At 73.3% G+C, this 50148-nt stretch carries 38 protein-coding genes and 2 tRNA genes; 14 read left to right on the top strand and 26 right to left on the bottom strand.

Going from position 1 to position 50148, the window contains the following annotated elements; all coding sequences use genetic code 11:
• Positions 1 to 179: 179 nt before the first annotated feature.
• Entirely contained in the window at positions 180 to 1421 is a 1242-nt protein-coding gene (locus PIJ49_RS13000) for a mannosyltransferase family protein (RefSeq protein ID WP_066655735.1), read from the top strand.
• On the opposite strand, the gene PIJ49_RS12995 is transcribed toward PIJ49_RS13000, so the two are convergent.
• On the bottom strand, positions 1329 to 2087 hold the full coding sequence (locus PIJ49_RS12995) for a nucleotidyltransferase family protein (RefSeq protein ID WP_271826779.1): 759 nt from the start codon (positions 2085 to 2087) through the stop codon (positions 1329 to 1331). The two genes, PIJ49_RS13000 and PIJ49_RS12995, sit on opposite strands and share 93 nt — an antisense overlap.
• 14 nt (positions 2088 to 2101) lie before the next feature.
• A complete protein-coding gene (gene pucL, locus PIJ49_RS12990; protein WP_066655738.1) occupies positions 2102 to 3043 on the bottom strand; it encodes a factor-independent urate hydroxylase in 942 nt (313 codons plus the stop codon).
• A gap of 283 nt (positions 3044 to 3326) precedes the next feature.
• Here pucL and PIJ49_RS12985 point away from each other — a divergent pair, with 283 nt between their 5' ends.
• The 4 genes from PIJ49_RS12985 (at position 3327) to PIJ49_RS12970 (ending at position 9708) form a co-directional block, all read left to right on the top strand.
• On the top strand, positions 3327 to 4160 hold the full coding sequence (locus PIJ49_RS12985) for an FAD binding domain-containing protein (RefSeq protein ID WP_066655746.1): 834 nt from the start codon (positions 3327 to 3329) through the stop codon (positions 4158 to 4160).
• Entirely contained in the window at positions 4157 to 6952 is a 2796-nt protein-coding gene (locus PIJ49_RS12980) for a molybdopterin-dependent oxidoreductase (RefSeq protein ID WP_271826778.1), read from the top strand. The genes PIJ49_RS12985 and PIJ49_RS12980 overlap by 4 nt, the downstream gene beginning before the upstream one ends.
• The gene (locus PIJ49_RS12975) at positions 6949 to 7935 is read left to right on the top strand and encodes an XdhC family protein (RefSeq protein WP_271826777.1); all 987 of its coding nucleotides are present in this window, start codon (positions 6949 to 6951) and stop codon (positions 7933 to 7935) included. Before PIJ49_RS12980 ends, PIJ49_RS12975 begins: the two co-directional genes overlap by 4 nt.
• Positions 7936 to 8310: 375 nt before the next feature.
• Positions 8311 to 9708: an amidohydrolase family protein gene (locus PIJ49_RS12970; protein WP_066655760.1), complete on the top strand. Its 1398-nt coding sequence runs from the start codon at positions 8311 to 8313 to the stop codon at positions 9706 to 9708.
• Between the two features lie 31 nt (positions 9709 to 9739).
• Here the strand turns inward: PIJ49_RS12970 and PIJ49_RS12965 are convergent, their stop codons facing one another.
• The 10 genes from PIJ49_RS12965 to PIJ49_RS12920 form a co-directional block, all read right to left on the bottom strand.
• Positions 9740 to 10120, bottom strand: a complete 381-nt coding sequence (locus tag PIJ49_RS12965) for a hypothetical protein (protein ID WP_066655762.1) — start codon at positions 10118 to 10120, stop codon at positions 9740 to 9742.
• 101 nt (positions 10121 to 10221) lie between these two features.
• Complete coding sequence (locus PIJ49_RS12960; protein ID WP_271826776.1) at positions 10222 to 11748, bottom strand: PucR family transcriptional regulator; 1527 nt, start codon at positions 11746 to 11748, stop codon at positions 10222 to 10224.
• Positions 11745 to 12827 carry a DUF917 domain-containing protein gene (locus tag PIJ49_RS12955; protein WP_271826775.1) on the bottom strand — a complete coding sequence of 361 codons (1083 nt, stop codon included), beginning with the start codon at positions 12825 to 12827 and terminating at the stop codon, positions 11745 to 11747. Before PIJ49_RS12955 ends, PIJ49_RS12960 begins: the two co-directional genes overlap by 4 nt.
• 28 nt (positions 12828 to 12855) lie before the next feature.
• On the bottom strand, positions 12856 to 13971 hold the full coding sequence (locus tag PIJ49_RS12950) for an S-methyl thiohydantoin desulfurase family protein (protein WP_251160301.1): 1116 nt from the start codon (positions 13969 to 13971) through the stop codon (positions 12856 to 12858).
• A complete protein-coding gene (locus PIJ49_RS12945; RefSeq protein WP_442874638.1) occupies positions 13968 to 15122 on the bottom strand; it encodes an S-methyl thiohydantoin desulfurase family protein in 1155 nt (384 codons plus the stop codon). The genes PIJ49_RS12950 and PIJ49_RS12945 overlap by 4 nt, the downstream gene beginning before the upstream one ends.
• Positions 15119 to 16675: a hydantoinase/oxoprolinase N-terminal domain-containing protein gene (locus tag PIJ49_RS12940; RefSeq protein WP_271826773.1), complete on the bottom strand. Its 1557-nt coding sequence runs from the start codon at positions 16673 to 16675 to the stop codon at positions 15119 to 15121. Before PIJ49_RS12940 ends, PIJ49_RS12945 begins: the two co-directional genes overlap by 4 nt.
• Before the next feature lie 178 nt (positions 16676 to 16853).
• The gene (locus PIJ49_RS12935) at positions 16854 to 18245 is read right to left on the bottom strand and encodes a purine-cytosine permease family protein (protein WP_209685636.1); all 1392 of its coding nucleotides are present in this window, start codon (positions 18243 to 18245) and stop codon (positions 16854 to 16856) included.
• Between the two features lie 270 nt (positions 18246 to 18515).
• Positions 18516 to 18588: transfer RNA gene (locus PIJ49_RS12930), tRNA-Arg, on the bottom strand.
• Between the two features lie 112 nt (positions 18589 to 18700).
• Positions 18701 to 19486 carry a dienelactone hydrolase family protein gene (locus PIJ49_RS12925; protein WP_271826772.1) on the bottom strand — a complete coding sequence of 262 codons (786 nt, stop codon included), beginning with the start codon at positions 19484 to 19486 and terminating at the stop codon, positions 18701 to 18703.
• A 102-nt stretch (positions 19487 to 19588) separates the two neighbouring features.
• Positions 19589 to 21013: a glucose-6-phosphate dehydrogenase gene (locus PIJ49_RS12920; protein ID WP_271826771.1), complete on the bottom strand. Its 1425-nt coding sequence runs from the start codon at positions 21011 to 21013 to the stop codon at positions 19589 to 19591.
• A gap of 81 nt (positions 21014 to 21094) precedes the next feature.
• On the opposite strand from PIJ49_RS12920, the gene PIJ49_RS12915 reads away from it, so the two are divergent.
• The 3 genes from PIJ49_RS12915 (at position 21095) to PIJ49_RS12905 (ending at position 26602) form a co-directional block, all read left to right on the top strand.
• Positions 21095 to 22264, top strand: a complete 1170-nt coding sequence (locus tag PIJ49_RS12915; protein ID WP_066655782.1) for a Gfo/Idh/MocA family protein — start codon at positions 21095 to 21097, stop codon at positions 22262 to 22264.
• Between the two features lie 52 nt (positions 22265 to 22316).
• Positions 22317 to 24131, top strand: coding sequence for a thiamine pyrophosphate-requiring protein (locus PIJ49_RS12910; protein ID WP_271826770.1), 1815 nt, complete (start codon positions 22317 to 22319; stop codon positions 24129 to 24131).
• A 122-nt stretch (positions 24132 to 24253) separates the two neighbouring features.
• The gene (locus PIJ49_RS12905; protein WP_271826768.1) at positions 24254 to 26602 is read left to right on the top strand and encodes a bifunctional metallophosphatase/5'-nucleotidase; all 2349 of its coding nucleotides are present in this window, start codon (positions 24254 to 24256) and stop codon (positions 26600 to 26602) included.
• Between the two features lie 253 nt (positions 26603 to 26855).
• Here PIJ49_RS12905 and PIJ49_RS12900 read toward each other — a convergent pair whose 3' ends face one another.
• The 3 genes from PIJ49_RS12900 to efeU are packed head-to-tail and all read right to left on the bottom strand — an operon-like array spanning position 26856 to position 30962.
• Complete coding sequence (locus PIJ49_RS12900; protein ID WP_209685628.1) at positions 26856 to 28139, bottom strand: Dyp-type peroxidase; 1284 nt, start codon at positions 28137 to 28139, stop codon at positions 26856 to 26858.
• Positions 28136 to 29386 (bottom strand): iron uptake system protein EfeO, encoded by a 1251-nt coding sequence (gene efeO, locus PIJ49_RS12895; RefSeq protein WP_209685626.1) that lies wholly within the window; start codon positions 29384 to 29386, stop codon positions 28136 to 28138. Before efeO ends, PIJ49_RS12900 begins: the two co-directional genes overlap by 4 nt.
• Positions 29373 to 30962: an iron uptake transporter permease EfeU gene (gene efeU, locus PIJ49_RS12890; RefSeq protein WP_209685624.1), complete on the bottom strand. Its 1590-nt coding sequence runs from the start codon at positions 30960 to 30962 to the stop codon at positions 29373 to 29375. The genes efeO and efeU overlap by 14 nt, the downstream gene beginning before the upstream one ends.
• A gap of 69 nt (positions 30963 to 31031) precedes the next feature.
• Between efeU and PIJ49_RS12885 the strand changes: the two genes are divergently transcribed.
• The gene (locus PIJ49_RS12885; RefSeq protein ID WP_066655795.1) at positions 31032 to 31805 is read left to right on the top strand and encodes a trimeric intracellular cation channel family protein; all 774 of its coding nucleotides are present in this window, start codon (positions 31032 to 31034) and stop codon (positions 31803 to 31805) included.
• Positions 31806 to 32220: 415 nt separating this feature from the next.
• Positions 32221 to 32829 carry a TetR/AcrR family transcriptional regulator gene (locus PIJ49_RS12880; protein WP_209685623.1) on the top strand — a complete coding sequence of 203 codons (609 nt, stop codon included), beginning with the start codon at positions 32221 to 32223 and terminating at the stop codon, positions 32827 to 32829.
• Positions 32830 to 33032: 203 nt separating this feature from the next.
• On the opposite strand, the gene PIJ49_RS12875 is transcribed toward PIJ49_RS12880, so the two are convergent.
• The 7 genes from PIJ49_RS12875 to PIJ49_RS12845 form a co-directional block, all read right to left on the bottom strand.
• A complete protein-coding gene (locus PIJ49_RS12875) occupies positions 33033 to 35390 on the bottom strand; it encodes a transglutaminase TgpA family protein (protein ID WP_271826766.1) in 2358 nt (785 codons plus the stop codon).
• Positions 35387 to 36718, bottom strand: a complete 1332-nt coding sequence (locus PIJ49_RS12870; protein WP_271826765.1) for a DUF58 domain-containing protein — start codon at positions 36716 to 36718, stop codon at positions 35387 to 35389. Before PIJ49_RS12870 ends, PIJ49_RS12875 begins: the two co-directional genes overlap by 4 nt.
• The gene (locus PIJ49_RS12865) at positions 36718 to 37710 is read right to left on the bottom strand and encodes an AAA family ATPase (RefSeq protein WP_271826764.1); all 993 of its coding nucleotides are present in this window, start codon (positions 37708 to 37710) and stop codon (positions 36718 to 36720) included. Before PIJ49_RS12865 ends, PIJ49_RS12870 begins: the two co-directional genes overlap by 1 nt.
• A 188-nt stretch (positions 37711 to 37898) precedes the next feature.
• A complete protein-coding gene (locus PIJ49_RS12860) occupies positions 37899 to 38897 on the bottom strand; it encodes a glycosyl hydrolase family 18 protein (protein ID WP_271826763.1) in 999 nt (332 codons plus the stop codon).
• A gap of 146 nt (positions 38898 to 39043) precedes the next feature.
• A tRNA-Ser gene (locus PIJ49_RS12855) sits at positions 39044 to 39133 on the bottom strand.
• Between the two features lie 343 nt (positions 39134 to 39476).
• Positions 39477 to 40151 carry a GntR family transcriptional regulator gene (locus tag PIJ49_RS12850; RefSeq protein ID WP_209685615.1) on the bottom strand — a complete coding sequence of 225 codons (675 nt, stop codon included), beginning with the start codon at positions 40149 to 40151 and terminating at the stop codon, positions 39477 to 39479.
• A gap of 149 nt (positions 40152 to 40300) precedes the next feature.
• Positions 40301 to 41701, bottom strand: coding sequence for an MFS transporter (locus PIJ49_RS12845; RefSeq protein WP_066658565.1), 1401 nt, complete (start codon positions 41699 to 41701; stop codon positions 40301 to 40303).
• Positions 41702 to 41950: 249 nt separating this feature from the next.
• On the opposite strand from PIJ49_RS12845, the gene PIJ49_RS12840 reads away from it, so the two are divergent.
• The 3 genes from PIJ49_RS12840 to PIJ49_RS12830 all read left to right on the top strand — a co-directional run bounded on the left by PIJ49_RS12840 (position 41951) and on the right by PIJ49_RS12830 (position 46691).
• Positions 41951 to 43150 carry a cobalamin-independent methionine synthase II family protein gene (locus PIJ49_RS12840; protein WP_271826762.1) on the top strand — a complete coding sequence of 400 codons (1200 nt, stop codon included), beginning with the start codon at positions 41951 to 41953 and terminating at the stop codon, positions 43148 to 43150.
• A 114-nt stretch (positions 43151 to 43264) separates the two neighbouring features.
• Positions 43265 to 44680 carry a MoxR family ATPase gene (locus PIJ49_RS12835; RefSeq protein WP_144411357.1) on the top strand — a complete coding sequence of 472 codons (1416 nt, stop codon included), beginning with the start codon at positions 43265 to 43267 and terminating at the stop codon, positions 44678 to 44680.
• Entirely contained in the window at positions 44673 to 46691 is a 2019-nt protein-coding gene (locus PIJ49_RS12830) for a vWA domain-containing protein (protein ID WP_209685612.1), read from the top strand. Before PIJ49_RS12835 ends, PIJ49_RS12830 begins: the two co-directional genes overlap by 8 nt.
• A 119-nt stretch (positions 46692 to 46810) precedes the next feature.
• Here the strand turns inward: PIJ49_RS12830 and PIJ49_RS12825 are convergent, their stop codons facing one another.
• The 3 genes from PIJ49_RS12825 to PIJ49_RS12815 are packed head-to-tail and all read right to left on the bottom strand — an operon-like array spanning position 46811 to position 48891.
• A complete protein-coding gene (locus tag PIJ49_RS12825) occupies positions 46811 to 47587 on the bottom strand; it encodes an Rv2133c family protein (RefSeq protein WP_271826761.1) in 777 nt (258 codons plus the stop codon).
• Positions 47584 to 48111, bottom strand: a complete 528-nt coding sequence (locus tag PIJ49_RS12820) for an Rv2134c family protein (RefSeq protein ID WP_066655829.1) — start codon at positions 48109 to 48111, stop codon at positions 47584 to 47586. The genes PIJ49_RS12825 and PIJ49_RS12820 overlap by 4 nt, the downstream gene beginning before the upstream one ends.
• 33 nt (positions 48112 to 48144) lie before the next feature.
• On the bottom strand, positions 48145 to 48891 hold the full coding sequence (locus PIJ49_RS12815) for an Rv2135c family putative phosphatase (protein WP_271826760.1): 747 nt from the start codon (positions 48889 to 48891) through the stop codon (positions 48145 to 48147).
• Between the two features lie 61 nt (positions 48892 to 48952).
• Here PIJ49_RS12815 and PIJ49_RS12810 point away from each other — a divergent pair, with 61 nt between their 5' ends.
• Complete coding sequence (locus tag PIJ49_RS12810) at positions 48953 to 49411, top strand: BLUF domain-containing protein (RefSeq protein WP_271826759.1); 459 nt, start codon at positions 48953 to 48955, stop codon at positions 49409 to 49411.
• Between the two features lie 32 nt (positions 49412 to 49443).
• Here the strand turns inward: PIJ49_RS12810 and PIJ49_RS12805 are convergent, their stop codons facing one another.
• Positions 49444 to 50055: a ScbR family autoregulator-binding transcription factor gene (locus tag PIJ49_RS12805; protein ID WP_271826758.1), complete on the bottom strand. Its 612-nt coding sequence runs from the start codon at positions 50053 to 50055 to the stop codon at positions 49444 to 49446.
• Positions 50056 to 50148: the final 93 nt, after the last annotated feature.

Here is a 50148-nt window from a genome sequence, read left to right as displayed (position 1 = left end):
CGGTATTGTGTCGGGGGGGCGTTGTGGGGGGGCCTTGCCCCCCCCGCGCAAAGGGCCGGCGGGGGGGGGGGGGGGGGCGGGGGGCGGGCGGCCCCCCCGCCTCCCGTCCGTCCGTCCGTCCGTCATCCGTGTCGCACCGGTGCCGGGTCGGAGGCTCCCGGCCCACCTAGGATCTTCCGGTGAGCACCGCGACCGCGCCGCCGACGCCCCTCGACCGCCCCGACCACCTCGTCGGCGAGTCGACGCACGACCCCTCCGGAGCGCTGCACGACCGCGGTCGACGGGCGCTTCGCGGGACGCTCGCGGCGCTGGCGATCTGGGCGGCGGCCCGGGTGCTGCTCGAGGGAGCCGCCCTCGTCGCCTGGCTCGTCGAGCGACCGGGACAGCTCGGCCTGCGGACGCTGCCGACCGTCCTGAACCACTGGGACGCGGAGAACTACCTGCACGTCGCCCTGGCCGGCTACCCGACCTTCGGCGTCGTGCCGTTCGACGAGGCGTTCCTGCCCGGGTACCCCTTCCTCTCCCGCTTCGTCGCCGAGGGTGTGTTCTTCACCGTCACCCCGAACCCGACCCAGGTCGCCGCGGCCATGTGGCTCGTGACCGGCCTCTCCGCCGCCGTCGCCGCGGTGCTGCTGTGGAAGGTCGTCCGCGACCGCTTCGACGCGCGCGTCGCGGCCGGCGCCGTCGCGCTCCTGGTCGCGGGGCCCTACGCCCACTTCATGGTCGCGCCGTACGCCGGGTCGCCCTACCTGGCCTTCGCGATCGCCGCCTGGCTGCTCGTCCAGCGCGGCCGCTGGCTCACCGGGGCGCTGCTCTGCATCCCGGCGGGACTGATCCGTGTGGAGACGGTCTACCTCGTGGCGGCCCTGGTCGTCGCGCAGCTGCTCGGCCCGCGGATCCGGCCGTTCTGGTCGCGCCTGTGGCGAGCCGCCGCCTTCGGTGCGGTGGGGTCGCTCGGCCTGGGCTACTACCTCGCCTGGCTCTGGCACCAGACGGGCAACCCCACGCACTGGTTCCTCGTGCAGAAGCTCGGGTGGCACCGCGAGACACAGTGGCCGTGGGAGACGTTCCGCACGACGCTCCGGATCGCGACCGGGACGACCGGGTCGGGGCAGTTCCAGGAGTGGTCGGACATCGTCATGGTCGCGGTCTACCTGGTCGCGGTCGGCTTCCTCATCGCGAAGCGGTGGTGGCCCGAGCTGGTGTACACGGGCCTCATGGTGGTGTCCATGGGGACGAGCTACGCGTGGACCTCGATGGCCCGCGAGAGCTCGGTGCAGTTCCCGCTCATGGTGCTCGTGGCCTCCACGCTGGCCGGCCGTCGTCGCTCACGGTGGGTCTTCTGGGTGGTGCTCGGCATCGGGATCGTGGACGCGACCTACCAGTCGTACCGGTTCGCACTCGGCGACTGGGGCGACTGAGCCGTCAGCGGCCTGGTCGACGGGCGGTCCGGGCGTCGGGCGGTCCTGGTCCTCGCCGTCCCACAGGTCCGCGCAGTCGACCGCGGAGACCCCCGCCCGCCGGAGCCAGGCACCGGCGACCCGGTCCCCCGGGTCGGCCGTGACCGCCGCGACGAGCGCCCCGCGGTGCGCCGGACCGACCAGCACCGGGTGACCCGGTCGGCCGTCGAACGCGGCACGCCGCAGGACGTCCGCACCCGCAGACGCCCCGATGACGCGGCGCACGACCGTCGGTGGCATCGTCGGCAGGTCGACGAGCGCGACGCACGCGACGACCCCGTCGTCGAGCACCTGCAGCCCCGCCGCGAGCGACGCACCGGGTCCCTCGGCCCAGTGCTCGGCGACCACCGTGCGGACGGACGGCAGGTCCGGCACGAGCACTCGGGCGTCCCCGGCCGCGGCGCCGAGGACCACGACCACCGAGGCGCAGCCGCCGTCGAGCAGTGCCCGGCTCACGGACCCGAGCCACGGCGTCCCGTCCGTCGTCCGCACCAGCGCCTTCGGCATGCCCATGCGCGTCCCGGCACCGGCGGCGAGCAGGACCCCGGTCACCGGCAGCGGGCCGTGCGGGTCGACCGGCAGCGGGACGTGCGGGGCGACCGGCAGCGGGTCGTCCGGTCGCGGCACGCGCGGGCCGCCGCTCAGACGAACGCCGGGACGGACGTCCAGGCTGCCGGGGCGTCCTCGACCCCGTCACGCACGACCGTGCCCGAGATGAGTCCGTAGGGACGGTCGGCGGCGAAGAACACCTCGCCCGGGTTCTCGAGCCCGAACGGGGACAGGTCGACCAGGAAGTGGTGCTTGTTCGGCATCGAGAAGCGCACTTCGGCGATCTCGGGGAACGACTCGATCGCCGCGCGCCCCATCGCGAACAGGGTCTGCTGCAGGGCGAGCGAGTGCAGGTCCGCGAAGGTCGCGAGCATCCGGTCGAGCACGCCGGTCCACACCCCGTCGTAGTCGATGCCGTCGGCGACCGCCTCGGGTGTGTAGCGCCACCGCGCGGTGACCGACGTCGCGAGGATCCGGTCGTCGGTCTCGGCGAGCGTCGTGTACGCGTCACGCGGGAAGCCGTGGAACTCGCTGCCCGTCGACTTCAGGACCGTCAGGTCGGTCACGCCGGCGAGCACGTGGACGTCGTCGCCGTCGACCTGCACCACGGCGGTGCGGGTGCCGCGGCCGGACCGGACGAACGCGTGGTCGTGCGCCCGACCGTCGACCGCGATCCGCTCCCAGGCGTGCTGCTCGGCGGACAGCGTCGACCCGTCGTACCAGTCGAACGCCGTCGCGAAGTGCCGGCCGAGGCGGAGGAGGAACTCCTCCGGGGCGCCCACACCGTGCTCCTTCGCGAACGCGTAGACGGTGTTCTTCTGCGTGTCCGTCGCGACGACCTTCGCGTTGTCGCCCTCGGTGTAGGACTCGGCGAGCGCCGCACCGCGCAGCTGGGTCGTGACCGTCAGGTCCTCGATCTCGTGGCGGTCGGTGTCGCGGGTGACCCGGACGAGGCGGACCTCGGCCTTGCCGTACTGGTTCGCACCGAGGCGGACGGACGTGCTGACGGGGGCTGCGGTGGCGGTGGTGTCCATGCGGCGACGATGACAGCCGCGTGTTTCGGTGGTGCGTCGATCAGGTCACGAGCTCCGTCCGCCGAGCCGGCCCGGTCGTGACGCGGCCGTCGTTCCCCCGTAACGGTGCCGAAACACCCGTTCCCTAGCGTTGCCGCCACGAACCGATCCGACCGAGGAGGCACCGTGGCGCGCAGCACCGCACCCCGAGCGTCCTCGGCGTGGAACCGCGGGATGATCGCGCACGGCCGACGACCGGGCGACACCGTCGTCACCCGTCCCGCCACCCCGATCGGACCCCTGCATGGACCTCGTCACCGTCCGCACCCTGCGGACACCGTCGCACCGCGACGACCTCGCGCTCGCACCCGGTGAGCAGCCGCTCGCCGGCGGCACCTGGCTGTACTCCGAGGAGCAACCGGGAACCACCGGCCTCGTCGACCTGACCGGCCTGGGCTGGCCGGACGCCGAGCACACGCCGGAGGGTCTGCGGCTCGGTGCGACGTGCACCATCGCGACGCTGCTGCGGCTCGACCCCGAGCCGGGGTGGCGTGCGTGGCCCCTCGTCGAGCGGTGCGCGAACGCCCTGCTCGCGTCGTTCAAGGTGTGGAACGCGGCGACGGTCGGCGGGAACGTGGCGACCGCGCTGCCCGCGGGAGCGATCACGGCGTTGCTGGTGACCCTGGACGCGACGGCGGTCGTCTGGACGCCGGACGGCGGGGACCGCCGCCTGCCCGTCGCCGACCTCGTCACCGGGGTCCGCGCCACGGCACTGGCGTCCGGCGAGGTGGTCCGCGCGTTCGACGTGCCGGAGTCGGCGCTCAGGAGCACCACCGGGTACCGCCGTGTGTCGCTCAGCCCCCACGGTCGGACCGGCGCGCTCGTGACCGCGCGCTGGGACGCCGACGGCTTCGTCCTCGTCGTCACCGGCGGGACCCGGCGACCGGTCGTGCTGCGGTGGGACGCGGTGCCCACGGCGGCCGAGGTCGACACGGTGCTCGCCGCCCACGACGACTGGTACGACGACCCGCACGGCTCCCCCGACTGGCGTCGGGCGGTGTCCCGCCGCTTCGCCGCCGAACTCGTCGCCGAGGCCGGCGGCTCGGGTCTCGCTGCTGCGGAGGGGGACGCCCGATGAGGTTCGAGGTCGACGGGACGACCCTGGACGCCGCCCCGCAGCCGGGCCAGGTCCTCCGCACCCTGCTCCGCGAGCACGGGGTCACCAGCGTCAAGAAGGGCTGTGACGCCGGCGACTGCGGTGCCTGCTCGGTCCTGCTCGACGGGGTGCCCGTGCACTCCTGCATCACACCGGCGCACCGGCTCGAGGGTCGCGTGGTGACGACGGCCGCGGGCCTCGGCACGCCGGAACAGCCCCACACCGTGCAGCGGGCGTTCGCCGAGGCCCCCGGGTTCCAGTGCGGGTTCTGCACCGCCGGGTACGTCGTCACCGCGTCCGCCCTCGACGACGACCAGCTCGCCGACCGACACCGGGCGCTCAAGGGCAACCTCTGCCGGTGCACGGGGTACCGCGCGATCGAGGACGCCCTCGACGGCGTGCGCAACACGGCGTGCCCGGGTGCCGGGGCCGCCGTCGGCACGTCCGTCGCGGCCCCGGCGGCGATGCGGATCGTGACCGGGGGCGAGGAGTACACGCTCGACGTCCGCCCGACCGAGGCGCTCCTGCACGTGGCGGTCCTCGGCAGCCCCCACCCGCACGCCCGCGTCGTGTCGATCGACGCGAGCGCGGCCGAGGCCCTGCCCGGTGTGCACCTCGTGCTCACCCACCACGACGACCCCGGCGTGCTCTTCTCGACCGGGCGGCACGACTCGCGGCTCGACGACCCCGACGACACCCGCGTGTTCGACCGGGTGCTGCGGTTCCGTGGGCAGCGCGTGGCGGCCGTCGTCGCCGACAGCGTCCGGATCGCGGAGCAGGCGTGCGCCGTGCTTCGGGTCGAGTACGAGCTGCTGCCGAGCGTGCACGACGTCGACGCCGCGCGCGGCCCGGGCGCTCCCCTGCTGCACGGCGACAAGACGACCGCCGAGCACCGCATCGCCGACCCCGGCCGCAACGTGGTCGCGGCCCTGCACGGCGAGACCGGCGACGTCGAGGCCGCGCTGGCGTCCGCCGTCGCGTCGGTCGACGGCACCTGGAGCACCGGTCGTGTCTCCCACGCGGCACTCGAGACGCACGCGACCCGCGGTTCGCTGGACCGGGACGGGAGGCTCGTGCTGCGGACCGCCACGCAGGTCCCGTTCCTGGTCCGCGACGAGATCGCGCACGTCTTCGGCCTCGACCCGTCGCGTGTGCGGGTGGTCGCCAAGCGCGTCGGCGGTGGGTTCGGCGGGAAGCAGGAGATGCTCACCGAGGACCTCGTCACCCTCGCCGTGCTGCGCACGGGTCGGAGCGTGCAGTACGAGTTCAGCCGCCGGGACGAGTTCACGATCGCGCCCACGCGGCACCCGATGCGGGTGCGTGTCCGGCTCGGTGCGGACGCGTCCGGCCGCCTGACCGCGATGCACGTCGACCAGGTGATGGACACGGGCGCCTACGGGAACCACGGCGTCGGCGTCATGTTCCACTCGGTCAGCGAGTCGGTCGCCGTCTACCGCTGCCCGGCGAAGCGGGTCGACGCCGAGTCCGTCTACACGAACAACCTGCCATCGGGGGCGTTCCGCGGGTACGGCCTGGGCCAGGTGGTGTTCGCGATCGAGTCGGCGATGGACGAGCTCGCGCGTCGGCTCGACCTCGACCCGTTCGAGCTCCGGCGGCGCAACGTCGTCGTTCCGGGCGACCCCCTCGTCGTGACCGACCCCGACGAGGAGGACGACCTGCGCTGGGAGGGCAGCTACGGCCTCGACCAGTGCCTCGACCTGGTGGAGGACGCGCTGCGCGCGCCGCTGCCCGAGGTCCCGGCGATGGACGGTCCACCGCTCGACCCGCCCACGGCGGACGGTTCCGGGGACTGGGCGTACGGCACCGGCATCGCGCTGGCGGCCATCGCGACGATGCCGCCCCGTGGGCACCACGCGCACGCGACCGTCGAGGCCACCACGGACGGCCGCTACCGGATCGGGGTCGGCACGGCGGAGTTCGGCAACGGCACGACGACCGTGCACACCCAGCTCGTCGCGACCGCCCTCGGCACCACGCCGGACCGGGTCGACGTGCACCAGTCCGACACCGACGCCGCGCAGTACGACACCGGTGCGTTCGGCTCCGCCGGGGTGGTCGTGGCGGGCAAGGCGCTGTTCGCGGCGGCCGAGGACCTCCGCGAGCAGCTGACCGCCCGGGCGCTCCGGATCGTCGCCGCGCGCACACCCCGTGCCGCCTCCGGGCCGCTCGGCCCCGCCGTCGAGGTCCTGCCCGGCGGCGTCCGCGTCGGTGACGAGGTCGTCGGACACGCCGAGCTCCTCGCCGAGGGACCACTGGTCGCACACGGCAGCCACGACGGCACCCCGCGGTCGCTCGCGTTCACGGTGCACGGTGCCCGTGTCGCGGTGCACCGACCGACCGGCGAGGTCCGGGTGCTCCACAGCGTGCAGGCCGTCGATGCCGGGACCGTCCTGAACCCCGAGCAGCTGCGCGGACAGGTCGAGGGCGGCGCAGCACAGGCGATGGGATCGACCCTGTACGAGGAGGTCGTGCTCGACGACACCGGTCGCGTGACCACCGACGCCTTCCGGTCGTACCGGGTGCCGAAGATCTCCGACGTGCCCCGCACCGAGGTCCGCTTCGCCGACACGCACGACCCGCTCGGACCGCTCGGGGCGAAGTCGATGAGCGAGGCCCCGTACAACCCCGTCGCCCCGGCTTTGGCGAACGCCGTCCGCGACGCGATCGGCGTGCGTCCGTACCGCCTCCCGATGACGCGCGACCGTGTCTGGGCACTGCTGCAGGGCGACGCGACCGACGCCGGAGGTGCGTGATTTTCGAACTGGCACCGCGCCTCCTGGCCGTCCTCGACACGGGTGCACCGGTCGTCGTCGCGACGGCGGTCTCGATGACCGGCAGCGCGCCGAGCGGCGTCGGGACCTCGATGGCGGTGCTGCCGGGCGGACAGGTCGTCGGCGCCATCTCCGGAGGCTGCGTCGAGGGCTCGCTGTTCCTCACCGCCGAGCAGGTGCTCGAGACCGGCGAGGCGGTGTTCGAGCGGTTCGGCTTCGACGACGACCCCGACGCCGTGTGGGCCCCCGCGCTCCGGTGCGGTGGTCGCGTGGAGGTGCTCGTCCACCGGGTCACGTCCGACGACGCCCTGCTCGTGAGCGCGCTCCGTGACGCCGCGGCCGGTCTGCCGACCTCGCTCGCCGTCTCGCTGGAGCCGGGGACGCTCGGGGTGGTCGTCACCGCTCCGGACGGGTGCCGCGACCGGGTCTTCGTCGAGCGCAGTGACCACCGCCCCCGCTGCGTCGTCGTCGGCGCCGTCGAGACCGCCGTCGCCGTGACGAACGCCGCCGCGGTGCTCGGCTACGCCGTGACCGTGGTCGACCCGCGGCCGGTGTTCCTGACGGACGAGCGCTTCCCGGCCGCGGACGAGCGGATCGTGGGCTGGCCGACGCGCGTGCTCGAGGGGTTGCCCGTGGACCGGACGACCGCCGTCGTGGTGCTCTCGCACGACGACCGGTTCGACGCCGAGGTGATCGACCAGGCGCTCCGCCGCGGAGCCGGGTACGTCGGCGCGATGGGCTCCCGATCGACCCACGAGCGGCGGCTCGCGGAACTGCACGCGCTCGGCACGCCGGACCTCGATCGGCTCCGCTCCCCGATCGGTCTCGACATCGGCGCGCGGACCCCGGCCGAGACGGCCGTCGCGATCATGGCCGAGGTCGTCGCCGTGCGGACGGGCTCCTCGGGAGGGGCGCTGACCGGCGGGTCCGGCCCGATCCACCGCGTCCCCGCGCGGGTCCCCTGACGCGCGCGCGTCGTGCCCGTCGAACGACGCTCCCGGGACGGCACCAGGGGCGGCGCCTGGTTCGACCTCGCATCCGTGGTTCGACGTCGCATCCGTGGTTCGACGTCGCATCCGTGGTTCGACACGGCCGTCCCGCTCGGCGCCGCGAGCGTCCGGGCGAGAGGAGCCCGAAGGGCACGGGCTCCCACGCGCCTTGAACGGTATGACGATTCGAGCGCACACAGAGCGGTCCAGTGCACGAGGACCGACCGGCACCGACCGCTCGTCACCGCCGCGACCGGGCGACGACGACTCCGGGTTCCGACTGCGCCTCCGGGCGCCGAGGGGAAACTCCGCGGTGACACCGGCGAAACACGGGCACCCTAGGTTCGCCCCATGACGCAGACCCTGATCCGCGCCGGCTGGGTGCTCACCGCCGCACCGGACGGCTCCTCCACACCCGCAGCGATCCGCGACGGCGCCGTCCTGCTCGACGGGGACCGCATCGCCGCCGTCGGCACCTTCGCCGAGCTGTCCGCTGCGCATCCCGACGCACCCGTCCGCGGCGGCGCGTACGACATCGTGACCCCGGGCTTCGTGAACACACACGGCCACTTCAGCGAGGGGCTCATCACGGGCATCGGCTCGCAGTACACGCTGTGGGAGTGGCTCACCGCACTGATCGGCCGCGTCAATCGGGTGATGACCCGCGAGAAGGCGTACGCCGGCACGGTGCTCCAGGGCATCCAGCTCCTCCGGAGCGGTGTGACGACCGCGAACGACATGTTCTGCGCCGACCCGGTGCCCGACGAGCCGGCGACCCCGGGTGTCGTGCAGGCACTCGAGGACCTCGGGCTCCGCGGTGTCGTGTCGTTCGGCTCCGGCGACGTCGACCGCGACTTCGGCGCGACCCCGATCCTCGACGAGTTCGAGGCCCTGCGCGAGGCCGCCGACGCCAGCCGCTACAGCACCTTCCGCGTGGGCGTCTCGTCGATCGGCCGGTACACCGACGACACCTGGCAGGAGCACGTCGACTACGCGGTCGCGGGCGGCCACGGGGTGCACGTGCACTTCCACGAGGTGCGCGAGGAGGTCACCGCCGCCCGGCAGCGCACCGGTCGGACGGCGATCGGCCACGCCGAGGCGACGGGCATGTTCCAGGTCCCGGTGATCGCCGCGCACAGCGTCTGGGTCGACCGCGAGGACCGCGAGCGCTACGCCACGCACGGCGTCGGGGTCGCGCACAACCCCGTCGCGAACGGCATCCTGGCGAGCGGCATCGCGCCGGTCGCCGAACTGCGAGCGCTCGGCGTCCCTGTCGGGATCGGGGTCGACGGTCCGGCGTCGAACGACTCGCAGGACTTCCTGCAGGCGATGAAGACCGCGGCCCTGCTCGCCCGCGTCCGCGACCTGCAGGCAACCGCGATGAGTGCACGCGAAGCCCTCGAGATGGGCACGATCGGCGGCGCCCGGGCCCTGCGGATGGAGCAGGAGATCGGGTCGCTCGAGCCCGGCAAGCGCGCTGACCTGGTGGTGTTCGACGGCGACTCCCCCACGCTGGCGAACGTGCACGACCCCTACCAGGCGGTCGTCTTCGTCGCGGGCAGCCGTGAGGTCCGCGACGTCTGGGTCGACGGCGAGCTGAGCCTCGCCAACGGCGACGTCACGAAGGTCGACGTGCGCGAGGCGGTGGACCGCGCCCGCCCCCTCGCCCGCCAGCTCGTCGCCGAGGCAGGGCTGGAGCGCCTGTCGGCGCTCACCGGTGGCGCGCTCGACGACACCGAGCGTCCGTAGCGGCGCACGTGCGACCGATCGGCCGTGGGGCTCAGCCGAGCGTGATCTCCCGGATCGTCGCCGACACCGTCGACGGATCGTCGGCCGTGGTCTGCGCGGAGCACGACCACTCGACCGGTTCCGTCGCCGTCCCGTGCTCCTCGCGCCGCACGGACGACTCCCCGGTGACGGCTGCCACCGTCACCCCGCTCGGACCGGACGATCGCTGCTCGACGCCCGTCGACCGGGTGTCGACGACCTTCCACGGGGTCGTCCCGTACTGGTCACGCCACCAGGCGACGATCGCCGGCCCGACCCTCGTCTCGCACGCCGCGCGCGCGACCCCGTCGAAGGAGGTCTGCTGCTTCGTGCACCCGGTGAGCGCGACGAGGACGACCACGACGGCCGTGGCCGCGACGGTGCGGGTCCTCATGCACCCATCGTGCCGAACGCCGTGCGGCGCGTACAGCCCGGGGACGCCGGAACGCGCGACGCGGCGACCGATCCGCTGCGCGGTGCACCGCCGCCCCCGCGCTACGCCCCGCCGAGCGCCCGCGTCGCCAGGTGCAGCGCGAGCCGGGTCTCCGGGTCGCCGAGGTCCACGCCGAGCAGCCGCTGCACCCGGTCGATGCGATCGGCAACGGTGTTGCGGTGCACCCCGAGCACCGCGGCCGTCTCCGCCACCGAGGACTCCGCGTCGAGGTACGCCGCCAGGGTCGAGCGGAGCGCCCCGCCTCCGCGCTCCAGGGGCGCGAGGAGCTGCTCCGCCGCCGGCAGGAACGTGTCGGTCTGCGTCCACGCGAGCAGCAGCTGCGCGAGGCCGAGCCGGTCGACGTGCACGAAGAAGCCCGACTCCGGTCGCGCGGCGGCCAGGCGGACGGCGTCGCCCGCTTCGCCGAGCGTCCGCACGAGCCCCGCCGGACCGGCGTGCACGCTGCCCACGCCGGCGTTCGTGTCGACCGCGGTGCGCAGGGCGTTCTGGGCGGCACGCACCGAGGCGGCGATCGCGGCGACCGTGGCACGGTCGGGTTCGTCGGACGACGAGCACCAGAGCGCCCACCCGTCGGTCTGCTCGACCACCACCACGTCGAGCCCGTGCGCGTCGAACGCCGTCTCGACCTCGCGTCGCAGGGCCACCGCGTCGACCGGCGCCCGCGCGACGAGCCGGACACCGACGTGCCAGGCGTCGAGCTCCCAACCGGCGGCGATCGTCCGCTGCACCAGGGGCGGCGCCGGTGCCCCGTCGGCGGTCCGGAGGTCGTCGAGCATCGCCATCCGGTACCGGGCGTCGCGCTCGTCGTCGAGCCGGGTGAGCACGAGCCGGTGTCCGGCCGCGACCGCCGCGACCCGCAGTGCGGTCGCGAGCACGACCCGCTCGGCACGCACGGGCGTGGTGGTGCCGACCGCGAGCCAGGCCCGCGGTCCGATGCCGGTCGGGACGGGCACGGCCACGACCGTCTCCCGGTCGTCGGTCGCCCAGACCGGCTCGCTCGTCCCGACCGTACGCGCGAGCAGTGCCGCGGTCGCCGGCGCGACCCCCGCACCACGCAGGGGACGTCCCGACGCGTCGAGGAACCGGATCGCGTGTCCGAGCTCGTGCTCGAGCCGGGTGAACAGCTCGTCCAGGGCGGGTCCGGCGTCGAGTCCGACGCGCGCCGCGACGACGGCGGCACGGGCAGCGGGAGCGTCCCCGGACCCGATGAGCTCGTGCACCCGGACGGAGGCGGCCCACGGGTCCGGGGTCACGACCACCGCGACGCCGAGTCGATCGGCGAGCGCGGCGGTCCCGGCGCCGGGCAGCGGTGCCCCGTCGGCGAGCCCGACGACGAGCACCGCGACGCCGGCGGTCGCCGCCCGGCGGAGCAGCACGTCGAACCGGGCGTCGAAGCGCTCGACCGGGGTGAGCAGGACGACCGCGGAGTCGTCCGTCCCGAGCTGCCGACCGACGTGCTCGGGCGGGCCGACGAGTCCGCGCACGGTGGTGACCGTGCCCGTCGCCGGTCCGACGAGCAACGTCGTGCCCTCGGGCAGCAGGGGCAGGAAGTCCGAGACGGGGATCACGCTGCGGCCTCCGGCACGGCGTCGGCGTCGATCCCGAACGCGCGGGGCGCCACGCGTGCCGTGCGCTCCGGCGACGCCCACCACCACGGCGCACCGGGCAGCACGAGCACCGCGAGCTCGTCCCCGACCCGGGCTCGCTCGGTGCTGACGGGCCGCAGGGACCTGGCGTCGACGACGACGATGCAGCTCGGCGTGCTCGCGACCGGTTCACCGTCCACCAGGCAGTGCACCCACTCGCTGCCCGCCTCGACCCGGACGACGGCGCCGGTGGCCGCGTCGCGGATCGCCATCGACCCGTGCACGAACGCGACCGCGTCCCCGCCGCGCTGCACGTCGAGCACGCGGCCGCGGGCGACGGCACGAGCGCCGTCGAGCCCGACCATGAGGTCCTCGACGCCGGCCGCGGCTGCAGCGACGCGTCCGGTGCGCAGGGCCCGGTCGACACTGCCCGTGATGCAGCGTGCGGCGAGCACCTCGGCGTCGACGGGGCCGACCGCGAACGCCGCCCACCCGCCGCTGTGCGAGACCGCCTCGCGCCAGACCGTCTCGAGGTCCCGTGGGTCCGGCGCGTCCACCACGATCCGCAGGCCGCTGGACGTCACCGCAGCGGCGGTGACCGAGGGCGACGACCCGACGAACAGGGAGAGCTGGTCGATGCGCGGCGTCGCCCGACCGACCAGGTCGGCGTCGACGAGCGGCAGGCCGACCGCGTGCGCCGTGAGCGCCGCGGCCGGTCCGGTGACGCCGCCGATCTGCGCTGCGACGACGGCGTCCGCCCGACGGCCGGTCCAGCGTTCCACCGCGGCGAGCGCGTCGGGCAGCTCTCGCCCGCTCGGCGTCTTCTCCTCGAGCACGGTGGTCGACCCGACGAGCCCCACCGCCATCACCGCGCGGACACCGCCGCCGACCGGCACGACCGGCACCCGGGCGTCGCCGAGCGCCCGCCGCAGGGCGTGGGCCATGTGGTCCACCTGGCCGCCACCGCCGCACCCGAGGAGCGCGGTGCCGCGTGCGAAGTCGTCGACGTCGTCGGCCCGGAGGCCGGTCACGACCCCGTCACGCTGCTCGCCCTGGTGCACACCTGCGATCCTCGCGCATCGGCGCCGCTCAGCGCGCCCCCACCGGCGCGCGATCGTGCAGCTGCTCGACCGGGACGAAGTCGTCGTCCAGGCCGAAGCACGACGGCCCGAACACCGCGAGGGCCTCCGGTGTGCGCATGAGGTCGGGCGTCGACACCCCGATCACCCGGACGCGCTGGCCGTAGCGCAGGCGCTCCGTGGTGATCGGTTCCGCCGTCTCGGCGTCGAGCACACAGATCAGGTCCGGCACCACCGCGACGAGGCGACCGTCCCGTCGGGCGACGAGGTTCTCGTTCTGGAAGGCGATCTCGAGCTCCGACCCGTCGGCGCCCTGGACGACGGCCCGGCCCTTCGCGAACCCGTCGACCGTCCGGCGCTCGACGTCGACGACCTTGCCGTCGAACAGCTCGCGCAGGTGCGTGTAGATCGTCTGCCCGAACGCCTCGGCGAGCCCCTCGACGGGGTCGCGGTGCTCCTCGCGTGCCCGTCGGATCGCCCGACCGACCGCCAGCGCGAGCGAGAGCGTCCGCGGGACGGCGGTCTCCCGGACCTGGCGGCCGCTCATCGCGTACTCGGCGATGTACGCCACCCCGCCGAGGCGGATCGTGACGCCGCGGGCGAGCCACTCCATCTGCCGGTTGTCGTGCCCGGTGTCGATGACGACGCCGTGGCCGTTCTCGTCGCTGATCGCCAGCGGGGACCCGGGCACCCCGTACACCGAGAAGGTCTCCATCTGCAGCTCCGGGAACGCGCGCCCCATGCCGTCCGCGTCGACGACGGGCAGGCCGCCGGTCGCGCCGACGAGCAGCGGGATCATCGAGTTGATGCCGCCGCACTCGATCGGCATCGTGGCGGTGGCGGTCCGGCCGAGGTGCGCCTCGAGTCGGCGGAGGGCACCGAGCGGCTCCGGGCCGGCGGGCAGCCGCTCGAGCACCACGGTCGGGGCGCCCATCTGCGCGGTGGGGATGACGAGGGCGTCGTCCGGCACCTCGGACGGGTCGAGGACCGTCACCGGTCCGTGCTCCTCGATCGCCGCCTTGACGAGCAGCATGCCGATGAGCGGGTCGCCCCCGCCCCCGGTGCCGAGCAGTGCGGCGCCGCGCGCGAGGTCGGGCAGGTCGTCGACGTCGATGGTCCAGCTCATGCGTGTTCTCCCTCGCTGACGGTGCCGTCGTGGCGGACCGCCGGGGTGTCGTAGCCGAAGTACCGGGGTCCGGCGAGCGCGAGGCCCGCCGGGGTGTGCCAGCGCGGGTCGGCCGGTGCGGTGACGATCCGGACGCGTGCGCCGAAGCGCAGCCCCTCGGTGGTGATCGGTTCACCGGTCTCGGCGTCCAGGGTGACGATCAGGTCGGGGGTGGTGGTGCGGACCGACCCGGCCACCTCGACCAGCAGGTGCTCGTTCTGGAACCGGAGCACGGCCTCCAGGCCGGTGTCGCTGCCGGATCCGGCGATGCGGGCGGTCCCGCGGGCGAAGCCGGTGACGGTCTTCCGCTCCACGTCGGCGACCTTGCCCTCGAACACGACGGTCCCACCGAGCACCGCGGTGACCGCGGCCACGGGGTCCTCGTTCGCGGTGCGGGCGGCGACGAGTGCCTCGCCGATCGCGACGCTGAGCGAGAGGCTGCCGCGGACGTACGACTGCTTGAGCTCGGCGCCGGACATCGCGTACTGCGCGGTGATCGCGGAGCACCCCATCTCGACCGTCGCGGTGCGGGCGAGCCGTTCCGCCCAGCGGTTGTCGACGGTGTCGAAGACGGCGGTGTTGCCCTTCTCGTCGGCGAGTGCCATCGGCGTGGCGCTGATCCCCGACAGGGTCGGCAGGACCATCTGCACCTCGGGGAAGGCGCGGCCCATGCCGTCGCCGTCGACGAGCGGCAGGCCGAGTTCGGCCGCGGCGACGATCGGGCTGGTCGAGTTGACGCCGCCGACCTCGATGCACGCGACGTGCGTCGGGGTGACGCCGAGGTGGGTGGCCAGGCTGCGGATCGCCTCGGCGAACTGCGCGCCGGACGGCAGCTTCTCGACCATGACGGTCGGTGCGCCGATCATCGCGACGTTGAGCACGACGGCGTCGTCGGGCAGGTCCTCGACCTGCACGACCGGCACGGGGCCGTGCTCGCGGACCGCGGCCTCGGCCAGCAGTCGGCCGATGTAGGGGTCGCCACCACCGCCGGTACCGAGGACGGCGGCGCCGCGGGCGAGCGCGGAGCAGTCCTCGCCGATCTCGGTGAGGGGACGGACGGTGGTCGCCGACGGACGCGTGTCCACGCCGGGTGCCGTCGCCGTCGTCGTCATCGGACCAGCGCCCCGAGTGCGAGGTCGCCGACCGCCTTGGCGCGGATGCGCGTGGCGTTGCCGGGCAGGTACGGGATCGGGACCTCGTCGAAGTCGACGATCGCGACACTGGACGGATCGGCTCCGGCGGCGACGGCTCGGTCGACGGCCTCCTGGCGGGCCTCGTCGACCACGGCGGAACGCCTGCCGTCGCTGATCGCGTAGACCTTGTCGACCTCGCCGGACACCTGCGCGATGGCGGCGCCGATCGCGTTGGCGACCGAGTGGTGCTCCGGCCGGTGCACCGTGCCGAGCCCGGGCAGGGTGTCGGGCAGCAGGACGGACCCGCCACCGACGGCGACCACGGGCAGCGGGTCCGACGAGGTGCGCATGCGCTCCACGACGTCGGCGACGCGCTCGGCGATCACCGCGAGGGCCCGTTCGGCGACCTCGGCCGGCACACCGGCGACACGGGAGACGTCCCCGATGGCGCCACGGCCACCGCGGACGGCCACGTCGGTCGCGGTGAGGGTGTCGCCGCCGAAGACCAGGCCCTCCTGGGTGAGTCGGTAGCCGACCGAGTCCGGGCCGACCAGGGCGCCGTCCTCGCGGATGCGGGAGCCGCCCCCGATGCCGATCGACAGCACGTCGGGCATCCGGAAGTTCGTGCGGATGCCCGCGACCGCGACCTCACCGGTGGCCTCGCGCGGGAAGCCACCGGTCAGCACGCCGACGTCGCTCGTGGTGCCGCCGACGTCGACGACCGCGCAGGTGTCGAAGCCGGAGAGCACCGCGGCGCCGCGCATCGAGTTCGTCGGGCCCGAGGCGAACGTCGCGACCGGGTAGCGCCGGGCGTACTCGACGTCCATGAGCGTGCCGTCGTTCTGGCTGAGGAACAGGGGCGCGTCGATCCCGCTGCCGGCGACGGAGCCGGACAGGCCGTCGACGATGCGGTCGGCGAGCTCGCGGAGCGCCGCGTTGATGATGGTGGCGTTCTCGCGCTCGAGCAGCCCGATGCGTCCGATCTCGCTCGACAGCGAGAACGTGACGTCCGGTCCGAGCTCGGCGGCCATGATCGCCTGCGCCCGCTGCTCGAACTCGTCGTTGATCGGGGAGAACACCGACGAGATCGCGATCGAGCGGATCCCGGCGGCACCGATGGCCTCGGCGTGCCGCTTCAGCTCGTCCGGGTCCAGCTCGGAGATGACCCGGCCGTCGAACTCGTGGCCGCCGTGCGCCAGGAACGCCCGTCCCTGCACGGCGCCCACCAGGTGCTCGGGCCAGTCGGTGAAGGGCGGCAGCGACGCGGTCGCGGGCAGGCCGAGACGGACGGCCGCGGTCGGGGCGAGTCCCCGGGCCTCGACGAGCGCGTTGATGAAGTGCGTCGTACCGATCATCACGCCGTCGATGTCCGCCGAGGTGAAGTCGCGCTGCTCGCGCAGGCCGGCCAGGGCGGCGACGATGCCGGACGTGACGTCCTGGGTCGTCGACCGCTTCACGGCCGCGGCGACCGTGCTGCCGTCCATCAGGACGGCGTCCGTGTTCGTGCCGCCGACGTCGATGCCGATGCGCATGGGGTTCCCTTCGGGGTGGTGCTGTCGTGGTGCCGGTGGTGGTGCTGTCGTGGTGCCGGTGGTGGTGCTGTGGTGGTGCTGACGGAGTGTCGGGCCGACCGTGCCGTGTCCGGGTCAGGGGGCCACGGCACGGCCGGCGACGAGGTGGCGGTCGGCAGGGGGGCGCCGACCGCCGGCTTCAGGGCGCCGGTGCCGGCGCGGGTGCCGCCGCCGGGGCGTCGCTCGTCGTGCCGTCGCCGACCGCTGCCGGGGCGTCCTCGGTGCGGCTCACGCCGACCCCGCGGACCCATCCGGCCTTGCCTGCGATCACGTAGAGCACGAAGGCGATGACGACGGAGTTGATCGACGGGATGCCGATCGCGACGAAGTAGCCGACCAGTGCCGCGACCGCCCAGATGACGAGTGTCGCGGGGACCCACGTCGGACTCGTGGCCGGCAGGCCCTCGCTCTCGCTGAGTTCACGGCGCCAGCGCTGCACGACGAAGTACTCGGCGATCATGATCCCCGCGATCGGCGGGAACACGACACCGAGCACGATGAGGAAGGGGGTGAAGGCGTCGAGGAACCCGACGGCGGCCAGCACCGACCCGACGATGCCGAGCACGAGGGTGACGACACCACGGTTCACCTTCCTGCCGAACACCACGTCGATGAAGTTCGTGACGCCGAGGCTCGAGCTGTAGATGTTCCAGTCGTTGATCTTGAACGTGCCGAGCAGGATCACGAGGATGCCGACCCAGCCGACGCTCGACGTGATGACGCGGGTGATGTCGGACGACCCGACGGCGTGGGCGAGCAGGACGCCCGCGAGCCCGATGACGTACTCCCCCAGCGTGACGCCGAGCGCGGTCTGCTTGACGACGTCGCCGACCGAGCGGTTGAAGCGCGTCATGTCGGGCGTGATGACCGCGCCGACGATGAAGCCTCCGGCGACGAGGGTGGTGCCCGCGACGAAGCTCAGCTCCGGGCCGGCCGGGGCCTTCGCGGCGAGCTCGGCGATCGAGTGCTGGCTCAGCTCGACGACGACCGCCCAGCCCACCAGGACCAGGAACAGCGGCACCGTGATGTTGGCGAGCCACTGCATGGAGTGGAAGCCGCGGAGCACGATCGCGGTGACGAGCAGGCCGAACACGAGCGACCACGCCCACGCCGGCAGGACCGGCAGGATCGCGACGAGCCCGGCGGCGGAGACGCCGGACTGGATGCCGAACCACCCGATCAGGCTCAGGCCGATCGCCAGACCCACCAGTGCGGAGCCGGCCTTGCCGAACCCGGTCCACCGCGCGATCACGGAGGTGTTGAGGCCCTCGCGCATGCCGATGATGCCGACGAAGACCGACACGATCTCCAGGATCACGGCACCGAGGGTGATCGCCCAGAACGCCTCCCAGAAGCCCATGCCGAAGCCGAGCGTGGCGCCGAGCAGGAACTGGGACAGGGCGGAGATCTGCCCGAACCGCTGCACCGCGACCTGGAACCAGCCGTAGCGGGCGGAGGCGGGGACGCGGGACAGGGAGTGGTCGTCGACGACGACGGACGGGGCTGGTGGTGCTGACGCTGCACTGGCCATCGGGTGCTCCTGGGGGACGGGGAGCCGGTCGGGGCGACCGGGTTGCGGCAACCGTAGTGACGTGACGGGAGCGGGTACACGTGCACGATGTCGTTACCGGCAGGTGAACCGGTGCACTCTGCACAGCGTCGTCCCTGGGAGCGTCGGCTGGCGCTGACCGGCGTCGAACCCCGAACACGACGGAGGCCCGGGAACGACATGGGCCCGGGAACGACATGGGCCCGGGAACGACGAAGGCCCCGTCGCAGTGCGACGGGGCCTTCTCAGATGTGCGCTCGAAGGGACTCGAACCCCCAACCTTCTGATCCGTAGTCAGATGCTCTATCCATTGAGCTACGAGCGCATCCGGTCTTGCGACCGATGCTGGCCTTGCGGCCGTGGAAGACTCTACAACAGGTGCGGCGCGGAACGCCAATCGAGCCGCGCCGCACCGAGCCCTCGGCGTGTCGCGCCGTTCAGACCACGGTCGGCTCCTCGTCGAACACCTCGGCGAGGAACACCTGCAACGCCTGCCACGAGCGGCGGTCGGCGCGCTCCTGGTACTGCGCCCCGTGGTCCGGCGCATCGGTGCCCGGCACCGCGAACGCGTGCATCGCGCCGGCGTAGGTGGTGACCTGCCAGTCGACCGACGGCACCGCGCGCATCTCGTCCTGCCACTCGGCGACCGTCGTGTCCGGCACCATCGGGTCCGCTCCCCCGGTGAGCACGAGGAGCTTCGACCGGATCGCGGACGCGTCCGAGGGCTCGTGCACGATCAGGCCACCGTGGAAGGACACTGCGCCGGCGAGGTCCGCACCGGTGCGCGCGAGTTCGATCGCGCCGGAGCCGCCGAAGCAGTACCCCATCACGACGATGCGGGAGTGGTCGACGTCGGGGTCGTCGCGCAGCCGGTCGAGCCCCGCGGTCAGCCGGGCGCGGAACAGCGGCAGGTCCTGGTAGAACGAGCCCGCGACCTCGCCGGCGGTGTCGTCGCCGGGACGGACGCCCTCGCCGTAGACGTCCGCACCGAAGGCGACGTAGCCGAGACGGGCGAGCATCGTCACCCGGGCCTCGACGTGCTCGTTGACGCCGTGCCAGTCGTGGATCACGAGGACGGCGGGGCGGGGCCCCGACACGGCGTGGTCCTTCGCCAGCACACCGAGGAGCGCGGTGCCCTCGTGGTCGTAGCGGACGGGCTCGACGCGGACGTCGGAGCCGGCGGGGACGGGGACGGTGGACAGGACGTCGTCGGTGGTCTTCACGTCACCGGACGCTACGCCGCGCGACCGGCAGACGGACGGGAGGCGCGTGGCGGCCCCGCCACGCGCCTCCCGTCCGGCACCGCGCCTCCCGCCGACGCGACGTCAGCAGTCGATGTTGTCCCACCTGTCGGGACCGGCCGACCCGGCCGCGTACTCGTCGAGCGGCGCCTTCCCGTCGCGCCACGCACGCAGGAACGGCTCGACCACCTTCCACCCCTGCACCGCGCTGTCACCGCGCACCGACAGCGTCGCGTCGCCCTCGAGCACGCCGGCCAGGACCTCGCCGTAGGCGCTGAGCCGACCGGGGTTGAAGTTCACGGACAGCGCCGTGTGGTCGATCGTGTACGGGTCGCCGGGACCGTTGACGTTGAGCTCGAGCTGCATCTCGTCCGGGGCGATCCAGATCCGCAGCTTGTCCGGACGCTCGGCGCCGCTCAGCCCGTTCGGCACGTGCGGCGAGTCCTTGAAGGTGATGACGATCTCGCGACGCTGCTGCTCCAGCGCCTTGCCGGACCGCAGCGTGAAGGGCACGCCGGCCCAGCGCCAGTTCGCGACCTCGAGGGTGAGCTGCGCGAGGGTCTCGGTGCCGAGCGACGGGTCGACGCCGTCCTCGTCGACGTAGGACGGCAGCTCACGGTCCCCGATCGTGCCGGCGGTGTAGCGCGCACGCTTGCCCGCGGCGACGACGTCCTCGCCCCACGGCCGGACGGCGCGCAGGACGAGCTCCTTCTGCGTGCGGAGGTCGTCGGCGTCGATGGATGCAGGCGCCTCCATCGCGACGACGGCCATCACCTGCAGCAGGTGGCTCTGGATCATGTCGACCAGGGCACCGGCCTTGTCGTAGTAGCGCGCGCGGCCCTCCAGCCCGAGGGTCTCGTCGTAGACGATGTCGACGCGGTCGACGTGCGCCGACGACAGCAGCGGCTCGATGATGCGGTTCGCGAAGCGCAGCCCGAGCAGGTTGAGGACCGTGGAGCGGCCGAGGAAGTGGTCGACGCGGTGGATGCGCTCCTCGGGCAGGAACGAGTGCAGCAGGTCGTTGAGGTGCTCGGCGCTCTCGGCGTCGGTGCCGAACGGCTTCTCGAGCGCGAGCCGCGTGCCACCGGGCAGGTCGAGGTCCTTGAGGACGGCGCAGCTCTTCTCGGTCACGGCCGGCGGCAGCGCGAAGTAGATCGCCGGGTCGTGGTGGCACGCGTCGAGCAGGGCCCCCAGGTCGTCGGCGTCGGTGACGTCGGCCTTGCGGTAGGTCGAGGCCTCGATGACCTCGACGAGCCGCCGGCTGAGCTTCTCGCCGCCGTCGTGCGCGCCCTCGTCCTCCTCGTTCTTCGACGCCTGCGCGTTCTCGAAGGACGTGCGCACCTGCGCCTTCCAGTCGTCGTCCGAGATGTCCTCCACGCCGGCCCCGACGAGCTGGACGTCCCAGTCGTCCTTGACCTCGAGGAGGGTGGCGAGACCGGGCAGCAGCAGTCGCTTGGACAGGTCGCCGCTGGCTCCGAGGATGAGCAGGCTGGTCTGGAGGCTCGACATGCCCCCGACCGTACTCACGCGTTCCGGCGCGTGGCCGGGTTGCGTCGGTACGGTGGGGCGAGTCCGGCGCGAGGGAGCACCATGAGCAGTGGGTACGGAGGGCGACGCATCCGCGTCGCCGTGGTCGGCACCGGGATGATCGCGGGGGTGCACGCCCGTGCGGCACGGGCCGCGGGCGCCGAGGTCGTCGGGGTGCTCGGCCGGACGCCGGCCCGGTCGGAGCAGGTCGCCGCACAGCTCGACGTGCCCCGCGGCTACGCCTCACTCGACGAGGTGATCGCCGACGCCCCCGACGTCGTCCACGTCTGCACGCCGAACGACCAGCACCACCCGCAGTCGCTCGCGGTCGTCCGCGCCGGGATCAACGTCGTGTGCGAGAAGCCGCTCGCGATCAGCGCCGAGCAGGCCGCCGAGCTGGTCGCCGCAGCCGACGAGGCCGGCGTCGTCGCGACCGTGCCGTTCGTCTACCGGTACCACCCGGTCGTCCGGGAGATCCGCGCCCGCATCGCCGCCGGTGAGCTCGGCCGGTTGCTCGCCGTGCACGGCCACTACCTGCAGGACTGGATGCTCGACGAGGACGCCTCGAGCTGGCGGGTGGACGCCGGTGCCGGCGGGGTGTCCCGGGCCTTCGCGGACATCGGCTCGCACTGGTGCGACCTGGTCGAGTTCGTGACCGGCGACCCGTTCGCCGCGGTGAGCGCCGCGACCGACATCGTCTACCCGACCCGTCCGGCTGCCTCCGGGCCGTCGTTCTCCGGCTCGCCGGACCCCGACCCGGTGGCGGACGCCGGGCAGCGGGCCGAGGTCACCACGGAGGACACGGCCGTCGCGACCTTCCGCACCGGCACCGGGCGCATCGGCAACGTCGTCGTCTCGCAGGTCGCGGCCGGGCGGAAGAACCGGCTGTGGTTCGAGGTCGACGGCACCCTCGGGTCGGCGGCCTTCGACCAGGAGCAGCCCGAGGCGGCGTGGTTCGGCAACGAGCGCGGCGCCCAGATCGTGGTGCGCGACCCCTCGCTCGGGTTCCCCGACCAGCGTCGGCTGGCGGTCGTGCCGGCCGGGCACCCGCAGGGGTACCTCGACGCCTTCGCGGCGTTCGTCGCCGACACCTACGCGGCGGTCCGGGCGGAGGGCGACCGTTCGGCGTGGCCCGAGGGGCTCCCCACGTTCGCCGACGGTGCTCGTGCGGCGTCGGTCATCGAGGCCGTCGTCGCCAGCGCGGCCGACGGGACGTGGCGTCCCGTCGCCTGACGTCCCCCGGGCGACCTGAGCGTGTACAGGAACCGCCGAGCACGGTGGGTGCATGAGCACGACCGTGAGCGACTTCGTCATCGACCGCATCAAGGCATGGGGCGTCTCGCGCGTCTTCGGCTACCCCGGGGACGGGATCGGTGCGTTCGACGGGGCGCTCGGCAAGGCCGACGGCAGCGAGCGCGAGCTCGAGTACGTCCGCCCGACGCACGAGGAGATCGCCGCGCTGATGGCGACCGCGCACGCCAAGTTCACCGGCGAGGTCGGGGTCTGCGTCGCGACCTCGAGCCCCGGCGCGTTCCACCTGCTCAACGGGCTGTACGACGCGCAGATGGACAACCAGCCGGTCGTCGCGATCGTCGGGCAGCAGGGCCTGGCGTCGATCGGCACGTTCACGCAGCAGGAGTCGAACCTCGAGCGCGTGTTCGCCGACGTCGCCTGCTACGTGGAGACCGTCGCCACGCCGGACGCGGTCGGCGTCGTGGTCGACACGGCGTTCCGCACCGCGATGCTCCGCAAGCAGCCGGCGGTCGTCGTGCTCCCCCACGACGTGCAGGCGATGGCGTACGAGGCCCCGGCCGCCGAGCACTGGGTGTCCCGGTCGAGCGACGTCGCCCCCTCGACCCGGATCGTGCCGCCGCAGGACCAGATCGCGCGCTTCGCCGAGATCCTGAACGCCGGGGAGCGCGTGACGTTCCTCGTCGGAGCCGGCGCCCGTGGTGCCACGGACCTGGTGCTCGAGGCCGCAGAGAAGACCGGCGCCGGCATCATCACCGCGCTGCGCGGGAAGGACGTCGTGCCCTCCGACGTGCCGTACCACACGCAGCAGGTCGGGCTCCTCGGCTCGCGCCCGAGCCTGACCCAGATCAAGGAGTGCGACACGATCGTGCTCCTCGGCTCGAACTACCCCTACGGCGAGTACCTGCCCGCCTCCGGTCAGGCCCGCGGCGTGCAGGTCGACATCAAGCCCGAGCAGATGGGCCTGCGGTACCCGACCGAGCTCAACCTGTGGGGCGACGTCGGTGCGACGCTGCAGGCGGTCATGCCGCTGCTGCGCGACAAGCAGGACACCGCGTGGCAGGACAAGCTCGCCGGCGAGATGCGTGAGTGGGAGGCGGAGATGCACCGCCAGGCCGAGGTCGCGTACGACGACGGCGTCAACCCACGACGCGTCATCCGCGCCGTGAACGAGCGCCTGCCCGAGGGCGTCACGGTCACCTGCGACGCCGGGACCACCGCCGACTGGTACGGCCACCACATCCGACTGCGCCGCGGTATGCACGGCGACATGTCCGGACGGCTCGCGACGATGCTCGCGGCGATGCCCTACGCCGTCACGGCGAAGTTCGCCTTCCCGGACGCCCCGGCGGTCTGCACCATCGGCGACGGGGCCTTCCAGATGCTCGGCATGAACGAGCTCATCACGGTGAAGAAGTACATGGCCCAGTGGCCGAACCAGCAGCTCGTGATCGTGGTCATGCACAACGACGACCTCGGCCAGGTCTCGTGGGAGATGCGGACCGAGGACGGCAACCCGATGTGGTCCGGGTCGCAGGACGTCGAGTCGATGGACTACGCCGGGTACGCCCGGCTGCTCGGCTTCGAGGGCATCGCGGTGCACGGTGACGACGAGGTCGAGGCAGCCGTGGAGCGGGCGTTCGCCAACCCCGGGGTCACCCTCATCGACGCCTACGTCAGCCGCAACGTGCCGCCGCTGCCGCCGCACATCACCGCCGAGTACGCGGTGAACACCGCGAAGAGCCTGCTCAAGGGCGACCCGGCGGAGATCGGCGTCATCAAGGACTCGGCGAAGGCCATGGCTGCCGAGGCCGTCGAGCGGGTGAAGGGCGCGCTGGGCCGGGACTGACGCCGATCCCGCCGTGGTTGTCCCCCGAACGGGAGGAACGTCCCCCGTGGTGTGAACACCACGTGACGTGTTGCGGCAACCCCTGGCGCGTCGGCTGTGGGAGTTCATAGGTTCTTGCGGTGATGAACGCTCACACTCCCCCGCGTCGCCGGCGCCTGGCCGGGGCCTCCGCCCTGGTCGCCGCCGGCGTCCTCACCGCCCTGACCGTCCCGTCCGCCGCCCTCGCCGCCGAGGGCGACACCACGATCGACCTCTACAACGTCAACGACTTCCACGGCCGAATCGCGCAGTCGATCTCGAAGGACTCCGCCGGTGCTCCGGCACCGCGGGACGGCGACGCCGCCGGTGCCGCGACCCTCGCCGGTGCACTCGAGCAGCTCCGGGGTGCCGATCCCTCGACGTCCGCCTTCGTCAGCTCCGGCGACAACATCGGCGGCTCGACGTTCGAGTCCTTCATCCAGGACGACCAGCCCACCATCGACGTCCTCAACCAGATGGACCTGTCGGTCAGCGCCATCGGCAACCACGAGCTCGACAAGGGCCAGGACGACCTGCGCGACCGCGTGATCGGCGGCCAGGGCGAGGGCGTCCGCGCGGCGCAGTGGGACTACGTCTCCGCGAACATCCTCGACTCGACCACGGGCGAACCCGCGTTCCAGCCGTACTCGATCCAGGAGATCAGCGGCAAGCGCGTCGGGTTCATCGGCGCGACGGTCGACCTCGTCGGCCAGGGCCTCGTCGCTCCGGACGGCATCGCCGGACTGGAGATGGGCGACATCACGACCGAGGTGAACAAGGTCGCGGCGCAGCTCACCGACGGTGACACGGCGAACGACGAGGCCGACGTGCTCGTCCTCCTCGTGCACGACGGCGCCGAGTCCCCCGCCGAGGTCGCGCCCGGCGACGACTCCGACTTCGCGCGCGCGGTCCACGGCGTCACGCCGAAGGTCTCGGCGATCCTGTCCGCCCACACGCACCAGACGTACGCCTACTCGGTCGTCCCGACCGGCGGTACCGTCGCCCGCCCCGTGATCCAGACCGGCTCGTACGGCTTCAACCTCGGTCACGTCGAGCTCACGGTCGCCGCGGACGGCACGGTGACCGCGGCGACGCCCGAGAACCTGCGCCTGGTCGACGGCACGTACACGCCCGACCCCGCCGTGCAGACCACGGTCGACGCCGCCGTGCAGGAAGCCGACCGCCTCGGCGCCGTCGAGCTGGGCACGGTGGACCGCGACCTGCAGCGCGCCGTGCAGTCGAACGGGTCGGAGAACCGCGGCGGCGAGTCCACCCTCGGCAACTTCGTCGCCGAGGTGCAGCGTGACCAGACGCAGCGCCAGGGCTCGCAGATCGCCTTCATGAACCCGGGCGGTCTCCGCGCGGACATCGCCTCCGGCGCGGTGACGTACAAGGAAGCGGCGGTCGTCCAGCCCTTCGCGAACACGCTCGTCGTGCTCGACCTGACCGGCGACCAGATCCGGCGGGCGCTCGAGCAGCAGTGGCAGCCGTCGACCGCGAGCCGCCCCTTCCTCAAGCTCGGCGTCTCCGAGGGCTTCAGCTACACCTACGACCCGCTGGCCACGGCCGGCGAGCGCATCACGGGCATGACCCTCGACGGTGACCCGATCGCGTCCGACCGCACCTACAAGGTCACGGTGAACTCGTTCCTCGCGACCGGCGGAGACAACTTCGCCGCCTTCAAGGACGCCGCCGCGAAGCAGGACAGCGGCATGGTCGACCTCGAGGCGCAGGTCCAGTACTTCCGAGCACGCCCGACCGTCGCGGTCCAGGAGGACCAGCGGGCCGTCGGCGTCCGGGTCTCCGAGGCACCTGCCGGCGGCTTCGGCCCCGGCGACGACGTCCGCATCGACCTGTCGTCCCTGACCTTCAGCAACGCGGCCGACCAGGGCGGCACCGTCTCGGTCAGCGCCGGTGGTCAGGAGCTCGCGTCCGCCGAGGTCGACACGACGGTCGTCGACACCACCGACGAGCAGGGTCGCGCGACCCTCGCGTTCACCGTGCCGGGCACGCCTGCCGCGGACACGGAGCCGACGGCCGTTCCGACCGCTGCTGCCCGCGCCGCCGCCCCGACCGCGACGACCGACCAGCCGCTCGTCCTCACCCTGCCGAACGGGCAGACCGTGACCCTCGCCGTGACGGTCCCGGTCGAGACGGCCGTCGAGCCGGAGCCGGGCACCGGCGAGCCGACCGACCCGGGTACCCCCGGTCCCGGCCTGCCGGGCAGCGGCGACACCGACGGCGACGGCAGCGCGGGCGGTGCCGACGGCGCGGGCACCGGTGTCGTGGACGCCGACCGACCGGACGCCGCTCGCGGCGACCTGGCGTTCACCGGCGCCGACCTGGTGTTCCCGGGCATCGCCGCCGGCGTCCTGCTGCTCGCCGGCGCCGTGGCGCTGGTGCTCGCACGCCGGAAGCGCGCCGTCGAGGACGGGCCGGTCCTGACGGACTGACACCGCGCCTCCCGGCCGACGACGCGACGGGCCGTCCCACCTGGTGGGGCGGCCCGTTCCGCTGTCCGATCCCAGAACGGGACTGCTCAGGGGCAGTCCCGCGAGGTACGCTCCCCCTGTCGCATCGCGATGCGTCGCGCCGGGTCGTCCCCCCAGGGGGCGGGCGGTGGTTCCGTCCGCCGGACTCCGCGGCGCGGGTGCTCTCCGTCTCCAGGGAAACGACGGAGGGCACCCACCTCGACTCCCGCCGGGGTCAGTGGAAGAGCTGCTCCCCGATGTACGAGCCCTTGCGGGGTGCCGGCGGCACGGCGAACACCCCGGACCCGATGTGCGACACGTACTCGTTCAGGCGGTCGGACGCACCGAGCTTCCGCTGCAGCCGCGTGACGTGCTCCGGGTCGTTCACGTACGCCGCGAAGAGCAGGCCGGCGTCGAGCTGCCCGTACTGGTTCAGCCCGTCGGTGTAGTTGTACCCGCGGCGCAGGATCTTCACGCCGCCGTTGTTCTCGTGCGCCGCGAGGGCGACGTGGGAGCGCGGGTCGATCGCGGTCCCGCCGTCCGCGTCGGTGCCGTGCGGCGCCCGGGCGTGGAAGTCCGGCGTCGTGTGCTCCGACCCGCCGGAGAGCGGCGCGCCCTCGACCTTCGTCCGGCCGAACACCCGCTGCTGGTCGGAGACGACGTCGGCGTCCCAGGTCTCCAGGTTCATGCGGATCTTCCGCACCACCTGGTACGTGCCACCGGCCATCCAGTCGGCTCCGCGGTCGAGCCACACGAACCGGTCGTACTCGTCGTCCGTCGTGACGTTCCGCGTCCCGTCCTTGAACCCCATCAGGTTGCGCGGCGTCGACTGCGTCGGACCGGCCGAGGCGCGGCCGAACCCGATCACGGTCCACCGCACGGTCGCGGTGCCGCGGGCCATCCGGGCCAGGTCGCGGACCGCGTGGTACGCCACCTGCGGGTCGTCGGCGCAGGCCTGCAGCGACAGGTCGCCGCCGGTCAGCTGCGCGTCCAGGTCGTCGCTCGGCAGCGGCGGGATCGCGGCCAGGTGCGCCGGACGCTTCGCGGCGAGGCCGAAGCGCTCGTCGAAGACGCCGGGCCCGAGCCCGACGGTGACGGTCAGTGACGCCGGGCCGAGGTCGAGCGCCTCGCCCGTGTCCGCTCCCACACCGTCGCCGTGGACGGGTTCGACGCTGCCGATCGTCCGGCCGGCCTGCAGCTGCGCGATCGCGGCCGACCAGCGGGCGAGCAGGACCTGGAGTTCGGTCGCGGTGGACGCCGTCAGGTCGAACACCATGAAGACGCAGTGCCGCTGCGGCGTCGTGCGGATCCCGCCCTGCGGCTGCCGGGCGGCGGTCGCGTAGAACGGGACCGACTGCGACAGGTCGACGGACTCGTCGCCGTTCGCGGCCGCGGTGAACGGGTCGACGCCAGTGGCGGCGGCCGACCCGGCGACACCCGCGACGGCACCCACGCCCGCACCGGCGGCCGCGAGCCCGGCACCGATCAGCCCGCGGCGGGAGAAGCGGGAGTCGTTCACGCCGTCGCGACCTTCTCGGCCAGGCGCGAGAGCGGGTCCTGCAGCGCCTGGACCTGCTGCGAGATGCGGTTGGCGTCCTTCGCCTTCGCGGCGGTGTCCCACGTGGCGAAGCCGCCGAGGGAGTCCGCGTCGCGGAAGCCGTCCATCAGTGTGTTCGTCGTGTCGAACTGCGTGGCGATCTGCTTCGTCAGCGCCGGGTCGACCTTCGTCAGGCCGGGCTTGAGGTACGCGAAGGCCTGTCGGGCACCCTCGACGTTCGCGGCGAGGTCGACGAGGTCGATGTGGCTGTACGCCTCCTCCTCGCCCGTGATCTTGTTCGACTGGACCTCCTCGAGCAGCCCGGCCGCGCCGTTCGCCAGGTCCTCGGGCTTGTACTCGATCGACGGCACGCGCTTCGCGAGGAGCTCGACGTCGGCGGTCAGTGCGGCCGCGGTCTCCTTCGTCGACGCGGTGATCGCGCCGGCCTGGAACAGGTCCTTCTCGACGGCGTGGAAGCCGCTCCAGCCGACGGCGTCGTCGAGGTTCGACGCGCGCATGTCGATCAGGTAGTCGAGGTTGCCGGCGTTGTCGGTGGCCGAGAACCCCTTCTTGACGAAGCCGTCGACGTCGCTCTCGACGTGCTCGTAGAACGGACGGGCCGCCGCGTAGTCGCGCTTCGCCGCGTCGAGGTCGCCGGCGTCCACGTCGTGCTGCAGCTGCTGCACGGCCGCCACCATGTCGGTGACCTGGCCGTCGACGTAGGTCGCGTAGCCCTTCGCTCCGTCGGCGAGCAGGGTGGCCGCGCTGCTGTTCGCGGTCGACGCAGCCTTGCCGGTCACGGTGAGGTCGGTGAGCTCGTGCTCGGCACCCGGGCAGTAGACCTGGTACTCCCCACCGCTCAGCGTGGCGGTGAAGCGGACGGCGTCGAGCCCCGGGGCGAGGTTCTCCTTCTCGCCGAGGATGCGCTGGTCCTGCAGGAGCTCCACCTCGGTGATGGCGGTGGACGACTCGTTGTGCACCGTGAACGTGACGGGGCCCGCGGGGACCTTCGTGGTCGACACGGCGCAGGCGTCGGAGCCGTCGTTCGTCAGGGTGATGGTGACACGGGAGAGCTTCCCGGTGCTGATCGAGCTGTCGTCGGCGGGCGACCCCGTCGAGCAGCCGGACAGGGCGAGGGCGGTGACGGTGCCGAGCGCACCGAGGACGATCAGGGGGCGGGCGGCCAGGGGGTGGGCGGCGCGGGGGCGGGCGGTCCTACCGAACGGCATGGTCGAGGCTCCTTGCAGGGACGTCGGCGGGCGGTCCGCGCGACGGGTCGGTTCCGGGGGTGGTGGTCGGTGGGGCGACGGCGCGCCGACGGTCGCGGAGGGCGAGCAACGCCTGTGCGGCGGCGGCGACGGCGAGCGCGATCGGCAGCCAGGTGCTCCAGAGCCGCAGCTCGGCAGCGCGGGTGTGCGCCGCGGCCAGGTCCGCGGCCGCGCGGTCGACGCGGTCGGTCGGCACCGCCCACACCGTGCGTTCCAGCGTGGTGGTCCGGGCGGCCGGGAGGCCCCCACCGCGCAGTGTGAGCACGTCGCGTTCCGAGCGGGTCGCGTCCAGGACACCCCCACCGACGGTGGTCAGGGTGACGGTCTCGCGGACGGACCAGCGGGCCGTGAACGGCCCGGGGTCCGTGCTCGGCGAGATGCCGACGGGGACCCGGCCGAAGAGGCCGACGAGGTCGTCGAGCGTCAGCGAGGTGGGGCGGCCGGCGACCGGGACGTCCTCGGTGACCTGCCAGCGGTCGGCGGCGACGCCGGAGCGGGTCACGCGGCGGTGGGCCGACGCGGGGAGGGTGCGTCGTGCCTCCCGGCCGGTGCCGGAGACGCGCAGGACTGCTGCCGGACCGTCGACGTCCGCCGTGACGGACCGTGCGTCACCGGTGACCGCCGTCGTGCGCGGCAGGTCGACGTCCGTGCTCGGGACGACCAGGGCGAGGACGACGGCCGTGGCCGCGAGCCCGGCGGCGACCGCCGCGCGGACCACCGGGACGCGGGCCGGCGACGGACGCCAGCGGCGCGGCCAGACCGCGACGGCGAGGACGGGCACGACGTAGAGGAACCAGCCGAGCACCTCGATGACGCGCGGATCGGCGGGGATCCCGAGGACGCCGGTGACGAGGGCGCCGCGGAGCGACCCGTTGGGGGCGAGCCACCCGAGGTCGACCGTGCGCTGCTGGCCGATGACGAGCCACCCGGCCTCGTGCGCGTGCCGCAGTGCGGTGAGCACGAGGCCGCCGGCGACGAAGACGAGGAAGACGCCGGTACCGGTGAAGAACCGGCCGAGGTCGAGGCGGACCCCGCCGGTGTAGATGCCGTACCCGACCGCCACCGCGACCGCGATGCCGATCACGGCACCGACGGCTGCCGTGCCGGTGTCCGACGACGCCTGGAAGGTCGCGAGGAGGAAGACCGAGGTCTCGAACCCTTCCTTGAGGACCGCGAGGAACGCCATGCCCGCCAGCGCCCAGGCGGTCCCCCGTCCGAGCGCCGCCGACGCACTGGCCTGCAGGTCCCGCGACAGCGTGCGCGCGTGCGTGCGCATCCAGACGATCATCCCGGTGACGAAGACCACGGCGACGGCTCCGATGACCGTCTCCATGCCCTCCTGCTGGGCCTGGGGCAGTGCCTGCTCGACGAGCTGCAGGCCGAAGCCGACGGCGATGCTCAGCGCGACGGCGAGCCCGACGCCGGCCCACATCGGGGCGAGAGGCGCGCGGTTGCGACGGAGGAACGCGGCGATGATGCCGACGATGAGCGTCGCTTCGAGGCCTTCGCGGAGGCCGATGACGAGGGTGGCGATCATGGCGAAGGTGAGGCTAACCTAACCAGCGCTCGGCCCGCCACTCCGGCGACGTGGGGTTTGATTGTTCTCATGAACGTGCTGACCCCGGAGGCCCTGGCGTCGGTCACCAACGTGCTCGACCTCGCCGGCGTGTTCGCCTCGGCACTGCTGGGCGGCTCGCTCGCACGCACGATGGACTTCGACCTGTTCGGCTTCCTCGTCGTCGGCTTCGTCTCCGGCCTCGGCGGCGGCATGCTCCGCGACACCCTGCTGCAGAACGGGCCGCCCGTCGCGCTCGTCGACCCGCTCTACCTGCCCGTGGCGATCGCCGGCGCTCTGGTCGCGTTCTTCGTGTCGTTCTCGGAGCTCACCTGGGACCGACTGTTCACCGTGCTGGACGCCGCCGTCATCGGCTTCTGGTCCGTGGTCGGGGTCCAGCGGACCTTCGACGCCGGTCTCGGCTGGCCCGCCGCGATCATCATGGGCACCATCACCGCGGTCGGCGGCGGGGCGATGCGCGACCTGCTGCTCCGACGCGTGCCCGCGGTGTTCGGCGGGAACGCGCTCTACGCCACCGTGGCCGTCGCCGCGTCCGCGGTGATGGTGGTCGCCTCGTACCTCGGATCGCCGTCGATCGGCATCATCGCCGCGATCGTGCTGTCGCTCGGGCTCCGGTACGGGGCCGTCAAGCGCGGCTGGGGGCTGCCGAACGGTCGCGAGTGGCAGCCGAAGTCGACGCTCGGCGCACTGCTGCAGCGCGGGCGACGGCTGCGCCCCGACGCGATCCGGCTGCTCCGTCGACCCGGACGCCGAACCGGCGACGGGGCCGTCCGCAGCGACCGGGACACACCCGACGGCGTCTGACGAGCCGCGGTCGGCGTTCCGTCAGCGCCCGTCAGCACCCCGGCCGGTGCCTCGGTCAGCGCCTCGGTCAGCGCCTCTGCCCGGGCTCCGGTCGGTACCCGGGCACGGCGGTGGCCCACCGTCCGGACGACGCACGACCCCGTCGCTGCAGCGGCCTGCCGCGGTACGATCGCTCCCGCCGGGTACCGACCCGGTGACCACCGTCCTCGACGCACCGACACGACCCGAACGTGGCGGTCCACCGAGCGACGGGGCCGGGGGCTTCGCTGGTGCCGCGCGTGATCACGACGCGCGGCGCGGCAGGTCTCCGAGGGTCGCACCGGACCGGGTGCGGCACGGCCCGTGCGCCACCGACGCGCGGGGATCGACAGGACGGCGCACCACCGTCCACGACGACGATCACGGACCAGGACCCATGCGCGACGACGCTTCCTCCCCCAACCCCCGGACACCCCGCGCCGAGGTGCGCGAACGACTGCTCGTCGCCGGAGCCGACGTCTTCGCCGAGTCCGGCGTGCACGGCGCCCGGCTCGACGACGTGGCCGCTCGCGCCGGCTTCAGCAAGGGCGCCGTCTACTCGAACTTCACGTCGAAGCAGGACCTCGTCGCCCAGGTCATGCAGCGCTCGACGAACCGGATCCTCGCCGCGCTCCAGGAGGTCGTCCACGAGGACGTCGCCGCCGCGAGCATCGCCGAGGTCGTCCGGGCGGCGTTCGGGCGGTACGACCAGGGTCGGCAGTTCGCCCTCGTCTCGGAGCTCCGGGGGTACGCACTCCGCGACCCGGAGTTCATGCCCGAGTTCGTCCGGCAGCGGCGCGAGCTGCAGGACGGCGTGCTCGACCTGGTCCGGTCGTGGTTCGGGGCGCACCCCGAGGTCGAGCCGGGCATGCCGCTCGAGGACTTCGCCACGCTGCTCATCGGCGCGAACACCGGGATCGTGTTCGACGGGCCGGCCCTGCCCGGGGTGAACCCCGGCGACGTCATCGCGAGCCTGGTCGACGCGGTCGTGCGCCCGCGTCGCTGACGCGGCCGCGGCGGCGGCGCCGCCGCATGCGCGCCGGCGCGGCAGGGCGCATGCGCCCGGCGCGGCGGGGCGCGAGCAGCCGTCCGCACAACCGGAAGCACGTCGCGCCACGCGATTCCGCGGCGCGACGTGCTCGCCGTTGTGCGCGAGCACGCCACACCACGCCCGGCCCGGCACGGCCGGCGCGTAGCCGCCGCCCGCGGCTAGGCCGTGCGCCGGCGCTGCCGGCCCTCGTGGGACCACGCGGACGAGGGCAGCAGGCTCGGCGGGAACAGCCGCGCCCGGACCACGCGCGCCCGCGGGACGGACGCGTCGAGGGCGACACGAGCCTCCAGGACGGCCCGCCGGAGTCCTGCCGTGTCCACGCCCGCCGCACCGTCCGCGGCGAAGCGCTCCAGGTCGACCGCATCGACGATCCTCGTCAGGTGCGGGAGCACGCTCGCGGGGACGGTCCCGACGAGCCGACCGCGCACCGCTCGCGCCGTCCGCGCTGCTGCGGCGGCGTCACCCGGCGGCGCGAGCCCCGGTGCGTACCCGTGGTCGGCGACGTCGTCGAGCACCTCGCGCCAGGCCTGCAGTGCGGGCGAACGTCCCGCCTGCACCGCGGCGAGCCGTCGGCGGCGACGCACCACACGGACGACCCCGGGTGCGACGAGCACCGCCAGCAGGAGCAGCAGCCCGACCACCAGGCCGGCGGCACCGGGTGGGGTGCCTCCGCCCGTCGTGGCCGCCGCGCCCGCTCCGGTCGAGGCGGAGGGTGTCGGGGTGGGCGAGGCCTCGGCGGGAGCGGTCTCCCCCGGGGCCGGCAGCGGCGTCTCCGACGGGGCCGGAGCCGGCGTCGCCGACGACTCGGTCCCCGCCTGCGCTGCGGCGTCGGAGCTCGGGGTCGGCTCGAACGACACCCAACCGGCGCCACGGATGTACAGCTCGGGCCACGAGTGCAGCTGTCGGTTCGAGACGGTGTACTCGCCGTCCTCCGTCTGGTCGCTGCTCGCCCGGTACCCGACTGCGATGCGCGACGGGATCCCGAGCGTCCGCGCCATCACGGCCATCGACGACGCGAAGTGCACGCAGTAGCCCTGGCGCACGCGCAGGAACGTGTCGATCACGTCCATGCTGTCGCCGTCGTAGCCCTGCTCGACGGGGGCCGTCTCGGAGTAGGTGAAGAGGTCGCTGCGGAACCACTGCTCCAGGGCACGCGCCCGGGCGTAGTCGTTCGGCAGCCCGCCGGCCACCCGCTGGGCCGCCGCCCGGATGTCACGTGGCAGGTCCTCGGGCAGTGCCAGGTCGGTGCGGAGCTGCGTCTCGCTCGGCGCCGTGAACCCGCGGCCGTCGGTGCGCCCGAGGATCCCGCTCGCGGCGATCGCGTCGAGGTACTCCCCCGACCAGGTCGAGGCGCCGAAGACCTGGTAGGTCGAACCGCGCTGGGTCACGGGACCGGTCGACCGGACCGTGCTCGAGTCCCCCATCCAGCGCCACTGCGACAGGTCCAGGTTCGTCGACTGCGACTCGAGCGACACGGCGCCGCCGGGCACGGGCAGGTAGTTGCTCGACAGCCCGGTGATCCGCACGGTCAGGTCGCCGCGGCTCGCCAGACGGGGGTTGATCCCGACCGCCCACTGCTGCTGGTCCGCGGTCTCCGCGGTGCTGGCGTCGGTCACGGTCGGCACCCAGTCGCCGGTGCCGAACTCGTCGAGGTCGGCGAGCTTGAGGTACTCCGGCTGCCCGTCGGCGGTGCGGTAGCGGAACACCTCGAGCTCGTTCGGCTGGCGGAGGTCGCGGCCGAGCTCGAGCAGCGTGCCGGGACGACCGGGCTGGATCGGGGCCTGCAGCGCGCCCGTCACGCCGGACAGCCAGCTGGCGTTGATCGGGACGAGCACCGGGAGCCCCACGGCGACGACGAGCCCGATCGCGCCCACCACGGCGGCCGGGAACGCCCGTTGCACCGGTCGGACGGACAGCCAGAGGAGCCCGAGGAACGCCGCCCCCACCAGGACGACGAGCACCGGCGAGGCGGGCTCGCCCGTGACGACACCGGGGACGATGAGCACGACCAGCGCGGGCACGGCCGCGAGCGCGACGGTCGGCGCGATCGCGGCGAGGAACAGGGTCACCCCGGCGACCCAGGCGATCGCGACGGTGACGATCAAGCGGATCGCGTCGCTCTGCGGCAGCGGCGCGGGGTTGAGCCGGATCGCGGCGAGCGCCTCGCCGAGGGCTCCCTCGCGGTCGAGCCAGCCGAGGGGGTGGACGTCGTTGACGACCGCGGCGACGCACGACCCGACCACCAGCGTGGCGACGAGGGCGATGAAGCGCACGCCCGGAGCGCGACGGCGGACGGCGAGGACGACGGCGACGAGCACCGCCGTGAAGACGACGCCGGACAGCCACCAGGCGGTGCCCTGCACGAGCGGACGCATCGCGAGCGCCGCGATGAGGACCGGCAGCGGTGCCAGGGCGACGACCCACGGTCCCGGGGCGTCGTCGCGTTCGGCCGGACGCTCGGGGCGGCCGCTGCGCGTGGGCGTCCTGACGCGGTCGGCCGTCGAGGTCCCGCTCACCGGGTGCTCCCGGGCGCCTGCGCGCCCGCGACGGGCACGACCAGGGTCCGCCAGCCGGCACGGTCGAGGATGCCGCGCACCACGGGGTCGGGCGGGACGATGGTCGCGAGGATGCCGCGACTGGACCCGCTCGTCGCGGCGACGAGCTCTGCGGCCTGCTCGGCGGTGCACCGGCCGGTGACGACGGCGGTCATGCCGTGGACGTCGCGACCGTGCACGTCGGACAGGACCTCGGTGACCGGGCGGGCGTCCGAGCGGACCCGGACGTCGGCGAGTCCGACGAGCAGGTCCGTCAGGCTGCCGACGTCGCCGGTGTGCCGTCCCGCGCCCGGAGTGTCGTCGCTCACGAGCACCACGCGCGACGTCCGCGCGCTGAGGGCACGGGCGACGCTCGCGGCGACGACGACGGCGTGCTCGAACGCGGCGTCGCCACCGAGGTCGCTCAGTTCCGCGAGGTCGTCGCGGCCGAGCGCCTGGTAGGACTCTCGGCGGAGGTCGATGGCGATGACGGCCTCCGGCGGCTGCGCCTGCGTGGTCTGGCGGACGTGGAGTTCGCCGCGTCGGGCGCTCTGTGCCCAGTGCACGCGGCGGATCGGGTCGCCCTGCCGGTACGGCCGGAGCTCGCTGTCGTCGGCGGAACCGCCCTGACCCACACGGCCCTCGTCCGCCGAGACGGCACCCGCGAGCGCTCCGGTGTCGATGGCACCGAGGGTGGTGGATGCGGGGACGATCACGACCTCCTCGGCGGGGACGACCGGCCGGTCGATGCGCAGCAGGCCGAAGGGGTCCTCGACGCGGATGGTCACGGGGCCGACCAGCGTGCGGCCCCGGTGCATCGCGAGGGCCTCGACGTCGAGCACCGCCGGGGGCTCGTTCGGGCCGACCAGGGCGTAGGTCTGCGCGTCGGACACGCTCGCGAGGGCGTCCTCGAGCTGTTCCCGCACCAGCAGGGTCGTCCGCGGCCCGATCGGCAGCGACGTCCCCCGCAGGGTGATCCGCTCGCGGTGGACCTCACCGACCTGCACGACCGAGCGGGCGGTCGACCGGGTCGCACGCAGCGGCGCCGCGACGACGAGTGCCATGACGATCCCGAGCACGAGCAGCACGAGCAGCAGGAGCCCGGCGGAGACGGCGATGCTCGTCGTGGCGACGAGACCACCGCCGACGAGGGCGATCCCCGACCCGAGCACCGTCCACCCCCTGGCCGTCGGCCGCGGGAACGGGGTCCGGCGGAGCATGGCTGCGCCGCGTCGCCCGGTGCGGAGCACCCACGACCGCACCGCGCCCGCACGCAGCGCGGACGTCGAGGGCCCGCTGCCGTCGGGCATCAGGAGCGGACGGCGGCCGAGGCGAACGGCACGGCGGTGTCGGACACGATCCGGACGACCACGTCGCGCGCGGTGTCCTCGGCGGCCCCGCCGAGCCCGCGGGCGACCGGGACGAGACGGTGGGACAGGATCACCGGTGCGAGGTGGGCGACGTCGTCGGGGGTGACGAACGGGCGACCGAGCAGCGCGGCGTGGGCACGAGCGGCCTGCGCCAGGTGCAGGGTGGCGCGAGGGCTCGCGCCCAGCACGAGGTCCGGGTGCGTGCGGGTGGCACGGACGATCGCGACGATGTAGGCCTCGACGTCGTGGGCAAGGTGCACCCCGCGCACGGCGTGCACGATCGCCCGCAGCGTCTGCACGTCGACGATCGGTCGGAGCGCGGACAGCGGGTCGCGGGTCCCGCGCGCCGCGAGCATCTGGCGCTCGGCGTCCGCGCTGGGGTACCCCATCGCGATGCGGGCCATGAACCGGTCGCGCTGGGCCTCGGGCAGCGGGTACGTGCCCTCCATGTCGATCGGGTTCTGGGTCGCGACGATCATGAACGGCGACTCCAGCGGCCGGGTCACGCCGTCGACGGTCACCTGCGCCTCGGCCATCGCCTCGAGCAGGGCCGACTGGGTCTTCGGGCTCGTGCGGTTGATCTCGTCACCGATGACGACGTTCGCGAACACCGGACCCGGCGAGAACCGGAACGTAGCCGACGACTGGTCGTAGATGTTCACACCGGTGACGTCGGACGGCAGCATGTCCGAGGTGAACTGGATGCGGTTCACCGTCCCGCCGACCGAGGCACCGAGCGCCTTCGCGAGCACGGTCTTGCCGACGCCGGGGACGTCCTCGACGAGCAGGTGCCCCTCGGCGAGCATCACGGTGAAGGCCGTGCGGATGGCGTCGACCTTGCCGTCCACCACGGTGGAGACGGCTGCGACGACGTCGTCGCCCACCGCTCGCACGTGCTCGATCGGGAAGGCTTGGTCGGTCTGGTCCGGCACGCAGGCCTCCTCGTCTCGGGACAGGTGTCGTGCATGCTACAACGGCGCGGTGACAGGCACCGGAGGATGCGTCACCGATCATCCGGAAGGCACACACGGGCCGTGCCCCGCGACGGACGGGAGGCGCGGTGCGGGGCCGCCACGCGCCTCCCGACCGCCTCCTGGTCACGGTCCGGTCGGTGCGGGCGTCAGCGCGGCAGGGCTTCGGTCGTCAGCGACCAGAGCGCGACGCCGTGCAGCCCGAGTCGCTGCGCCAGCGCGACGCGTGCCCGGTAGGAGCGGGCGTCCGACCAGTGCAGCTCGTGTCCGTCGCCGAGGGTCGCCGACCACTCCCCCGTGCGGTCCGACCAGCGTGCGGCACCGCCGGCCAGCGCACGGGCCCGTGCCGGCGACACCTGCCCGGCGTCCGGTCCACCCCAGCGGTACCCGTACCCGGCGACGCCGAGGTCGGTGCGGTCGGCCGGCAGTCCCTCGTGCTCGGCCACCTCGACGACGCGCTGCGCCCACGGCAGGGCGCCGATCGTGCCCGGTCCGCTCCACGCGCCGTGCTGGTCGTAGGTCATCAGCACGAAGCGGTCGACGTGCTCCGCCAGACGACGGAGGTCGTACCCGGTGTCCCGGAAGCCCGCGGCCGAGGTGGACGCCATCACGGCCATCGACACCGGAGCGTCGGCACCGAGCTCGTCGTGCACCGCGTCCTCGAGCGCGGCCGCGAAGGCGACGAGTCCCGCGCGGTCGCGGTCGCGCAGTGATTCGAGGTCGATCTGCACGCCCGTGCAGTGGTGGTCGTGCGCCAGGGCCGCCAGATCCCGAGCCACCCGTGCGCGGGCGACCGGGTCGGCCAGCAGCGCCGAGGCGGTCTCCGGCGAGAAGTCACCGAGCGTCTCGGAGTAGTTGCTGACGAGGAGCTCCGGTCGCGCGCCCCGGCGGGCCGCGGCGAGGGCCAGACGGTCGACGCCGTCGGGCAACGGCGCGAGGCCCGTGCCGTCCGCGGAGAGCGTGACACCGTCGATGCCGATCGTGTCCGCCCGCTCGGTGGCGGCTCGTACCCGGGCGACCGCCGTCGGGGCTCCCGGCTCGACGTACGCCTCGACGGCGACGCCGCGGGCAGCGGACGCGTCGGCGCAGCCGGCGACCGTGGTGACGATCACGACGAGCGCGACGGCGAGGGCGGATGAGCGGAGCACGGGGCAACGGTAGTGGGCGGGGCCAGGGCACCCGTGCCGGGCCGGCCCGTGCCTCCCGACCGTCGAGCACGGCCGCACCGTCGTGTTCCCGCGCGCACCCTGCCGGAACGACGAAACCCCCGCCGGTGGCAGGGTTTGGTCGACTGCGGAGACGGAGGGATTTGAACCCTCGGTCCCCTCAAAGGGGACTCCACCTTAGCAGGGTGGTGCACTCGGCCGGACTATGCGACGTCTCCGTGCGCTCTCACGAGCGCGAGACCCACCATACAGGAGGACGAGCCTCCTCTCGACCTCCCGCCACGACACGATCATCTCGGGTCGGTCACCGGGTCCCCTGAAGTGGGGACAGGTGGGGCTTGTCCGCTCGTACCCCGACGCCTAGCATCGTCGGGACGCGGACATCACGTTCCGGGGGCATCACCTCCCCCGTCGCCGCGACACAGCACCAGACGTCGTCCCCCCTTCTGCCGAGCCCGACGCACCCGACCGCGGCGGCCCGGACGGGGACGACCAGGGGGCGCGGACCCGGTCCGCGCCCCCGCTCTGGGTGCTCTCCGGTGGGCGCTGCCCCACCGTGCCTCACGCGGCGGAGCGGAACCGGTCGGGCAACGCGATGAGGTCCTCCGCCAACCCCACGAGCGCTGCGGCGCACTCGTCGAGCTGTCCACGCTCCGCCGCAGCAGCCGCCCGTTCGACCTGCTGCACACGAGCACGCCGCCCGACGACGGCGTCGATGCCGTTCGCCACGGCGACGTCGTCCGTGAAGAAGGTGTCGAGCACGGCCCGCTGCGCCGTGAGCCAGTCGGCACTGACGATCGCACCACGCCGACGGAGGTACCAGGCACCGAGCTCGACGAGCGCCCCGGCCTCGGTCAGGCAGGACCTGAACGCGAGCGCGTCGAACTGCTCGTCCACCCCCTGGCAGCCGGGAGCGGGATCGGCGATCATCGCCCGGGCCACCCGGAGTCGCTCGACCATCTGGCCGACGGACCAGTGGGCGACGACGACGCCGACGTACCGCTGCACGCTGACGAGCCGCAGCGACTCGAGCGGGACGAGGGCTTCGCGGACGGGTGTGCGCGAGACCTGCATGTCCCGGGCGATGTCGTCGAGCCGGAGCCGTTGCCCCCGCCGGTAGACCCCGCGCAGGACGTTCTCGAGCAGCTTGAGGAAGACGGCGTCACGCAGCAGGCTGCGGCGGATGCCGTTCGGGTCGGGGACCCGGTCGTTCCCCGAGGACGATGAGCGATCCATCGCCCCAGGGTCACGCACGACGACCACCCGGTGCTCCGGGAGCGGGCGACCAGGGGAACGATCCGGTCGGGGTCGGGATGTGGAGGAGTGCCATGCCGAGACCCTCCCAGCGGGAGGGCCTCGGCGCTAAACATCACGTATACGAAATCCTACTTCTTGGACGCGTCGGTGAGGACGGACAAGGGTTGGGTGATGTCCTCCAGCCCCTTGCGCGCCGCATCAACTCCGAACACCAAGGCCACGATCCCGCCGGCGATCATCACCGCCGACCCGAGCAGGTACCCCCAGAAGAGCGGTTCACGTGAGGACCCGTCCCCGATGAACGCACCGTAGATCGCCGGGGCGACCGCACCGAAGATCTGCGCGAGGGCGAAGAAGTACGAGATCGCCTGCGACCGCAGCTCGAGCGGGAAGATCTCGCTCACGGTCAGGTAGGCGCTCGAGGCACCGGCCGAGGCGAAGAAGAACGAGACGCACCAGAACACGACCTGCACGGTGGCGCTGATGGCGTCGGCTCGGAACAGGAACGCCGAGGTGGCAAGCACCAGACCCGACACCAGGTAGGTCAGGAAGATCATCTGCCGACGACCCCAGGTGTCGAAGAACCGGCCGAGCACGATCGGGCCCAGCAGGTTGCCGATCGCGAACGGGAAGAAGTACACGGCCGTCTCGGCGGTCTTCAGCCCGAAGAAGTTCGTGAGCACCAGGGCGTAGGTGAAGAAGATCGCGTTGTAGAGGAACGCCTGGGTGATCATCATGGTCGCGCCCACCAGGGTGCGGGTCGGGTACTGCTTGAGCAGCACCTTGGCGATCGTCAGGAACCCCACCTTGTCCAGCGGCGTGACGGTCATGGCCTTCGACTCGTCGACGTCCGGCAGCCGGTGTCCGGTGGACTTCTCGACGGAGGCCTCGATCTCGGAGACCGTGCGCTCGGCCTCCTCCTCGCGTCCGTGGGTCATCAGCCACCGCGGGCTCTCCGGGATGTGCCGCCGCAGGAAGATGATCGCGATGCCGAGCACCGGGCCGAGGAAGAACCCGATGCGCCACCCGATGTTCTCGGCGAAGATCGACGTGTCGAGCAGGTAGATGTTGGCGAAGGCGCCGAGCGCCGCACCGCCCCAGTACGTGCCGTTGATGGCGATGTCGACGTGCCCGCGGTACTTCGACGGGATGAGTTCGTCGATCGCCGAGTTGATCGCCGCGTACTCACCGCCGATGCCGAGGCCCGCCACGAAGCGGAACGCCGCCAGGAACCAGAAGTCCTGGGCGAGTCCGGCGATGCCCGAACCGATGAGGTAGATCGCGAGCGTCAGGATGAAGAGCTTGCGGCGGCCGAGCCGGTCGGACATCCGTCCGAAGACCAGGGCGCCGACGACCTGCCCCACCAGGTAGATGGTGCCGAGCAGGGTGACCTGCTGCGTCGACAGGTCGAGGTCGGCCTGGAAGCCGGCGTTCGAGACGATCTGGATCTCGAGGCCGTCGAGGATCCAGGACACCCCCAGGCCAACCACCACGCTCCAGTGGAAGCGCGTCCACGGCAGTCTGTCCATCCTGGCGGGGACCAGGCTCTTGATCGTCCCGTTCGTCGTGCTGCTCACGAGAGCGGACCGTACTCCGGAGATTCCAGGCTGGTTCCCAGTACCAGCGCAGCTTTACGTCCTCACAGATGCAGGAACTCGTGCGAAGCGGACGGGAGGCGCGGGGCGGGCCCGCACCGTGCCTCCCGTCCGCGTCGGATCGCGGTGACGCGCGACGTCACGACCGCACGCGGCCGGAGCCCGCGTCGGTAGCGTGACGACGTGCCCACCCAGAACTCGATCGACCGCATCCTGACCACGCACACCGGCTCGCTCCCCCGTTCGCCCGAGCTGACCGCGCTCCTGGTGGCCCGCGACCAGGGGAAGCCGCACGACGAACAGGCACTCCGCGAGGAGATCGCCGCCGTGCTCGCGCGCACCGTCGACGCGCAGCTCGACGCGGGCCTCGACGTCGTCAACGACGGCGAGGTCCCGCGCGTCGGCTTCTCGACCTACATCCGCGATCGGCTGTCGGGGTTCGGGGGCTCCGGTCACCGCAAGCCGACGCTCGACACCGTGAAGTTCCCGGAGTACGCGGCGTTCCAGGCCCGGCAGATCGACGAGGGCGCAGAGTTCGCCCGGGTGTGGGACACCCCGCTCGCCCAGGGGCTGCTCGAGTACGACCAGGAGCGCGCCGGCATCCGCGAGGACCTCGACGGCTTCGAACGCGAGCTCGCCCGGAACGCCGCCGCCGGCCGCACCCCGGCCGGCACCTTCATCTCCGCCGCGACACCGGGCATCGTCGCCACGACCCTGCTGCTCGACGACGAGAACCCGCACTACCGCGACCACCGGGAGTACGTGTTCGCGCTGGCCGAGCAGCTCCGCGTCGAGTACGAGGAGATCGTCGCCCGCGGGCACGTCCTGCAGCTCGACGCCCCGGACCTCGCCATGGAGCGCGTCATCCACTTCGGCGACGCGTCGCTCGACGAGTTCCTGGCCGCCGTGGACCTGCACGTCGACGCGCTCAACCACGCGCTGCGGAACATCCCGAAGGAGCAGACGCGGCTGCACGTCTGCTACGGCAACTGGCAGGGCCCGCACCAGGACGACGTCCCGGTCGACGTGCTGCTCCCCCACCTGTACCGCGCCGAGGTCGGGTCCTTCAGCATCCCGTTCGGCAACCCGCGGCACGCGCACGAGTTCCCGGCCTTCCGCGACCTGCCGCTCCCCGACGACGCGGTGCTCGTGCCGGGCGTCATCGACGTCACGACCAACTACCTGGAGCACCCGCAGCTCGTGGCGAACCGGATCGTCGAGGCCGCCGAGGCCGTCGGCGACCCCACCCGCATCGTCGCCGGGACCGACTGCGGCCTGGCGACCTTCGCGAGCTACGAGTTCGTGGCCTCGGACGTCGCGTGGGCGAAGCTCCGAGCACTCGTCGAGGGTGCGGAGATCGCGTCGCGCCGCCTGTTCGGCTGACGCTCCCGCCGCGCTGCTCCCGCACGACGCAACGTCGGCGGGTCCTCGCAGCGGTACAGCGCTGCGAGGTGTCGCCGAGGTTGCGTCTTCCGGAGCCGAGCGCCTCCCGTCCGCATGTCGGTGCGCGGGCGTAGCGTGCGGACCGTGACCCGACCTGACATCCACACGGTCGGCGAGCTCCGCGCTGCTGGGCACGTCCAGAAGTCGGTCCGCGCCGAGATCCGCGACAACCTCCTCCAGGCCCTGCGCGAGGGCCGCGACCCCTGGCCCGGCCTGCACGGGTTCGAGACGACCGTCATCCCCCAGCTCGAGCGTGCGCTCATCGCCGGACACGACGTCGTGCTGCTCGGCGAGCGCGGGCAGGGCAAGACCCGCCTGCTCCGCACGCTGCAGGGGCTGCTCGACGAGTGGACCCCGGTGATCACCGGGTCCGAGCTCGGCGAGCACCCGTTCGAGCCGATCACCACCGCGAGCACCCGCCGCGTCGAGGAGCTCGGCGACGCCCTGCCGATCTCGTGGGTGCACCGCGACGAGCGCTACGTCGAGAAGCTCGCGACCCCCGACACCAGCGTGGCGGACCTGATCGGTGACGTCGACCCGATGAAGGTGGCCGAGGGCCGCAGTCTCGGCGACCCCGAGACCATCCACTTCGGGCTGATCCCCCGCGGGCACCGCGGCATCGTCGCGATCAACGAGCTCCCCGACCTCGCGGAGCGCATCCAGGTCGCGATGCTCAACGTGATGGAGGAGCGCGACGTGCAGATCCGCGGCTACGTGCTGCGCCTGCCCCTCGACGTGCTCGTCGTCGCCAGCGCCAACCCCGAGGACTACACGAACCGCGGCCGCATCATCACGCCGCTGAAGGACCGCTTCGGCGCCGAGATCCGGACGCACTACCCCATCGAGCTCGCCGACGAGGTCGCCGTCATCCGGCAGGAGGCCCAGCTCACCGCCGAGGTCCCCGACGCCCTGGTCGAGATCCTCGCCCGGTTCACCCGCGCCCTGCGCCAGTCCAGCGCCGTCGACCAGCGGAGCGGCGTCAGCGCCCGCTTCGCCATCGCCGGCGCCGAGACGATCTCCGCCGCCGCCGTGCACCGCGCCGCGCGGCAGGGCGAGGAGCACCCGGTCGCGCGGCCGATCGACCTCGAGACCGCGGTCGACGTCCTCGGCGGCAAGATCGAGTTCGAGAACGGGGAGGAGGACCGCGCCGACGAGGTCCTCGAGCACCTGCTCCGCACCGCCACCGCCGAGACCGTCCGCTCGCGGTTCCGCGGGATCGACTTCGGCGTCCTCGTCGAGGCACTCGACGGCGGCACGATGGTGACGACGGGCGAGCAGGTCAGCGCCCGGGCCTTCCTCGAAGGGCTCCCGTCGATCGGCGAGTCGGACGTCTACGACCAGGTGTGCGAGCGACTCGGGGCGACCGACGACGGCGAGCGGGCCGGCGCGATCGAGCTCGCGCTCGAGGGGCTCTTCCTCGCCCGGCGCATCAGCAAGGAGTCGGGGGGCGGCGAGGCCGTCTATGGCTAGCCGGCAGAACCGCCGCCTGACCCGCGACGCCCGCTACGGGAAGTACGAGGGCGGACCGGATCCCCTCGCTCCCCCGGTCGACCTGGCCGAGGCGCTCGACGCCATCGGCGAGGACGTCATGGGCGGCACCTCCCCCGAGCGCGCCCTCCGCGAGTTCCTCCGGCGCGGCGGCCAGACCCAGCGCGGGCTCGACGACCTCATGCGTCGGGTCGCCGAACGTCGGCGCGAGCTCACCAGCCGGAACAACCTCGACGGCACCCTGCAGCAGGTCAAGGAGCTCCTGGACCAGGCCCTGCTCGCCGAGCGCGGTGAACTCGCCCGGAACGTCGACCTCGACGACGGCGACCGCGCCCTGGCCGAGCTGCAGCTCGACAGCCTGCCGCCGTCGCCCGCGAGCGCCGTGCAGGAGCTGAACGGCTACGACTGGACGAGTCCGACGGCCCGGCAGAAGTACGACGAGATCAAGGACCTGCTCGGGCGCGAGGTGCTCGACCAGCGCTTCGCCGGCATGAAGCAGGCGCTCGAGAACGCGAGCGACGAGGACCGCGCAGCCGTGTCCGCGATGATGCGCGACCTCAACCAGCTGCTCGACGACCACCGCCGAGGCACGGACACGCAGGAGCAGTTCGACGCGTTCACGGCGCAGCACGGGCAGTACTTCCCGTCCCGCCCGCAGAACGTCGAGGAGCTGCTCGACGACCTCGCCGCACGAGCCGCGGCCGCGCAGCGGATGCGGAACTCGATGACGCAGGAGCAGCGCGACGAGCTCGACGCGCTCGCGCAGCAGGCGTTCGGCTCACCGGACCTGATGGGTCAGCTCGGGCAGCTCGACGACACCCTCCGCGCGCTCCGCCCCGGCGAGGACTGGGGCAGCTCCGAGCGGATGGACGGCGAGCAGGGCCTCGGACTCGGCGACGGGACCGGGGTCTTCCAGGACATCGCCGACCTCGACGCCCTGGCCGAGCAGCTGGCGCAGTCCGGGCCCGGGTCCGACCTCGCCGACCTCGACCTCGACGCCCTGCAGCGTCAGCTGGGCGACGAGGCCACCGTCGACGCCAGGACCCTGCAGCGGTTGGAGCAGGCCCTGCGGAACGCGGGCGCGGTGCAGCGCGGCACGGACGGACACCTCCGGCTGACCCCGAAGGCGATGCGGCAGCTCGGCAAGAGCCTGCTCAGGGACGTGGCCGAGCGGATGTCGGGGCGCCAGGGCGCGCGTGACCTCCGTCGCGCCGGGGCGTCGGGCGAGCCCTCCGGGGCGACCCGACCGTGGGCGTTCGGGGACACCGAGCCGTGGGACCTCCCCCGGTCGATCACGAACGCCCTGGTCCGGACCGCGGCGGACGGACGCACCGGACCGGGTGTCCGCCTGACGATCGACGACGTCGAGGTGCAGGAGACCGAGGCGCGGACCCAGGCGTGCGTGGCGCTCCTCGTCGACACGTCGTTCTCGATGGCGATGGAGGACCGCTGGGTCCCGATGAAGCGGACGGCCCTCGCGCTGCACACCCTCGTCAGCACGAGGTTCCGCGGCGACGACCTGCAGCTCATCGCCTTCGGGCGCGAGGCGGAGGTCATGGACGTCGAACGACTCGTCGGCCTCGACGCCCAGTGGGACAAGGGCACGAACCTGCACCACGCACTGCTGCTGGCCAACCGGCACTTCCGGAAGCACCCGACGGCGCAGCCCGTGCTCCTGGTCGTGACCGACGGCGAGCCGACGTCGCACCTCGAGCCGAACGGCCAGGTGTGGTTCGGCTACCCGCCCGATCCCGTGACGATCGCACTGACGGTCCGCGAACTCGAGAACGCCGGCCGGCTCGGGGCGCAGACGACGTTCTTCCGACTCGGTGACGACCCCGGGCTGGCGCGGTTCATCGATGCCATGGCCCGACGGGTGGACGGCTCGGTCGTCGCGCCCGAGAACGACGACCTCGGTGTCGCCGTGGTCGGGTCGTACCTCGGTTCCCGTCGCGGAGGCGCGTCCCTGTTCGGCGACGACCGGGCGGGCTGACCGGGCCAGCCGACAGACGGGAGGCTCCCCACCGGGCACGGCCCGGCAGCCGCTGGCGCGTCTGCCGGGAACCGGCCGGCGTGGGCCCCGGTGCCGGCGGGCGCCGCGCCTCCCGTCCTTCAGAAGAGGGGCCAGGGGACGGCGGGTCCGTGTCCGGGCGGCGGCGGGAACATCCCGACCGCGCGCAGCGCGGCGCACCGGGCCCGCAGGTTGTCGATCTCCCCGCGGGTCAGGTGCTCGGCGAGCGCGACACCGAGGTCGCCGCGGAGCGCCTCGGACACCCGGTCGAGCCCCTCGAGCTCGTCGGGGTCGAGCGGCTCCCCGATCCAGCCCCACAGGACCGTGCGGAGCTTGTGGTCCACGTGGAAGGTCAGCCCGTGGTCGACGCCGTAACGGTGCCCGTCCGGCATGGCGAGCACGTGCCCGCCCTTGCGGTCGGCGTTGTTCACCACCACGTCGAACACCGCCATCCGGCGGAGCGCCGCGGTGTCCTCGTGCACGAGCGTGACGGGCTGGTCGTGCTCGTCGATGGCCTCGAGCACGGGCAACCACGGGGTGCCCTCGGCGTCGGCATCGTCGGTCGGCACCAGGTCGACGGGGTCCTGCTCCGGGTCGACGTCCTGCCAGCGCTGGACCATGCCGGGGCCGAACGGGCCGTCGCCGAGCCAGGTGGGCGGCACGATGCCCCAGCCGAAGGCCTCGGAGACCAGGTGTGCCGCGACCTCCCGACCGGCGAGCGTGCCGTCCGGGAAGTCCCACAGCGGACGCTCCCCCTCGACGGGCTTGTACACGACGGACTCGCCGTCGAGGTCGGCGAGGAAGGTGGCGTTCGACGCCTCGCGGATGCGCGCCCGGATCGTCAGCGGGCCGTCGTACCGGGGTGCGTCGTCGCTCATGCGTCGCCGGGGCGCCGACCGGCAGCGACGACCTCGCGCGTGCGTTCGACGAAGGCCCGGGCGCTGCCGACGGGGATCTTCACCTGGAAGACCTCGGCGGGCTCGGGCATCTCGACGACGGCCTCGACCTCGTCGCCGTCCTCGTCCGTCTCGGTGACGATCTCGAGCTCGTCCTCGATCGGGTACGCCTCGATCACCACCTGCGCCGTCGCCGGGTCGAACCCCAGGCTCAGGGCACCCGCGCGGAACTCGGGCTCCACCGGCTGGTCGAGCGGCGCGGCGTCCCGGAGTTCGGACGGTGCCGCCGGCGGGACGCTGAAGCGGTTGTCCTCGACGGTCGCGACCTCGTCGAGGAGCTCGGCGACCTTGTCCGCGAGCACCGCGGACTGCTCCTTCTCGAGCGCGACGCTGGTCACCCGCTTGCCGTCGCGTGCCTGCAGGTAGAAGGCGCGTTCACCCGGGCGGCCGACCGTCCCGACGACGAGACGTTCCGGCCAGTCGAAGCCGTGCACGATGGTGGGCATGACCCGATTGTAGGAGCGTGCGGCTCCGTCCGTTCAGGGTCGAGCGGTCCCCGGCTCACCGCTGCCGACCGCTCCGTCCGCCGAGCCGGTCCCGTCGTGTCCTGCTCCGCCGCCGACCGCGGCGTCGCCCGAGGGGGCCGGTGCCGCGGCGAGCCACGACAGGTCGCCGGAGTCGGTGTTGGTGGCGACGACCTCGGGCCGGTGTTCCCCGTAGCGGACGACCGAGACGGACGCCGGACCGACCGCGATGCGCTGGAACAGGTCGAGGTGCATGCCGAGCGCGTCGGCGAGGACGGACTTCACGATGTCGCCGTGGCTCACGGCGACCCACACCGCCGTCGGGCCGTGCTGCGCCTCGACCTCGGCGTCGATCCGGCGGATCGCGGCGACCGCACGGGACTGCATCGTCTGCATGGACTCGCCGCCGGGGAACACCACGGCGCTGGGGTTCGCCTGCACCGTGCGCCACAGTGGTTCCTTCGCGAGGTCCGCGAGTTTCCGGCCCTGCCAGTCGCCGTAGTCGGCCTCGGTGATCGCCCGTTCGACCCGCACGTCGGGGCTGCCCTGCTGGCGGGCGAGCAGGGCGCGTGCGGTCTGCCGGCAGCGCTCGAGCGGGCTCGTGACGAGCGCGACGAGCGGGATCGGCGCGATGCGCTCGGCGGCCCGGTCGGCCTGCTCGCGGCCGACGCGGTCGAGTGCCACCCCGGCGGTGCGACCCGCCAGGACCCCGGTCGCGTTCGCGGTGGTGCGTCCGTGCCGGACGAGGAGGACGGTCGCCATGCGGTCGATCCTAGGCACCAGGGCGACCAGGACGCGAAGCGGATGGTGGACAGTGGTCGGCGTGCGCCGCACCATGCACGAAGATGGTGCGGTGCTCGTCTCCATCGTCTACATGAGCCGCTCGGCCGTGCCCTTCGACGACGACGCGCTCGCCGAGCTCCTGCGCGAGTCACGGCTCCGGAACGAGGCACTCGGGGTCTCCGGTCTGCTCGTGGCGAAGGGCGGCCGGTTCATGCAGCTGCTCGAGGGCCCGTCGTGGAGCGTCGACGACCGCTTCGGCGCCATCGCGCGCGACCCTCGGCACGACGGGGTGAAGTCGCTGATCCGCGAGGACATCGAGCGCCGGCGGTTCGACGGCTGGTCGATGGCCTACCGGTCGCTCGACGAGTCCGACGTGGCGACCGAGGACGGGTTCAGCCCGTTCCTCTCCGGCACGATGGACTTCGCCCCGGAGTTCGACGGCACGAGCGCCGCATGGCTGCTCAAGTGGTTCCGCGACCGGGAGCTCACCGACCGCTGACGCGGACCTCCGCCCGTCGACGGTCCACGAGGTCAGCCTGCCGCGTGGAAGGTGTCGGCGACCACCCCGAGCAGACGTGCCCGGTGCGCCGGCGCGGCCGTCGCCTGCAGGAGCACCCGCCACATCACCGCGACCGCGGGGTCGAGGTCCGCGCGACCGCTCCGCACCTCGGCGACCAGCTGCACCCCGGTGAAGTAGGGCACGACCGAACCGCCGAGCTCCTCCGGGGTGAGGTCGGTCTCGAGCTCACCGCTGCCGATCGCGACGCAGAACACGTCCACGATGCCGCCGATCCACTGCTCGTAGGACGACGACGTCGCTCCGGAGAACTCGCCGCGTTCGAGCGAGAGGCGGATGCCGGCACGCACGATCGGGTCGGTGCGGAGCAGGTCCGCGATCTGCTTCGACGCCCCGATCAGGGCGGCCGTCGGCGACGCGGCGTCGTGGCTCACCTCCGCGAAGGTCCGCGCGTTCTGCTCGTCGATCACGCCGAGGGCGAGCGCGAGCTTCGTCGGGAAGTGGAAGTGCAGGGTGCCCTGCGCCACGTCGGCGCGGCGCGCGACGGCGGCGATCGACGTGGCGGCGAAGCCGACCCGGTCGAACTCCTCCGCCGCGGCCACCAAGATCTGCTCACGTTTCCCCACGTGACCAGTGTCTCGAACTGGGGGGGGGGGGGGGGGGGGGGGGGGGGGGGGGGGGGGGGGGGGGGGGGGGGGGGGGGGGGGGGGGGGGGGGGG

It is taken from the genome of Curtobacterium uvaldense (assembly GCF_028307415.1).
Lineage (GTDB): Bacteria > Actinomycetota > Actinomycetes > Actinomycetales > Microbacteriaceae > Curtobacterium.
This window is presented reverse-complemented; position numbering and strand designations above follow the sequence as displayed.

Bases quoted from the DNA above. Each gene is read 5' to 3' on its own strand.
- pucL (WP_066655738.1), bottom strand. From the start codon at position 3,043: ATGGACACCACCGCCACCGCAGCCCCCGTCAGCACGTCCGTCCGCCTC.
- PIJ49_RS12815 (WP_271826760.1), bottom strand. From the start codon at position 48,891: ATGGCGACCGTCCTCCTCGTCCGGCACGGACGCACCACCGCGAACGCG.
- PIJ49_RS12915 (WP_066655782.1), top strand. From the start codon at position 21,095: ATGAGCAGTGGGTACGGAGGGCGACGCATCCGCGTCGCCGTGGTCGGC.
- PIJ49_RS12850 (WP_209685615.1), bottom strand. From the start codon at position 40,151: ATGGATCGCTCATCGTCCTCGGGGAACGACCGGGTCCCCGACCCGAAC.
- PIJ49_RS12880 (WP_209685623.1), top strand. From the start codon at position 32,221: ATGCGCGACGACGCTTCCTCCCCCAACCCCCGGACACCCCGCGCCGAG.
- PIJ49_RS12910 (WP_271826770.1), top strand. From the start codon at position 22,317: ATGAGCACGACCGTGAGCGACTTCGTCATCGACCGCATCAAGGCATGG.
- PIJ49_RS12950 (WP_251160301.1), bottom strand. From the start codon at position 13,971: ATGAGCTGGACCATCGACGTCGACGACCTGCCCGACCTCGCGCGCGGC.
- PIJ49_RS12830 (WP_209685612.1), top strand. From the start codon at position 44,673: ATGGCTAGCCGGCAGAACCGCCGCCTGACCCGCGACGCCCGCTACGGG.
- PIJ49_RS12970 (WP_066655760.1), top strand. From the start codon at position 8,311: ATGACGCAGACCCTGATCCGCGCCGGCTGGGTGCTCACCGCCGCACCG.
- PIJ49_RS12945 (WP_442874638.1), bottom strand. From the start codon at position 15,122: ATGACGACGACGGCGACGGCACCCGGCGTGGACACGCGTCCGTCGGCG.
- PIJ49_RS12920 (WP_271826771.1), bottom strand. From the start codon at position 21,013: ATGTCGAGCCTCCAGACCAGCCTGCTCATCCTCGGAGCCAGCGGCGAC.
- efeO (WP_209685626.1), bottom strand. From the start codon at position 29,386: ATGCCGTTCGGTAGGACCGCCCGCCCCCGCGCCGCCCACCCCCTGGCC.
- PIJ49_RS12870 (WP_271826765.1), bottom strand. From the start codon at position 36,718: ATGCCCGACGGCAGCGGGCCCTCGACGTCCGCGCTGCGTGCGGGCGCG.
- PIJ49_RS12825 (WP_271826761.1), bottom strand. From the start codon at position 47,587: ATGAGCGACGACGCACCCCGGTACGACGGCCCGCTGACGATCCGGGCG.
- PIJ49_RS12885 (WP_066655795.1), top strand. From the start codon at position 31,032: ATGAACGTGCTGACCCCGGAGGCCCTGGCGTCGGTCACCAACGTGCTC.
- PIJ49_RS12820 (WP_066655829.1), bottom strand. From the start codon at position 48,111: ATGCCCACCATCGTGCACGGCTTCGACTGGCCGGAACGTCTCGTCGTC.
- PIJ49_RS12965 (WP_066655762.1), bottom strand. From the start codon at position 10,120: ATGAGGACCCGCACCGTCGCGGCCACGGCCGTCGTGGTCGTCCTCGTC.
- PIJ49_RS12845 (WP_066658565.1), bottom strand. From the start codon at position 41,701: ATGGACAGACTGCCGTGGACGCGCTTCCACTGGAGCGTGGTGGTTGGC.
- PIJ49_RS12935 (WP_209685636.1), bottom strand. From the start codon at position 18,245: ATGGCCAGTGCAGCGTCAGCACCACCAGCCCCGTCCGTCGTCGTCGAC.
- PIJ49_RS12985 (WP_066655746.1), top strand. From the start codon at position 3,327: ATGGACCTCGTCACCGTCCGCACCCTGCGGACACCGTCGCACCGCGAC.
- PIJ49_RS12905 (WP_271826768.1), top strand. From the start codon at position 24,254: ATGAACGCTCACACTCCCCCGCGTCGCCGGCGCCTGGCCGGGGCCTCC.
- efeU (WP_209685624.1), bottom strand. From the start codon at position 30,962: ATGATCGCCACCCTCGTCATCGGCCTCCGCGAAGGCCTCGAAGCGACG.
- PIJ49_RS12835 (WP_144411357.1), top strand. From the start codon at position 43,265: ATGTCGGTGCGCGGGCGTAGCGTGCGGACCGTGACCCGACCTGACATC.
- PIJ49_RS12980 (WP_271826778.1), top strand. From the start codon at position 4,157: ATGAGGTTCGAGGTCGACGGGACGACCCTGGACGCCGCCCCGCAGCCG.
- PIJ49_RS12940 (WP_271826773.1), bottom strand. From the start codon at position 16,675: ATGCGCATCGGCATCGACGTCGGCGGCACGAACACGGACGCCGTCCTG.